Origin of the sequence: Streptomyces sp. NPDC051907 (assembly GCF_040681075.1) — a bacterium.
Taxonomy (GTDB): Bacteria; Actinomycetota; Actinomycetes; order Streptomycetales; family Streptomycetaceae; genus Streptomyces.
The window spans coordinates 1-55,365 of the sequence record NZ_JBFAYB010000032.1; the positions used below are offsets into that span (position 1 = coordinate 1).

Consider the following 55,365-nt stretch of genomic DNA (forward strand, 5'->3'; position numbering starts at 1 on the left):
CCCGCGCCGGCGGCCCCCCCCCCCCGCCGCCCCACGACGTGGGGAGTCGGGCTCAGTCGCCGACCGCCACCCGTTGCGGCTCCTCGGCCGCCTCCGGCGCGGACTTCGCCACCACGACGCTCTGCGCGGCGGGGCGGGTGCGCAGCCCGGTCAGCGTGATGAGCAGACCGGCCGCCGCGATGGCCGTCACGACCACCAGGCCGGGCCGGTAGCTGTCCAGCACCTCCTGCGGCGAGCCGCCCTCGGCGCCGCCCGCGGTGATCACGGCGGTCACCACGGCCAGGAAGATCGCGCCGCCCACCTGGAACGAGGTGTTGAGCAGCCCGGAGACCATGCCCTGCTCCTCGTCGGCCACGCCGTTGGTGGCCTGGATGTTGAGGGCGGAGAAGGCCAGCGCGCAGGCCGCGCCCAGCAGCAGCATCGACGGCAGGATCACGGCCGCGTAGGACGGCGTCAGGCTGACGCGTATGAACAGCGCGTAGGCGACGACCAGGAACGCGAAGCCGGACGCGATCACACGCGGTGTCCCGAACCGGTCGATGACCGAGCCGACCCGTGTCGAGGAGAGCGCGACCAGCGCGCCGGCGGGCAGGAAGGCGAGCGCGGTCTGCAGCGCCGACCAGCCGAGCAGCGACTGCATGTACTGCGTGACCAGGAACTGGAATCCGACGTAGCTGCCGAAGAACGCGGCGGCGCCGAGGTGCGCCCTGATCTGGGTGCCCGAGCGCAGCACGCCCAGCCGGATCAGGGGGTTGGCGGTGCGCTGCTCGATGACGACGAAGGCGGCCAGCAGCAGGGCGGTCGCGAGGAAGGAGAGCACCGTGCGGGCGGAGGTCCAGCCGACCTCGGGCGCCTGTACGACGGTGAAGACGAGCAGCAGCATCGCGGCTGTTCCGGTGACGGCGCCCGGCAGGTCGTAGCCGCGGTGGGAGGTGTCGCGGGCGCTCTGCGGGATCAGCTTCGCGCCGACGACCAGCGCGATCAGCGCGACGGGCGCGGGCAGCAGCATCGTCCAGCGCCAGCTGAGCTCGGTGAGCAGCCCGGAGAGCACCAGGCCCATCGAGAAGCCGGTGGCCGCGCAGGTGGTGTAGATGGACAGCGCTCGATTGCGCTGGGGTCCTTCCTTGAAGGTCGTGGTGATGATCGAGAGCCCGGCCGGCGCGGTGAACGCGGCGCTCAGGCCCTTGATGAAGCGGCTGGCGATCAGGAGCGGCCCGGAGTCGACCAGTCCGCCGAGCAGGGACGCGAGGGCGAAGACGGCGAGCGCGATCAGGAAGACCCGTCGGCGGCCGAGGAGGTCGGCCGCGCGGCCGCCGAGGAGCAGCAGTCCGCCGTAGCCGAGGATGTAGCCGCTGACGATCCACTGCAGGGTCGAGGTGGACAGGTCGAGGTCTTCGGCGATCGAGGGCAGGGCGACGCCGACCATCGAGACGTCGAGGGCGTCGAGGAACATGGCGGCGCACAGCACGAGCAGGGTGCCCCAGAGCCGGGGACTCCAGCGCTCCTGGGTCTGGTCGGGAGCGGAGAGGGACGGAGAAGTCATGTGGATCACCGTACATGCACATGCATTGACTGCAAGTGCATTTAATTCCGGTGCAACAAAACGCGTCGGCTCTGCTAACGTGCGGTCATGGCAGCGATGAAGCCCGAGCGTGCGCTCGTACAGGAGTGGCGGGACGTCCTCGCGCTGCACGCCCGCACGATCTGCGAGCTCGACCGCGCGCTCCACCAGCACGGACTGGGCGCCAGCGACTTCGAAGTCCTCGACGTGCTCGCCGAGATGCCGGCGGACGGCGGCGACTGTTCGTACCGTGTGCAGGAACTGGCCTCCCAGGTCCATCTCAGCCAGAGCGCCCTCTCCCGTCTGATCGCACGGCTGGAGAAGGACGGGCTGGTGACGCGGGGGATGTGCAGCGAGGACCGCCGCGGGGTGCGGGTGGCGCTCACCGACGCCGGACGGGCCCGCCACGCCGAGGTCCAGCCGCTTCAGCGCGCGGTTCTCGCCAAGATGCTGCCGGGCGCCTCCGTCTGAGCCGGAATCCGCCGGCGTTTGGGCTGCGCGCCTGCGCCCGGCGTCCCAGCCTGAGCGGGGGCTCGCCCATGTCGGGGCCGGGTGCCTCTGCCGAGCCGGAGGCCGCCCATGTCCGGGCCGCGCGCCGACGTCGGCGCCCGGCCCTTCAGTCCATCAGGACCGTCTACGACCAGGTGATGGCCGACTTCTCGCGCCACAGCCGTGCGAGGTCCGCGTCGCCTGCGACGGACACCGCGGTGAGCGGAAGCCGGTTCCACAGCGTCAGATAGAGCTGCTCCGCCGTTCCGCTCACCTCGCAGTCCGCCGGGCCCTCGTCGGTCCGCTCGGTCTGCACCGGCTCGGTCGAGAGCCGCAGGGTCCACACATCGTCGGTGTCGAGGGCCCGTACCCGAAGGACGCGCGGAGTCTGGGTGCGCATACGGCTCTTGGGGCGGGCGTGGAAGAGACACAGCAGCTCGTCGAGGCCGTCCACGGCGAACCCGGCCGCGAGCGGGCCCGGCTTCCCGTCGAGCGCCGACTCCGCGTCCGCCCGGTGGACGGCCGTCTCGTGCGCCTGGCGGCGCGCCCAGAACGCGAGCGGAGACGGCGCCGGCATGAAGGTCCAGCACTCCACGTCCGCGGGCGCCTCGCTCAGCGCGGCCACCAGTAGGCCGTGCCCCTCCCGGAACCACTCCAGGAGCTCTTCCCCGTCGAGGTCGGGCTCGCCGCCGTCAGGGTGGTAGGCCGTGTGCCCCTCGGCCACGAAGGCGGTCGCCCAGCGGTGGACCATGCCCGTGTGCCGCAGCAGGTTCCGCACCGTCCAGCCGGGGCAGGTGGGAACGGCTGCGTCCGGGCCGGCCTCGGCGGCCGCCCCGGCCAGCGACTGGCCCTCGCGGACGAGGCATTTGATCAGCTCAGCGGTCTGCATGCGGCCGATTCTGCCAGCGCGTTCCGCTCCGCGGCAGACCAGCCTCACGCCAGTCGTTCGCCGCGCTCACGCCAGTCGCCGCGCGCGTCTGGCCGGCCGAGGGGAGTCACCTGCCCGAGCCGGGGCAGCAGGTCTGGCCGGTGGTCGTGTGCTCGGCGCCCGGCTGCCTCGGGGCAGCCGGCTCGGCACAGCGCGCCGGATGGTCGGGCTTGGCGGCGGCCGACGCGTTGCGCGCTCCGTAGCCGATCAGCGCCGCGCCGGCCGCGAGCGCCGCCACCGTCGTCATCGCGAGGGGCAGCGAGAACCAGTCGGCGAGGAACCCGATGACCGGCGGTCCCAGCAGCATCCCGCCGTAGCCCAGCGTGGACGCCGCCGCGACCCCGCCGGGGCCGGCGAGCGCGCCTGCCCTGGCCACCGCCACGGGGAAGATGTTCGCGAGCCCGAGCCCCGTCACGGCGAAGCCCAGCAGGGCGAGCCACACCGTGGGGGCGAGGGCGCCGAGCAGCATTCCGGCCGCGGCCGTCGCGCCGCCCGCCACGAGGGTGCGGGTCTGGCCGAGCCGCTCCAGCAGGGTCGTGCCGGTGAGCCGACCCGCCGTCATGGTCAGGGCGAACAGGGAGTATCCGGCCGCGGCGACGCCCGGGTGCGCGTGCAGGTCCTGCTCCAGATGGAGCGCGCCCCAGTCGGCCATCGCCCCTTCTCCGTACGCCGTGCAGAGCGCGATCACGCCGAAGAGGACGACGAGCCGGCGCGTACGGCCCCGGAGCCGCCCGTCCTCGGAGCGGGTCTCGCCGGCCGGGGATCGCCCGGCGCCGGGTGCGGGGTGGCGCATGAGGGTGGGGCCGGCGAACGCGGTGATCAGCAGGCCGACGCCGGTGAGCGCGAGCAGGTGCGCGGCCGGGCTCAGCCCGCCGGCGACGAGCCCGCCGAGGCCGGCGCCGACCATTCCGCCGAGACTGAAGGCCGCGTGGAAGCTGGGCATCACGGGCCGGCGCAGGGCGGCGACCAGATCGACGGCCGCGCTGTTCATGGCGACGTTGATCCCGCCGTACGCGGCGCCGAAGACCAGCAGCACCAGGCCGAGGGCGAGCGTCGAGTGGGTCAGCGCCGGGAGCGCGATGCTCAGCGACATCAGAACGCCGCTGGCGACCGTCACGGGGTGGCTGCCGAAGCGGCGGCAGAGGCGGCCGGTGAGCGTCATCGTCACGACCGCGCCCGCCGAGACGCCGAGCAGGGCCAGGCCCAGATCGCTGGCGGAGGCGCCGGTCTGCTGTTTGATCGCGGGGATGCGGACGACCCAGCCGGCGAAGAGGAAGCCGTCGAGGGCGAAGAACACGGTCAGGGCGGTGCGGAGGCGGGACAGGGAGAGTGCGGCGGTGTCTGCGCCCGGTCCCCCCGGTACGGCCGTCCGTAGTTTGTTTAGGTTCGGCACAAAGTCAGCATAGGGGCCTCGGCCCGTTCCGTACAAGGCGGCGGCGCCACGTCCGATCATGGGAGACTCGCCTCCATGAACGGCAAGGCGACGACGACCCGGGCGAAGCTGGAGAGAGGCCGCAGCGCGCTCGGCCCCGCCCTGGAACTGGTGCACACCGGCAGGGCCCCCACCCGGGCCGTGCTCACCGCCGAGCTAGGCGTCACCCGCGCCACCGCCGGAGCGGTGGCAGCCGAGCTCGAAGCCCTCGGGCTGATCACGGTCGACTCCCGGCCGGGCGCCGCCGCCGGCTCCCAGGGCCGCCCCTCGCACCGGCTCTCCGTCGACGACGCCGGCCCCGTCGTGCTCGCCGCCCAGGTGCACGCCGACGGATTCAGGGCCTCCCTCGTCGGACTCGGCGGCAGCACCGTCGCCACCGCGCCCGGCTGCGTCACCGTCTCGGCCGACCCGGCCCAAGTCCTCGGCGAGGTCGTCGAGGCGGGCGCGGCCCTGCTGCGCGCCAGCGGCCGCCGCTGCGTGGGCGCGGGCCTCGCCGTGCCGTCCGCCGTCGCCGAGCCCGAGGGCACCGCGCTCAACCCGCTCCACCTGGCCTGGCCGGCCGGCGCCCCGGTACGCGACATCTTCGCCGAGCGGGTACGGGCCGCGGGCATCCAGGGACCCGCCTTCACGGGCAACGACGTCAACCTCGCCGCCCTCGCCGAGCACCGCCACGGCGCCGGCCGCGGAGCGCAGCATCTGCTCTGCGTCGCCACCGGACACCGCGGCGTCGGCGGCGCGCTCGTCCTCGACGGCCGGCTGCACAGCGGCAGCGCGGGCCTCGCGCTCGAGGTCGGGCACCTCACCGTCAACCCCGAGGGCCGCCCCTGCCACTGCGGCAGCCGCGGCTGCCTCGACGTCGAGGCCGACCCGCTCGCCTTCCTCACCGCCGCCCGCCGCGACCCGGGCCCCGAGGTCTCGCTGCTCCAGCAGTCCAGGGACCTGCTGCGCACGGAGTACGCCGACCCGTCCGTGCGCAACGCGGCCGAGGAGCTCATCGACCGCCTCGGCCTCGGGCTCGCCGGGCTGGTCAACATCCTCAACCCCGACCGCATCATCCTCGGCGGGCTCCACCGGGAGCTGCTGGAGGCCGACCCCGAGCGGCTGCGCGCCGTCGTCGCCGACCGCAGCCTGTGGGGCCGCAGCGGCGGAGTGCCGATCCTGGCCTGCGGCCTGGACCACAACAGCCTGGTCGGCGCGGCGGAGCTGGCCTGGCAGCCGGTGCTGGACGACCCGCTGAGCGCACTGGCCTGAGGGGCGCGCGGCCGGCCCGAGCCGACACCCGTCCGGGGGCACGATGGAAGCCTCACCCCGCACATGCGGGTAGTCGACGGTCTATGACCCGTGAGCCATCCGGCGCCGACCGCCCCGCGCCCGACGCGCACTGGCTCCAGCACCACTGGGCCAGGCTCCTCGCGTCGCCCGTCGGGCTCTGCTGGATGCGCGGCCGCGAGATGGAGCTGATGCACCGTGCCATGGGCTTCGCCGCACTGGGCTTCCTCACCCTCGTCCCCCTGCTGATCGTCGTCGCCGCGGCCGACCCGGCCAGCGGGCAGGGCTTCGCCCGCTGGCTGAGCCAGGCGCTCGGGGTCGCGGAGTCCTCGCAGGAGGAGGTCGAGCGGCTCTTCGGCCTGCCGGGCCAGGCGCTTCAGCGCACCACCGCCTTCGGCCTGGCCGCGCTCACCGTCTTCGGCCTCACCTTCGGATCGGCCGTCCAGACCGGCTACGAGAAGGTCTGGAACCTGCCCACGGCGCGCTGGCACACCATGTGGCGGCATGTCGTGTGGCTCGCGATGCTGGTCGTGTCGCTGGTGGCCTTCGTCAACACACCCCTGTCGATCGAGCCCGTCTGGCTGTCGCTCCTCCTCGGCCTCGCCGACCTGATCGGCACGTTCCTGTTCTTCTGGGGCTCCCAGCATCTGCTGCTCGGCGGCCGGATCCGCTGGCGGGCCCTGCTGCCGGGAGCGGTGGCCACCAGCATGGGCATGCTCGGGCTGCGGGTCTTCTCGCAGCTCGTCTTCTCGCCGCTGATCGCCAGCAACACGGTGACGTACGGCCCGTTCGGCACGGTCCTGGTCATCCAGTCCTGGCTGGTCGGCGTCGGCTTCGTCGTCTACGGCGGCGCGCTGGTGGGACGGCTCTTCCATGAGGAGCGCACCCGCCGCAGAATCGAACGGGAGATGGCGCTGCCCGACGGCGAGGGGAGCGAGGGGAGCTAGGCACAGCGAGGGGAGCGAGGCCGCTCTGCTGCCAGAGGGCCGACAGCGGCCGGGCGGTGGCAGCTACCGCGACGCGGCCGGGCGCGGCGCCAGGAGCGCGAGCAGCCCGCGAACTCCCGTGTCGAAGGCGGCACTCGAGCCGGACGCGCGGGCCAGCACATAGCCGCCCTGGACGGTCGCCACGATCGTCGCGGCGATCTCCTCGCCGTCGAACGCGGGAGGGAACTCGCCGTTCTCCTGGCCCTCCTCGACGAGACAGGCCAGCCGCTCGCGCAGCCAGTCCAGCGTCTCGTCCACCGGGGCGCGCAGCTCGTCGCTGGCGACGACGTCGGGGTCCATGGTCAGCCGGCCGACCGGGCAGCCGCGCAGCACGTCGCGCTCGCGCAGCAGATAGGCGCTGATCCGCTCGTACGCCGTCCCCTCGCCGTCCAGCACCGCACCGGCGGTCGCGCGCATCTCCTCGGCCGTGCGCCGGATGGCGGCCAGCGCCAGATCCGGCTTGCCCGCGAAGTGGTGGTACATGCTGCCCTGGCCCGCGCCCGCCTGCTGCTGGATGGCCTTGGGGCTGGTGCCCACATAGCCGCGCTCCCACAGAAGTTCGCGGGTGGCCTCGATCAGCCGTTCAGGAGTGGTCATGGGAACACTTTACAGACTAGTAGGTACAGAGCCGAGGGCGATCGGGAGCAGCCCAGCAGGCCCCGCGTACTCCCCGGGCAGTACGCGCACTGCCGCTGGCCGTACGACGACTTCGCCGCCGCCCGGCGGGAGCCTCGAAAGCGTCAACGAAACGCAACGAGAAACGCTCCCGAGGAGCTGAACGAGATGAACACCCTGGCGTACGCAGACGGGCCCGGCCCGTGGATTGCCTTCCTCCCGCTGATCTGGGCGGCCGTCGTCGTCGGCGTCGTCACCGTGCTGCGCCGCACTGGCGTCTGGCGCGGCCGGCGCGCCCCCTGGCAGGGGAGCCGGCCGCGGCACGGCGAGAGCTCGCCGATCGCGCTGCTCGGCCGCCGCTTCGCCGCGGGCGAGATCGACGAGGAGGAGTACTGGCGGCGGCTGTCCGTCCTGGACGAGCAGTTCGGCCGCGCCGGGAAAGACGGCGCGGCATGACCGCCTCGGGCGCCGCCTTCGCGTTCGCGGCGCCTCCCGGGCGGCTCCTGGTGGTCGCGCTCGTCGGCCTGAGCGCCGGCGCCCTCGCGGGCCGGCTGCCCGCGCGCCGCGCGGCGCGGCTGGACGTGCTGCGCGCCATAGCGGCCGAGTAGGCCCGAGGAGGCCCGGGGAGCCGAGGCGTTCGAGGGGCGCGGCTCGACTGGGGCGCCCCGCCCCCGCCCCCGCCGCCTGCGCCCGCGCAGACCCGGTCAGTTGGAAGCCCAGCGTGAACTCAGCCCGGCCGGTGCGAGACCCAGTGCGCAGCTCAGCCCGGTCAGCCCGCCACGGCCGACCGGGCCGAGGCGCGCCTGCGCGTCTGGTCGTCCTGCCCGCTCGGGAACGGTCCGTCGGTCGTCGCCCCGTACACCACCGGATACGGCGGCAGACCCGTCGCAGGCGGGGGCGTGGGCAGCGTGAACCAGACGACCTTGCCCTCGTCGCCCTGGGGCCGCACGCCCCAGCTCTCGCTCACCGCCGCTATCAGCGCCAGCCCGCGCCCCGAGGTGGCGCACAGGTCGGTCTCCGCGACGGCGGGAAGGCGCGGGTCGTGGTCGTGGACGGAGACCGTGAGCCGGTCGAGCAGCAGCTCGATCTCCACGGTGCACATCTTGTCCGGCTGGGCGTGCTGATGGACGTTGGTCAGCAACTCGGTGACGCCGAGCGCGGCATGGTCGATCAGAGGATCGAGATGCCAGTAGCGCAGTTGCGCCGAGATGATTCTGCGGACCTGACCGATCCGCGACGGCAGGGCTTGGAGCTCCACCGTGCAGTGCCTGCTTGGCTGGCTGATCACGGCTGCGACTCCCCGAATGAGGTCCGGAAGAAGACGGAGAACGGATCCAGCAGTTGGCTGGCTGCTGATGGTCACCGGCGCACTGGGTCTCAGCGTTACCACCGGTGAACCCTGAGTGATGTGAGACCAGCGTGAGCTACCTCGTACGGCTCCGCAACTCGCAGCACTCGGGTGGGCGCTCTCAGCTCCTGCCGCCGCCGGCTCCGCGCACCGCCTCCAGGAAGCGTCCCGCCAGCGCCCGGTCCTTCGGCGCGTGGCTGCGCTGGCCCATCGTCAGCCGGTACCGCCTGCCGTTGACCGTCGCGACGGTGCTGTCGTCGCCCGCGAACCAGGGCTTGCCCGCCCTGACGGCGCGCACCGGCGCGCTCTCGATCACCCGGCCGTAGCTCGTCAGCAGCGCCAGCCTGCCGTCCTTGATCAACACTTGTCCGGCCCGCGTGAGCGAGCGCGGCCACCGCTCGATCCGTACGCCAGTGGCGCTGAACTCGGCTTCTGAGATCCCCATCGTGCGTCTGCCCCCTTCGCACCGATTCCTGCTGGCAGTCTGCACAAATACGGCGCTGTGCACCAGTGCGTACGGCGGCCACAGCCCCCACAAGCAACGCCTATGGATGCCCAAAGTGAACGTTTGCGCAGGTGGGGTGCTTACTGTTGCAAGGGAGGACGACACGTCGCAGGACATCGTCACGGACGAGGAACGGCGCAGATGAACAGCACAGAGCAGTCAGCAGCGGGCGCGGCGGTCGCCACCGTCGACGTCGACAGAAGCGACGAGGCCTACCGGGCGTGGCTGAAAGAAGCCGTGCGAAAGGTCCAGGCGGACGCCAACCGCTCGGCCGACACCCATCTGCTGCGCTTCCCGCTGCCGGAGGCGTGGGGGATAGACCTCTACCTCAAGGACGAGTCCACCCATCCGACCGGCAGCCTCAAGCACCGCCTCGCGCGGTCGCTGTTCCTGTACGGCCTGTGCAATGGATGGATCCGCCCCGGCGCGCCGGTCATCGAAGCGTCCAGCGGCTCGACCGCCGTCTCGGAGGCGTACTTCGCCAAACTGATCGGCGTCCCGTTCATCGCGGTGATGCCGCGCACCACGAGCGCCGAGAAGTGTCGGCTCATCGAATTCCACGGCGGGCAGTGCCACTTCGTGGACGACTCGCGCAAGATGTACGAGGAGTCGGCCGCGCTCGCCGCGCGGACCGGCGGGCACTACATGGACCAGTTCACCTATGCCGAGCGGGCCACCGACTGGCGCGGCAACAACAACATCGCCGAGTCGATCTACCAGCAGCTCAGGCGCGAGCGCTACCCCGAGCCCGCCTGGATCGTCGCGACCGCGGGCACCGGCGGCACCTCGGCGACCATCGCCCGGTACGTCCACTACATGCAGCACGACACGCGGATCTGCGTCCCCGACCCGGAGAACTCCTGCTTCTTCGACGGCTGGACCCGCAACGACCCCCTGGCCAGCAGCGACTGCGGCTCCCGCATCGAGGGCATCGGACGGCCGCGCATGGAGCCGAGCTTCGTGCCCGGGGCCATCGACCGGATGATGAAGGTGCCGGACGCGGCGAGCATCGCCGCCGTGCGAGCCCTGGACGTCGCGATCGGCCGCAAGGCGGGCGGATCCACCGGCACCGGGCTGTGGAGCGCGCTGAAGATCGTCGGCGAGATGGTGCGGCAGGAGCGCAAGGGCAGCGTGGTCACGCTGATCTGCGACCCGGGCGACCGCTACCTCGACAAGTACTACTCCGACGCATGGCTGGCGGAGCAGGGGCTGGTGATCGCTCCCTACACGGCGGCGATCGAGAGCTTCCTGGCCACCGGGGTCTGGTCCGACTGATCCCGTGGGTCAGCCCGGGGTCTGGCTGGGCTGATCCCGCAGCCGGCCGCGTGGCCCGCCTGCTGGTCGGTCCGCGGCCCGGGCGCCGATCAGGCCGCGGGCTGCCGGTCTACTGCGCGGCGGAGCGGGCGAGCCTGCGGTCGAGGTTACGCACCGCGCCCCGGAAGGACGCGCCCAGGCCCGCCCGGCCTATCTGGAGCAGAGCGCGCACGGCAGCGGGCGCGTCCGCGGCGAACGTCCACTGCACGTGCGTGCCGCTCCCGGCGGGGGTGATCCGCCACTCCTCCAACAGGGCGCTCAGACCGGGCGCGTTGGTCTCGTCCACGCGGTACGCGTAGCGCTCGCCGGGCTCCGTGGCGAGGATCGTCTCGGCGAAGAGGACCCCGCCCCTGAGCCTGACCTCGCGGCCTGCGCCCCCGTGCGTGGGGGTCGCCGAGCGCACCGCCGTGAACCAGGCGGGCCAGCCCGGCAGATCCTCGGCGAGCGCCCGGTACACGGCCTGCGGGGAGGCCGTCGCCTCGGCCGAGAAGACCAGTCGCAGCGGGGCGGAGCCGACGAAGTCGAGCTCAACGGGACGGAGTCGGCGAGCCATGGGACCGTACCTCCAGCGGAAGGGGGCGGGACGCGAGCCCGCACACCATAGCTGGCAGGCCGTCAGATGTCCGCCCCCGCACGGACCCGGCGTGAGCGAGGCCCCTGCCCGGGATCCGTCACTGCCTGATGTCCGCCCCCGCATGGACCCGGCTCTTCCCGAGCAGCCCGTCCAGCACCCGGCCGAACACCAGCCGTCCCACCCGCGCGACCAGCGGGTCCAGCAGCCGCGGCAGCAGCCGGATCGTCAGCTCCTCCGCCCAGACCACCACCGCGCCCGCGCCCTGCGGATGCACCTCGATCTTTGCCCAGCCGGTGATCGCCCGCCCCTGCTTGACCAGACGGCAGCAGCCGGGCCGAGCGCCCTCCCCGCGGCCGGCCTCGGGCGGCGTCCATAGGACGACCTTCATCGGATCGTCGAAACCGGCGCGCCCCATCCCCGTACGCGCGACGAACACCGTGCCCACCCGCGTCGGCCCCGGCGTCAGCACCGAGACCGCCGTCAGCGGCACCCGCGCGCCGTGCGCCGGCCAGTCGGTGACCCGCCGCCACACCTCGTCAGCCGGCAGCGTGACCGCGCGCGTGATCCGGAAGACGGTCACCCGGCGTCAGCCGTCCTGTCCCGCCCCGCCGTCGGCCTCCGGGCCGCCGGCCACCACCAGACCCGGCAGATGCTCCGCCATCTCCTCGCGCGTCCGGGCCGACAGGCCCGCGTCCGTCACGAGGGTGTCGACCTCGGACAGCGAGGCGAAGGAACTCAGCCCCACCGTGCCCCATTTGGTGTGGTCGGCGACCACCACCACCCGGCGCGCGGCCTGGACGAACCGGCGGTTCGTCTCCGCCTCCGCCAGATTGGGCGTGGACAGGCCCGCCTCCACCGAGATCCCGTGCACGCCGAGGAACAGCACGTCGAAGTGGAGCGAGCGGATGGCCTGGTCGGCGACCGGGCCGACGAGGGAGTCCGAGGGCGTGCGCACCCCTCCGGTCAGCACCACCGTGGCCGCGCCGGGATGGTGGCTCCCGGGCGTGCCCGCCCGCTGGGCTGCGTGGAACACGTCCGCGACCCGCACCGAGTTGGTGACCACCGTCAGATCCGGCACATCCAGCAGATGGTGCGCCAACGCATAGGTCGTAGTGCCGCCGGACAGCGCGATCGCGCTGCCGGGCGCGGCCATCCGCGCCGCCGCCCGCGCGATGTCCTCCTTGGCGCTCAGCTCCAGCGCCGACTTCGCCTCGAAGCCCGGCTCGTGCGTGCTCGCCTCGACCACCGGGACCGCGCCGCCGTGGACCTTCTCGACGACCCCCTGCCGGGCCAGGGCGTCCAGATCGCGGCGCACGGTCATGTCGGAGACGTTGAGCTTGCGGGTGAGCTCGTTGACCCGCACACCGCCGCGCCTGCGCACCTCGTCGAGGATCAGGGCGCGCCGCTGCTCCGCGAGCAGATTCTGGTTGTCGCTCACCGCCTGGGCCGGTCCTTCCATCGCGTCGTACACCTCGTCGTCGTACCCCGGCTATGGCCAAGGTTTCTCATCCTCGCACGTGCCTTGCGGCCCGGGCGCGGGGAGATTCCGTGAGAGCCGTGCGGTAGAGCGCCATGGTCCGGGATTCTGGTCTCGAACCGCCGCACGGCCGCACCGCCGCCCACCTCCCGATCCTCCCATCTCTCCATCGCAACCGAGCGCCCCGATCTCCTCCGGTCTTCTGGCCCATCGAGAGAGCGAGCCACCGAAGTGACCCCTGCCTCCCCGGTACCGCAGCGCGGAGGTCCCGCGCTGGAGCTGCTGGTCCACGGCGTCGGCGGCGCGACCCCGCAGGACATGCTGGGCGATCCGCGCACGGTCCGGATAACCGGCGACGAGAAGGCCGCCGTGTACCGGCGCACCGACGACGCGGAGGCCGAGCGTCACCCCGAGCGGTACGAAGACGGGCCGATCCCGGAGGCGTACTGCTGGTCCAACCTCACCTCGGGGAACGGCGCGCGGGCGTTATGGCTGCTGCTGCTCCCCTTCATGGTGGCCAACCTCGCGCACTGGATGCGCCCGAGGGCCAAGGGCCGCCGGCGGACCACCCGGCTGTACGGCGTGCTGGTGCGGCTCGTCGCGCTCAGCCTCACCGTGCTGCTGACCGCCGCCGCGTGCGAGGTCGCGTTGGACCTGGTGGCATGGCAGTGCGCGGGCTCGCCGGCATGCACCGAGAACCGGTCCTGGCTGGGCTTCATGTCGAGTGCGCAAGGCGGCTGGTGGTCGCAGCCGGGCCGCCGGCTGGCGCTCGCGGCGGCGGTCCCGGCCGCGCTGGTGGGCCTGCTCTGGTATCTGTCCAACCGCACCTGGAGCGCGTACGAGTCGCAGCGCCCGCCCACCGGACACGACGTGCCGGAGGGCGGGCTGGGGCCGTCCGGCGGCGGCTCGGGAGGCACCGCGTCCGACGCGGAGGCCGCGGGCGGCTGCTTGGACCAGGCGTCAGGCGCCGCCTCAGGCGACGCCTCAGAGTCGGAGGAGGACGACGCCTCGGGCGAGGAGCCGGAGGAGCCGGAGGAGGCGGGGGAGCCGGAGGAGGCGGGGGAGCGGGAGGAGTCGGAGGGGCCCGCAGGACCGGCGGCGCCGACCGTCCGGCCGGCTCTCGGCAGACCCGGATTCTGGTACGGCCGCCGAATCGTCGCCCGCCTGCGCGCCGCCCACACCGCCGCCGGCTTCCTCACCGTCGCCGCCGCCGTCACGGGCGCAGCGGCCCGCTACGACCGCGGCGCCGACAGCGCGCTGCGAAGCGCCCTCGGCGTCCTGCTGGAGGCCGCTCTCGCCCTGGGCGCCCTGGCCGTGCTCTGGGTGGTCTTCCGCCGAGGCCGCAGCGAGAAGCGGGTCGACGCCCGGATGGACCGCGCGGCCGTGCGCTTCCTGCCTGCCGTCGCCCTGGCGCTGCTCGCCCTGTCGCTCCTGTACGCGGGCTGGTCCCGCCCCGACTGGGACTCCGCCGCCACCCTCCCCGGCGACGTCGCCTTCCGCGTCATCGCTCTCGCGCAGGGCGCTCTGGTCGTCGCCCTCGCCGTCGCCGCGCTGGCCCTGCACCGCCGGGCCCGCCATGCGCGCAGCGCCATGCGCGGTCTGGGCGGACCCGCCGTCGCGATGCTCGCCTGCGCGCTCGGCGGGGTGATGACGGGCGGCGTCGCGCAGCGCGTCGCCGACTGGCTGGACGGCCCCGGCACGCCCGGCATGGGAGGCGAGGCCGCCATACCGGGCCCGCCGGTGCTGCTGAGCTGGCAGGCCTCGGTGATCCCGGTGCTGCTGGTCGTGCTGTTCGTGCCGGCCGTCGTCCTCGCCGTACGCACCCTGCGCGCCGCGCGCCGGCTCGCCCGCCCGATCGAGGAGGCCTACGACGAGGAGTGCGGGGGGCGCCCCGACGCCGTCCGCACCCAGCGGATCGCGAGCGCCCAGGCCCGGGCCGCCCTCACCGACGCCGCCCCCTGGATCGTCGGCATCGTCGCCGGGGCCACGCTGCTGCTCGGCGTGGGCGCGGTGATCGGAGCGTGGGCGAGCGGGGAGGTGCCCGGCAGGGCCTTCGGGGACAGCCACCCCTTCGTCGAGTCCGCCGCCGAGAGCGCGCAGTCCCTGGGCTCCTGGCTGATCGGCTTCGGCTTCATACTGTTCGTCACCATGGGCCGGCGCGCCTACCGCGACGCCTCCGCCCGCCGCACCATCGGCATCCTCTGGGACGTCGGCACCTTCTGGCCGCGCGCCGCCCACCCCTTCGCCCCGCCCTGCTACGCCGAGCGCGCCGTCCCCGACCTCACCTGGCGGATGTGCACCTGGACCGACCGGACCGGCGGACGGCTCGTCATCTCCGGTCACTCGCAGGGCAGCGTGCTGGCCGCGGCGGCCGTCTGGCAGCTGCCCGCCGCCACCCGCCGCCGTGTGGCGCTGCTGACGTACGGATCGCCCCTGGAGCGGCTGTACGGCCGCTGGTTCCCCGCGTACTTCGGCCCTATAGCGCTCAGCGAACTCCGGAGCGAGGTGCACTGCTGGCGCAATCTCTGGCGGCGCACCGACCCGATAGGCGGGCCGGTGCTGGTGCCCGCTGAGGGCGACCATCCGGAGGTGGACCGGGAGGCGCTCAAGGATCCGGTGGTGTACGGCCGCTCGGAGCGCTATCCGCTGCCCGAGCCGATTCTCGGCCACTCCGATTACCAGGCCGATCCGGGGTTCGCCGCGGAGCGCGGCAAGCTGCTGGACCGGCTCTCGCCGACGGTGCCCCGCCAGACGCAGCCGGAGCACCGCGACGCTTCGGAGAACAGGGACGCCTCTTAGCAGCACTGCGACGCTTCTGAGCACGGCGACGCTTCGGAGGACCGCGGGACTTCGGAGAACCGGGGCCGTCCCTAGGGGCGTTCGTCCCTAGGGAAGGTCGGGCAGGTCGTCCGGGTAGAGCAGGGTCAGGTCGTCGGTGTCCGCCTCGGCGAGCTCGGCGACCCGGCCCGCATGCCGCTCCACCATCGACTCGAAGGTCTGGCGCGCGGTGCGGCCGTTGCCGAACGCAGGCCCCTTGGGCAGCGCGGTGAAGTACTTCAGCAGCGCCTCGCCCGTGCCCGTGCCCAGCCGGTACTCATGGTCCTCGGCCTGCTGCTCCACGATCCGCAGCAGCTCCTCGGGCACATAGTCGCTGAAGGTGATCGTCCGTGAGAAACGGGACGCCACACCGGGGTTGACCGACAGGAACCGCTCCATCTCGGCGGTGTACCCGGCGACGATCACCACGACCGCCTCCCTATGGTCCTCCATCAGCTTCACCAGCGTGTCGATGGCCTCCTTGCCGAAGTCCCGGCCGGAGTCCTCGGGGGAGAGGGCGTACGCCTCGTCGATGAAGAGCACCCCGCCGCGCGCCCGGTCGAACGCCTCCTGGGTGCGGATCGCCGTGGAGCCGATGTGCTCGCCCACGAGGTCGACCCGGGAGACCTCGACGAGATGGCCGCGCTCCAGCACCCCGAGCGAGGCCAGGATCTCGCCGTACAGCCGGGCCACCGTCGTCTTGCCGGTGCCGGGCGAGCCCGTGAAGACCAGATGGCGGCGGACGGACGCGGCCTTCAGCCCGGCCTCCTGGCGGCGGCGGCCCACCTCGATCATGTTGGTGAGGACGCGGACCTCGCGCTTGACGCTGTCCAGGCCGACCAGCGCGTCCAGTTCGCCGAGGACGGCGCCGGAACTGCGCGCGGGCTCGGCCGCCGGGGTCTCGACGGGCCGCTGCTCGGGAACCGCGCTCAGCAGCCCGGGCGACTGCACCGCGGTGAGCTGGGCCGTGGCCGGCGGATCGGCCCCCGGCCGTACGCCGCTCTCGTCGCTGGTGCAGTCCTCGACGACCGGCCCGTCGTCCTCGCCGAACTCATAGCCCCCGCGAGCGCACCGCTCGGTGCGGCACTTGCTCAGGGTCGTACGGCAGCCGTCCATCACATGGAAGCCATAGCCGCCGCTGCCCGTGACCCGGCAGCCGCGGAAGGTGCCGCGGCCCTCCGCCGAGACATAGAAGCCGGCTTCGGCGGGAGAGGTGACCGTGCAGCGCTCGATCAGCGGGTCCGCGCCCTTGGTGACGATCACGCCCGTCTGCGCGGCGTCGATGGTGCAGCCGTTCAGCGTGCCGCCGCTGCCGTGGTCGCGGAACCACGCGCCGGTGGACGCCTCCCGGATCCGGCAGTCGTCGAGCTGCGCGGTCGCGCCGTCGCTGACCGACACCGCCGTGTTGCGGACCTGCGAGAGGTCGCTGTCGACGACGTCCGCGCGCGAGCCGCGGTCGAGGACGAAGAGCGCGTCGGGCACGTCGTGGACCCGGCACGAGTCCAGGACGACGGTCGCGCCGTCGCTGACCCAGACGGCGGGGTAGTCGCCCGTGCTGTCGTGGATCTCGCACTGGTTGGCGTCCACCCGGGTGCCCGGGTCCCAGACCGACAGCCCGTTCCGTCCGAAGCGGCGGACCGTGGAGCGGGTGAGCGTCAGCACCGACCGGGAGCGCAAGTCGACCGCGTTCTCCGGAATATCGTGGATGTCGCAGTCGGAGAGGGTGAGCACGGCGTCGGTGTCCAGGGTGATGCCGTCGGCGGAGGTACGGTGCACGGTCGAGTCGGTGAGATGAGCCGTGGCGCGCGAGGCGATCTGGACGCCCGAGCCCTTGATCTCGTACACCTCGCAGCCGACCGCCTCCAGCGCGGTGCCCTCGCCGGTGACCGTCAGACCGGCGCCGGAGGCGTGGTGCACCCGGCAGCGCTCCAGCCGAGGGTGCGCGCCGCCGCGCACCGAGACGCCCGACTGGCCGGCCGCGACGACCTCGCAGTCCTCGAACACCCCGCCCGCGCCGTCCAGTACGCCGATGCCGACGCCGGCCGGATTGTCGACCGTGCAGCGGCGGACGGTGGGCCGGGCGGCGCCGCGCACCTCCAGACCGGACGCGGAGCGGGTGACGATCCGCACGTCGACGAGCTCCGGCGTGCCGTCCTCGATGAGCAGCGCCGGCGCCGCGGAGTCCTGCCCCTCCACATAGAGGTCCTGCACGGTCGCGGAGGCGCGCACGGTGAGGGGCACGCCGTCCAGGGGCGCGATGCGCACCGAGCCGACCGCGCCCTCGGCGCCGCGCAGGGTGACGGCGCGCTGGACCACGAGGTTCTCGCGGTAGGTGCCCGGGGCGACGGTCAGGATGTCGCCGTCGCCCGCGGCCTCCAGGGCCGCGGCGAGGGAGGCGTACTCGCCCGTGCGGCGCCGCCACCGCGATGTGCCGGTGTGCGTCACCTGGACCGTGCCCTGTGCCATGGCGCTGTTCTGCCCCCGCCTTGTGATCGTGCTCAGCCGCGTCTTGGAGGACGACGCTCCCTTGCCCCCCTCAGGAGGTCGCACCACCGTAGCGCGCGCGGAGAGCAGGAGTTGACGGGTCGGCTTCTTGGGTCCGGAGCAGTCCGCGTGGCCCTCCGGAACAGACCGGATTCCCGCGGGTCAGCTGCCCGCGCCGGTCAGGCCCCAGTCGGGGCCGGAGGCGGCCCAGGCCCGGTCCAGCCGCTCGTACCGGCGCCGCCTCAGCCGCCAGACGATCAGCCGTCGGACGGACTCGACGAAGGCGCCGCAGCCCAGCGCCGTGCCGACGCCCGCCAGCACCGCGTGCAGCTGGGCGGTTCCCGCGTCCAGCGGACGCTCGACGACCCGGCCCGACGGGTCGGTCCACACCGTGAGGGTGTCGCCGGGCCGCAGCGACTGCAGCACAGTCGTCAGCGTCCCGGTGTGCTGACTGCCGTCGGCCGCGGTCCACTGGGCCACTACCCGCAGCCGCTTCTCGTGCACGGACGAGGACTCGGAGTCGTACGCCGCGGTCTTCGGCGCGGGAGCCGGGCGCAGCACGGTGGCGGTGGTCGGCTGACGCTGCTGGCGCTGGACGCGCACCGACTGGCGCAGCGCCTCCTCGGACAGCGACCCGGCGATCCAGCCGGCCGCCGGAGCCGCGAATAAGAGGAGCAGCGCGGCCGCGAGCGCCACCCATGCCTCGACCAGATCGGTCGCACGGCGCAGCGGATTGCGCCGCCAGCGCCAGACTCCCGCGGCTGCTCGCACGGTCCCGCCCCCTCCGCGTCCGCCGGCAGAGTGCGCGCCGGCCCGACTCCATTGAGCCCCTCGTCCCGGGTCTGTGTCCAACATGCCTGCGGGCAGACCGCTTTCCAGGAGAGCAGAGGCCGCTCTCGGACTCTCGAAAGCGGGTCGAGAGCGGCTGGGCGGACCGGTCGAGCGGGGGCTCTGCCCGGTCGAGCGCGGCGGCCGGAGCGTGCAGGGAGGGTGTGCGGGAGCGCGCGCCTATCCGACCGTGACGGCGTCGCCGACCCGGATGACGCCGGTCCGCTCCGGCACGAGGTACTGCCCGAACACCAGCCGGTCCCCGAACCGCCGGTGCCTGGCCAGCGTGCGCAGCGGCTCCTTGCCGCGCTCGGCCGTGCGCTGGTCGGTGGTCGTGATGACACAGCGGCCGCAGGGCTTGGTGACGCGGAAGGCGACCTCGCCGATCACGACCCGCGTCCAGTCGTCCTCGGCCCAGGGGGCCGTGCCGTCCACGACGACGTTCGGCCGGAACCGGTTCATGGGCAGCGGGCCGTCGTCGGGATGGTCGCCCTGCGCGATGAGGGAGTTGAGCGCGTCGAGCGAGGCGAGGGCGGCGACGAGCAGCGGCATGGCGTCGCCGAAGTGGACCGTCTCCCCAGGGCGTGCGAACTTCGGGTCCATCGGACGCCGGACGGCCGGGTCGTCGAGATGGACGAGGCGCACCTGCGCGCCGAGGTAGTCGCTGAACCAGGCGTCGACGGCTTCGCCCGCGGGCACGGCCTCGACCTTGTCCCCGAAGACGTCCGTCACCACGGTGTCCACCGGATCGGGCACGGCGACCGTCAGCGGCGCCTGGCCCGGCGCGGTCAGCCGGATGCCGCCGCCCGTCAGCGGCTCGGCGCGGGTCAACGCCAGCCGTGGCTGCTGGCGTTGTGTGACGACCTTGGCCGAGGAGTCGACGAGCGTCCATCGACGGTCCTCGGCCAGTCCCCATGGCTCCACGAGCGCCTCGCCCGGCGCGCTCCCCGCGACCGACTTCACCGGGTAGACATGGACGGAATCGAGCACTGGCTTCGGCATGATCCCATCCTGCCAGCCGGCACTGACAACGGTCGGTTCAGTACCCCCGGCCTTGGTAGGGCCGGTTGTACGGGTCCTCGTACCCGACCTGCGCGGGCGCGGGCCGCGCCGCGGCGGGCCGCATCGCCTCGTAGCCGGTGGCCGCCGGGCGCTGCTGCATCTGCGTCTGCTGCATCTGCATCTGCTGCTGCGGGCCCGGGTAGCCGCGCGGCGCGGCCTGCTGCTGCGGGATGTACGGCGCCGGCGCCTGCTGCAGCGGTACGGGCTGCGCCATCGGCTGCGGATAGCCGTAGGCAGGAGCGGACTGGGAGGGGCCCGCCGGGAGGGCGGGCAGGGCCGCGGGCAGCGCCGGCAGATAGCTGTTGGCGGCATAGCCGCTGCCGGTGTCGTACGCGGAAGGCACTCGGATCGGTGCGATCTGAGGCGTGCCCCGCTCGGCGACAAGGGAGTCGTAGATGGGGGTGTCGGGGAACGACGGCGCGGAGTAGTAACCGCCGCCATAGGTGGAGCGGGGGGAGGTCATGGCACATAAGTTAAGCCCACGATGTGCTGGTTGGGGAGCCCGATAAGAGGGTTGTTTCGGGAGCTGTGAGTGACGATGGTTCCCCAATGTGAGCGAACCTGGGGAAATCGGTCGTCGAAAAGCGTGCCGATCCTGTAAAGGGCAAGCTGAGAGAGGGTTACCGGCGGGTGCAGCGAGGCGCCGGGGACGTATGGGGGAATAGGTTGTCGGGGCACGAGCTTTCGGGCACTCCGACTCGCGATGGGGGCGAGCATGTCCATGCTTAAAGGAGCCAACGGTCCGGTACCGGCGCAGCATGTTCGCGTCGAATTGGGATGGCGTTCGGGCCCCGGCGTTCCCGACGTCGACGCCTCGGCGCTGCTGCTCGCGTCGGGCAAGGTCAGGTCCGACGCGGACTTCGTCTTCTACAACCAGCCCGACCACGCCTCCGGGGCCGTACGCCACGAGGGGAAGCAGACCGCCGCGGACACGGTGACGGACCTGCTGTCGGTCGACCTAGCGCGCGTGGAGCCGGCGATCGAGAAGATCGTGCTGGCGGCGTCGGCCGAGGGCGGCAGCTTCGGGCAGGTGCCCGGGCTCCACATCCGGGTGCTCGACACGGCGAACGGCGCCGAGATCGCGCGGTACGACAGCGAGGACGCCACCGTCGAGACGGCCTTCGTGCTCGGGGAGCTCTACCGGCGGCAGGGCGCCTGGAAGTTCCGTGCGGTGGGCCAGGGGTACAGCACCGGCCTGGAGGGCCTCGCCACCGACTTCGGCATCACGGTCGACGAGCCGCAGGCGCCGGCTGCCCCGCCCGCCGCTGCCGCCCCGCCCCGGGCGCCCGCGGCGGCCCCCGTCTCGGCGCCCGTCGCTCCGCCTGCGCCGGCCGCCGCGCCCAGCGCTCCCGTGCGCCTGACCAAGGTGACGCTCACCAAGGAGACCCCGTCCGTCTCGCTGACCAAGCAGGGCGGCACCTCCGGCGCGATGCGGGTCAACCTCAGCTGGCAGGTGCGCAAGCAGTTCCAGGGCTGGGGCGCGAAACTCGGCCGCGCGGTCGCCATGCACGGCGACCTCGACCTCGACCTCTGCGCGCTCTTCGAGCTCGCCGACGGCCGCAAGGGCGTCGTCCAGGCGCTCGGCAACTCCTTCGGCGCGCTGCACCAGCCCCCGTACATCCATCTCGACGGCGACGACCGCACCGGCGGCACCTCCGGCGAGAACCTCACCATCAATCTGGACCACAAGGACGAACTGCGTCGCGTCGTCATCTTCGTGACCGTCTATGAGGGCGCGCGCAGCTTCGCCGACCTCGACGCCACGGTCACGCTCCAGCCGCAGCACGGCGCCGCGATCGACTTCTCGCTGGGCGAGTGCACCGTGCCCTCGACCGTCTGCGCGCTCGCGCTCATCACCAACACCGGATCCGACCTGGTCGTCCAGCGCGAGGCCCGCTTCCTGGTCCCCGAGCGCGGGGTGAGCCCGCAGCGCACCGTCGACTACGCCTACGGCTGGGGCATGAACTGGACCCCCGGCAGGAAGTGAGCGCCGCCGGAGGGCGGATGGTCACCGGTCGGGCGCGGCCTCGGGGCGGGCGTACGTACGCCCCTTCCACGCCGCGCCCCGACCGCGGTAGTGCTGCACCGCGGAGTCGACCGTCATCACGAGATAGAGCGACGCCGTGAACGGCAGCAGGGGAGCGAGCAGCAGCGGCTGCCGGTAGTAGCGCAGCATCGGCAGATACGTCCCCGTCATCACCGCCCACGCCAGCCCGCCCGCCCAGGCGGCGGCGGTGTCATGGACGGCGGCGCCGACGAGCAGCGCCACGGGCGCAGCGAGATAGAGGACGCCCAGCCCGGCCACCGTCCCGGCGAGCAGCAGCGGGTTGTGGCGCAGCTGCGCGTACGCGCTGCGCGAGACCATCGTCCACAGATCGGCGAGCCGGGGGTACGGGCGCACGCTGTCCACCCGCTCGGCCAGCCCCAGCCAGATCCGGCCGCCGCTGCTCCGCACCGCGCGCGCCAGCGACACATCGTCGATGACCGCCTGCCGGATCGACTCCGGCACGCCCGCCCGCACGGCGGCCTCCGTGCGCAGCAGCACACAGCCGCCCGCCGCGGCGGCCGTCCGCGCGCCCGCCTTGTTGACCCAACGGAAGGGGTAGAGCTGCGCGAAGAAGTAGACGAAGGCCGGCACCACCAGCCGCTCCCAGCCGCTCGCGACCCGCAGCCGCGCCATCTGCGACACCAGATCCAGTCCGTTCGCACGGGCGGCCGCGGTCAACTCGCGCAGACTGTCCGGCTTGTGGGCGATATCGGCATCCGTCAGCAGCAGATACTCGGGCGCGCGCTCCCGCGCCAGCGCGATGCCATGGCGCAGCGCCCATAGCTTCCCCGTCCAGCCGGGCTCCGGCTCGCCGGGGGAGACCACCCGCAGCGGCAGCCCGCCGAGCCGCTCGGACAGCGCACGCGCGAGATCCGCGGTGCCGTCCGTGCTGCCGTCGTCGACGAGGACGATCTCCGCGCGCCCCGGGTACTCCTGCGCCAGCAGCGACGGCAGGCTGACCGACAGCACCGCGGCCTCGTCCCTGGCGGGCACGACCACCGCGACATCCGGCCAGTGCTCCAGGGGCTCGCGCCGAGGCAGCCGCTGATCCGTGCGCCAGAAGAAGCCCTGGCCGACCAGCAGCCATCCCCAGGCGGCGAGAGAGATCACGGCGATCCACGCAAGGGCGCTCATTCGCCGCAGTCTGCCCCACCCGGGCGGCCCCGCAAGGGCGGTCGACTATGGTGACCGGGTGAAGATCGCGCTTATGGACTCCGGAATCGGGCTGCTCCCGGCGGCCGTCGCGGTACGCCGACTGCGGCCTGACGCGGATCTCGTGCTCTCCTGCGACCCCGACGGCATGCCCTGGGGCCCGCGCACGCCCGAGGACCTCGCCCAGCGGGCGCTCCTGGTGGCTCGCGCGGCCGCCGCGCACCGGCCCGACGCGCTGATCGTCGCCTGCAACACAGCCTCGGTGCACGCCCTGCCCGCCCTGCGGGCCGAGCTGGAGCCCGGTCTCCCGGTCATCGGCACGGTCCCCGCGATCAAGCCCGCCGCGTCCGGCGGCGGCCCGGTCGCCATCTGGGCCACCCCCGCCACCACCGGCAGCCCCTACCAGCGCGGTCTCATCCGGGACTTCGCCGACTCCGTCGCCGTCACCGAGGTGCCCTGCCCCGGCCTCGCGGACGCCGTCGACCGGGCCGACGAGGCCGCCATCGACCGTGCGGTCGCCGCCGCCGCCGCGCTGACGCCCCCCGATGTAAGGGACGTCGTCCTGGGCTGCACCCATTACGAGCTGGTCGCCGAGCGTATCCGCGCCGCCGTCCAGCCGCCCGGTCGGCCGCCGGTCGTGCTCCATGGCTCAGCCGGGGCGGTCGCCGCTCAGGCCCTGCGCCGGGCCGGCCAGTCCCCCGAACCCGGCGCGACGCTGAGCAGCCGCCTGACCGTGCTGCTCAGCGGACGCGAGTCCGCCCTGCCGGAGGAGGCGCTCGGCTACGCCGAGGGCAGGCTGCTCCAGGCGGTCAGCCCCGCCCACTGACGGTGAACAGGGTCCAGGGCTCCCTGGGGCCGCCCTGCGGACGCCGTGCCCAGGGACCGGATCGTTAGTACGCTGCTGGACATGAGGGACCGCTTCCGTGACGAGGGGCGCGTAGAGCCCCTGCCTGTGATCTGGACCGGACGGGCGACCAACCACCTGCAGTGGCTGCTCGCCACCGTCGGCGGCGCCTGCCTGGCGCTCGGCATCGAGCTGGCCGTCGACTCCACGTGGACCTCGGGCATCGCGGCGCTGCTGATGGCCGTCGTCGGGTGTGTGGCCGCGGGTCTGCTGATCCTCTTCGGGACGCTCGCCTTCGTCCATGTGCGCGTCAAGGTCGACAGCGACGCCCTGGAAGTGCGCTGCGGCCATATGGGTGTGCCGCGCCGACGGATTCCGCTGGCCCATGTGGTGGGCGCGGAGTTCGCGCCCACGGTCACCCCGCGGCAGTGGGGCGGCTGGGGCTACCGCTGGCGTCCGGAGCAGGGCACCGCCGTGATCGTGCGGCGCGGCGAGGGCGTCGTCGTCACCCTCGGCGACGGCCTGACCTTCACGGTGACCGTCGACGACGCGGAGGCGGCCGTGCGGGTCATCCGCGACCGGCTGAGGCTCGCCGGAGCGGGCAAGCCTGCCGGGATCTGAGCAGCTGGGCCTCTGCGGCTGCCCTGTCTGTGGCTGCCCTGTCCGCGGCTGCCTGTGGCTGTCCGCGGCTGTCTGCGGCGCTATGGCGTGCGGATACGGGCCGTCGCTCCCGCTTCGCCGGTGCTGTGATCCTCCGCAGGCCGCCCCTCCCCGTGGAAGCTCCCGCCGGGCAGGCGCGCCGTCGCCAGCCCCGCGAGCAGCCCCACGCCCGCCGTCACCGGAGCGAAGCTCAACGCGTTGCCCACGTTCGCCAAGACCGCGAGCCCGGTGAGCGCCGCGCCCGCGCTCAGCACGACCGGCGTCGAGCGCGGCGAGCGCCACAGCCCGTACAGCAGCCAGCCGAACGCTGCCCCCAGCAGCGTCACGCCCACCCCGCCCTGTTCCGCCGCCTGCTGGAGGGTGGCCGAGTGCGGCTGGCCGTCGGAGCCCAGCGACTGCTGGGCGGTCGGGCTGAGCTTGGCGAAGCGCTCCGGGCCCGCGCCTCGTATCGGATCGTCCTTGGCGAGAGCGAGCGCGTCACGCCATAGAGCCACGCGGTTCTGCGTCAGCTGCCCCTCCACGGCGACCGTGAGCCCGGGCGGCAGCGCGTCCTCGGCGACGCCCCAGGAGCCGGCGACCGCCAGTGCGGTGGCGAGGGCGAGCCCGGCGAGCCCTATAGTCCGCCGGCGCATCCGGACGGCGGCGAGCGAGCAGAGCAGAACGCCCAGAGCCGCCGCGAACCCGGCGGGGGTCCCGAGCGGGAGCGCCACGCAGACGACGGCGAGCGCGAACAGCCGCAGCCCGAGGCGGAGCAGGGGCGCCCGGGCTGCTGCGGCGGCGCAGCAGGCCGCTCCCACGGCGAGGATCAGCAGCGCCGCGGCGGCGCCGGTGTGGCCGGGAGGCGTGTCGCCGCCAGGGGTCGCGCCGGGCACCCCTTGGCGGGAGGCGACGGCCAGTGCGAGCGCGGCGAGGGCGGCGGCCGATGCGGCGGCGACCGGCAGCAGGGTGCCGCAGATGCGGCCGCAGGCATACCCGGCGGCGACCGCGAACACCGCGAGCAGCACGCCTTCGGGCCGTGCGTCGCGTCCCGCCGCGCTGATCAGCGACCACACGGCACAGGCGCTCAGGACGACGACGCCCGTGACGTCGGCGGCGCGGCCGCGCTCGTGCGCCGCTGACCGGCCGTCCGGTGCAGCCATCCCGTCGACCCCCCGACGTGTGACAGGCCCCGCCGCAGCAGTCGACTCGGTCGGGTGGCAGGGCTGGCGGACACGGTAACGGCAGAGACGGGGGTTTGTGGATGGGTTGCGCAGGAACGTTGCTGCATAAGTCGACTTCCGAGGAGAAGCCGATGCCCGTGGAACGTGCCGAGGGAGCCCGCGTCCTCGACCGCGACGGCCCGCGCGACCGGTCCGGAGGGCGTCGACGAGCCACGCACGTCCGGCGCTATGGGCGTCGGCTCGCGGGCGCGTCGGCTATGGAGGGGCGATCACGCCTGACGGGGGACGGCTGTAGGGAGCGAGCCGGGCTCGGTGCCGCTGGCCGATCATGGATCTGCGCCTGGTGACGCGGGCCCGCGGCGGGCGACCGGGGCCGGTGAGGCGGGCCGACGGGGGTCTAGGCGGTTGATCAGCACCCGGTGACGCGGTCGATCGGCACCGGACGGCGCGGGCTGGCGCGGTTCCAGGCGGTCGATCAGCGCCTGGTGACGCCGTCGAGCAGCACACGACGGCGCGGCCCGGCGCACCCCCAGGCGGTCGATCAGCACCCGACGGCGCGGGCCGGCGCGGGTCGCTCACGATCGGGCAGCCGGCTCCGCAGCGGACCGGCTGCCGGGCGCACAGCCCACCGCCGTAGACTCCGGCAGGTGAGCACCACCATCGCCCCAGCCGACACCGCACAGCCCGCCCCAGCCGCCCGCCAGCCCCTGCTGCTGCGGCTGGCACGGCCCGGCGCTGCCGTGCTGGCCGGTGTGCTCCTCTATGTGAGCTTCCCGCCGCGATCGCTGTGGTGGCTGGCCCTGCCCGCCTTCGCCCTGCTCGGCTGGAGCCTGCACGGCTGCCGCAGGCTGCGTACCGCCTTCGGTCTCGGCTACCTCGCCGGCCTCGGATTCCTGCTGCCGCTGCTCGTCTGGACCGGCGAGGAGGTCGGCGCGGGCCCCTGGCTGGCGCTGACCGCCGTGGAGGCCGTGTTCGTCGGGCTCGCCTGTATGGGCATCGCCGCGGTGACCCGGCTGCCCGCGTGGCCGCTATGGGGCGCGGCCGTGTGGGTCGTGGGCGAGGCCGCCCGCGCGAGCGTGCCGTTCGGCGGCTTCCCCTGGGGCAAGATCGCGTTCGGGCAGGCGGACGGATTCTTCCTGCCGCTCGTCGCCGTGGGCGGGACTCCGCTGCTCAGCTTCGCGGTCGTCCTGTGCGGCTTCGGGCTGTACGAGACCGTCCGCCGCGCCGTCGAGTACCGCCGCACCGGCAGGCTGCCCCGCAACGCCGCCGTGGCCGCGCTGCTCTCCGTCCTGGTCCCCGTCGCGGGCGCGCTCGCCGCGCTGCCCCTGGTCGACGACTCCGCCGAGGACGGCACCGCGACCGTCGCCGCGATCCAGGGCAACGTGCCGCGCCTCGGACTCGACTTCAACGACCAGCGCCGCGCGGTCCTCGACAACCATGCCCAGCGGACCGAGCAGCTGGCCAGGGAAGTCCGTGCTGGCAAGGCGCCCAAGCCGGACTTCGTGCTGTGGCCGGAGAACTCCTCGGACCTCGATCCGTACCGCAACGGCGACGCGAAACTCGTCATCGACAAGGCCGTACGGGAGATCGGCGTGCCCACGGTGGTCGGCGCGGTCGTCACGCCCGACACCGGCAAGCTCCGCAACACGCTGATCGAATGGGACCCCGAGCGCGGCCCCGTGGACACCTACGACAAGCGCCATGTGCAGCCGTTCGGCGAGTACATCCCGATGCGGTCCGTGGTGCGGATCTTCAACTCGAACGTCGACCGGGTGCAGCGGGACTTCGGCCCCGGCGACAAGGTGGGCGTCTTCGACCTGGCGGGCACCGAGGTCGGCCTGGTCACCTGCTTCGAGGCGGCCTTCGACGACGCGGCCAGGGACACCGTCACCCATGGCGCGCAGCTGATCTCCGTACCCAGCAACAACGCCACCTTCGGGCGCAGCGAGATGACCTACCAGCAGCTCGCGATGTCGCGGGTGCGGGCCGTCGAGCACAGCCGGGCCGTCGTCGTCCCCGTCACCAGCGGCGTCAGCGCGGTCATCATGCCCGACGGGAAGATCGTCCAGCGGACGGAGATGTTCACCCCGGACGCGCTGGTCGCCGAGGTGCCGCTGCGCTCCTCGCTCACTCCGGCCACGCGGATGGGCGTCTGGCCCGAGGCGATCTTGCTGGCGCTCGGCGCGTGCGGCCTCGGCTGGGTCGTCGGACAGACCGTGCGCGCCCGCCGCCGGCAGACCGAAGAGCGGGATCGGGCAGTCGACGCCGGATAGGGTCGAAGGCATGGCAACCCCTGACTTCATCCGCGAGATCCGGGCCACCGCCGGCAACCAGCTGCTCCTCCTGCCGGGCGTCAGCGCGGTCGTCTTCGACGACCAGGGGCGGGTGCTGCTCGGCAAGCGCGCCGACAACGGCAGGTGGTCGCTCATCGGCGGGATCTGCGACCCGGGGGAGCAGCCGGCCACGACGGCCGTGCGCGAGGTGTACGAGGAGACCGCCGTCCGCTGCGTCGCGGAGCGGGTCGTGCTCGTCCAGGCCATGCGCAAGCCGATCACCTATCCCAACGGCGACCAGTGCCAGTACATGGACATCTGCTTCCGCTGCCGGGCGGTGGGCGGCGAGGCGCGCGTCAACGACGACGAGTCGCTGGAGGTGGGCTGGTTCCCGCTCGACGCCCTTCCGGAGCTCAAGGAGTCCGCCGTCTTCCGGATCAAGCAGGCGATGACCGAGGGGCCTGCATGGTTCGAACCCACTGATGAGCAGTGAAGTATGGGCGGTGACCACATCGGTCGGACGGTGATCACTGCCTAGGGTGCCCAGCATGACCGCCCCCACCGCCTCCGCAGTCCCCACCGCGTCCGTCCCCACCGCGTCCGACCCCGCAGCCCTCCGCCGCCCGGCCCGCCCCGCGCACAGCGTCGACCTCGATCTCGGCGGCCGCACAGCCCTCGTCACCGGCGCGGCGGGCGGCATCGGCCGTGCCTGCGCGCTGCGGCTGGCGGCCGCGGGGGCGAAGGTCAGGGCCGTCGACCGGGACGCCGAGGGCCTGGAAGCCCTGTCCTGTCACTCGCTGGATCTGGCCGGAGCCGTCGAACCCCAGGTCCTGGACCTCACCGACCTCGACGCGGCGGAGGAAGCCGCGGCCGGAGCGGACATCCTGGTCAACAACGCCGGGCTGCAACTGGTCAAGCCCATCGAGCAGTTCCCGCCGGATGTCTTCCACACCGTGCTCACCGTGATGCTGGAGGCGCCGTTCCGGCTGATCAGGGGGGCGCTGCCGCATATGTACGCACAGGAGTGGGGCCGTATCGTGAACGTCTCCTCCGTGCACGGGCTGCGCGCCTCCGCCTTCAAGTCCGCCTATGTGGCCGCCAAACACGGTCTCGAAGGGCTCTCCAAGACCGCCGCGCTGGAGGGCGCGCCGCACGGAGTGACGTCGGTGTGCGTCAACCCCGGCTATGTGCGGACCCCGTTGGTCGAGCAGCAGATCGCCGACCAGGCCGCGGCCCACGCGGTGCCCGAGGACCGCGTGCTGGCCGACGTCCTGCTCAAGGACTCCGCGATCAAGCGGCTGATCGAGCCCGAGGAGGTCGCCGAGGCGGTGCTGTACCTCTGCTCCCCGCAGGCGTCCTTCATCACCGGCACCTCGCTCGCCCTCGACGGCGGCTGGACGGCTCACTAGGTCCGGCGGCCCGCTCGCCCGGGTGACGAGGTTGTCCACATCGGCTTCGTTCTCCACAGGGCTGGTGCGTCCCAGCACGGCAGGCAATCCTGTGTCCATGTCCCACGATCAAGCCTCCTACCTGGAGCTCCTCGCACGCGGCGCGGCCGCTGAGGCGTACGACCGGCCGGTGCTGCTGGCCCGCGCGAGCGGCGCCGGACCCGAGACGCTCGCCGCGCTCGAGGACGCCAAGCAGCTCGCGCTGCGGGTGCGCGCCGAGCTGGAAGGGCGGCGGCGCCGCGAGGCGGAGCTCTCCGCGCTCTTCGAGACGGCCCACGACCTGGCAGGGCTGCGCGATCTCGACGCGGTGCTCCGGGCGATCGTGCAACGCGCCCGCTCCCTGCTCGGCACCGAGGTCGCCTACCTCAGCCTCAACGACCCGGCGGCCGGCGACACGTATATGCGCGTCACCGAAGGGTCGGTGTCGGCCCGCTTCCAGCAGCTGCGGCTGGGCATGGGGGAGGGGCTCGGCGGGCTGGTCGCCCAGACCGCCCGGCCCTATGTCACCGACAGCTACTTCGACGACGAGCGCTTCGAGCACACGAGAACCATCGACACGGCCGTCAGAGACGAAGGCCTGGTCGCGATCCTCGGCGTGCCCCTGATGCTCGGCAGCCAGGTCATCGGCGTCCTGTTCGCCGCCGACCGCCGGGCCAGGGTCTTCGAGCGCGAACAGGTCGCGCTCCTCGGCTCCTTCGCCGCGCACGCCGCCGTCGCCATCGACACCGCCAACCTGCTCGCCGAGACCCGCTCCGCACTCGCCGAGCTGGAACGGGCCAACGAGATCATCCGCGACCACAGCGGCGTCATAGAACGCGCCTCGGACGTGCACGACAGGCTCACCGAAGTGGTCCTGCGAGGCGGAGGAGTCCACGACGTGGCCGCCGCGCTCTCCGAAGTCCTCGACGGCGCCGTCGAGTTCACGGACGCCGACGTCGAGGCGGCCGGGGCCGACGGCCGGGCGATACGACGAGGAGAGGAGTGGGTGGCGGCGGTCTCCGCCGGCGGCGAGTTGCTCGGAGCGCTGGTGCTGCACGGCCATCCGGACCTCGACCCGGTCGACCGGCGCACCCTGGAGCGCGCGGCCATGGTCACCTCGCTGCTGCTGCTCGCCCGGCGCTCCGCCCACGACGCCGAACAGCGGGTGCGCGGCGAGCTGTTGGACGACCTGCTCGACGCCCCCGACCGGGACCCCCGGCTGCTGCGCGAACGGGCCGCCAGACTCCGGGCCGACCTCGACGCCCCGCATGTGGTGCTGGCCGCCCGGATCGACGGCGCCCACACCGACACCGTCGAACGGGAGAGCGCCGACCGCCAGCGCCTGTGGTCCGCCGCCAGCCATGTGGCCGCGACCTGCTCGGGTCTGGCCGCTGCCCGCGACGGCGGCACCGTGCTGCTGCTGCCGCTCGGCCCCGGCGACACCGCCGCCGACCTGGCCCGCCAGACCGCCCGGCACCTGGGCGACAGCATGCGGGAGCCGGTCACGGTGGGCGCGTCGTCCCCGGTGGCCGCGCCCGCCCGTGACCCGGCCCCGATAGCCGAGGCGTATGCGCAGGCCCGGCGCTGCCTGGACGCCCTGCGACTGCTCGGCCGCTCCGGACAGGGCGCGGCGGCGCAGGATCTGGGCTTCCTCGGCCTGCTCCTCGCCGACCCGGGCGACGTCGACGGCTTCGTGCGCCGCACGATAGGCGAGGTCGTGGAGTACGACCGACGGCGCGGCACCGACCTGGTGCGCACGCTCGAGGCGTACTTCGCGAGCGGCATGAGCCCGGCCCGTACGAAGGACGATCTGCATGTGCATGTGAACACGGTGGCTCAGCGTCTGGAGCGGATCGGGCGGCTGCTCGGCTCGCAATGGCAGACGCCGGCCAGATCGCTGGAGATACAGCTGGCGCTGCGCCTGCACGCGATGTCCGCCGCGGTCGCCCGCTGACGCCGCGAACGCCACGCGGGCGCGGCCGTTCATGTGCCTACGGCGTTTCCTTCGGCGCCTCTGGGGCTTGAACGGCAGGCGCCTGACGCCCCTCCCGGGCCCCGGACGCGCGGCTGCGCGGACCCACCCGGGGCGGGTCCGCGCGAGCGGACTTCGGGTTCGCCTCCCCGCCTCCCTCGGCTCAGGCGGTCCGAGCGTCGGCGGCGTGGGCGACAGGCGCATCGTCGTGGACCGGCTCCGCCTCGACGGCGTTCAGATCGCGGTTGCGGGTCTCGCGTGCGCAGCCGATGGCCACCACGGTGAGCAGCACGGCGGCGATGACGTACAGCGAGATCGGGGTCGAGGAGTCGTAGTCGGCGAGCAGCGCGGTCGCGATCAGCGGCGCGGGCGCCCCGGCCGCCACCGAGGAGAACTGAGCGCCGATGGACGCCCCCGAGTACCGCATGCGGGTGGCGAACATCTCGGAGAAGAAGGCGGCCTGCGGCGCGTACATCGCACCGTGGAACACGAGCCCGACGGTCACCGCGAGCAGCAGGCTGCCGAAGCTCTTGGTGTCGATGAGAGCGAAGAACGGGAACATCCAGACGCCGACGCCGATCGCCCCGACGAGATAGACCGGCTTGCGCCCGATCCGGTCCGACAAGGCGCCCCAGGCCGGGATCACCGCGAAGTGCACGGCCGAGGCGATCAGTACGGCGTTGAGCGCGGTCTGCTTGCTCAGCTCCACGGCCGTCGTCGCGTAGACGAGGATGAAGGCGGTGATCACGTAGTAGCTGATGTTCTCCGCCATCCGGGCGCCCATGGCGATCAGGACATCGCGCCAGTGGTGCCGCAGCACGGCGACGAGCGGCATCTTCTCGACCTGCCCGGCAGCCGCCTTGCGCTCCTCGGCCTGCGCCAGCGCCGCCTTGAAGACGGGGGACTCGTCCACGGACAGACGGATCCACAGACCGACGATCACCAGCACACCGGACAGGAGGAAGGGGATGCGCCAGCCCCATGAGGTGAACGCGGCGTCCGACAGCAGAGCGGTGAGGGCGGAGAGCACGCCGGTGGCGAGCAACTGCCCGGCGGGCGCGCCGGTCTGCGGCCACGAGGCCCAGAAGCCGCGCCGCTTGGCGTCGCCGTGCTCGGACACCAGCAGCACCGCCCCGCCCCACTCGCCGCCGAGCGCGAACCCCTGCACCAGCCGCAACACGGTCAGCAGCACCGGAGCGGCGCTCCCGATGGTCGCGTGGGTCGGCAGCAGACCGATCGCGAAGGTGGCCCCGCCCATCAGCAGCAGGCTGAGAACCAGCAGCTTCTTGCGCCCCAGCCGGTCGCCGTAGTGCCCGAAGACGAGAGCCCCGAGCGGACGGGCGGCGAAGCCGACGGCGTAGGTCAGAAAGGAGAGCAGGGTTCCGACGAGCGGATCGGACCCCGGAAAGAAGAGCTTGTTGAAGACCAGGGCGGCGGCGGATCCATAGAGAAAGAAGTCGTACCACTCGATGGTCGTGCCGATGAGGCTGGCGGCGACGATGCGCTTGAGCGACGACGGCGCTGGTGGGGCGGATGCGGGGGCGGCCATGGACACCACTTCCGGACGGTTGGCGGGGACGATTCCGTGTCGCCACACCGTAGGAAGTCGCAGGTCAGAGGCGTATGTGGTGGCGCACCATAGTTCAGGGCATGGGAGTGCGCGTACCCACCATGCCGGCTCACGACAGGGCGGTTCAGGGCTCGAAGGTGGTCGAAACGAGTGCTGTCCGTGACGCGCAGTTCGCAGTGATTTGACGTGCGGTGCTGACTCCCGTGCTGACTAGGCGTCTGGGAGCCGTCGACGTGAGGGGGACAGTGGCGGCAGATCGGGACTGGGTAGTCTGGGCGAGACGCCACCCTCAGCCAAATCGACAGAGCCGAGCGAATGCCCATCCGGTTGAATAAAAGACACTTCTTCATCGGCGGTGCTGTAGGCGCGCTGCTGCTGACTTCGGTTTTCTTCCTCGCTTTTATGACGGGTAGCTACTCCGTAGCGGCTGCACCGGACGGGGGGAGCCGGGAGTGCGATTCCGTGGTGGCCGAACTGCCCCGAAACGTTATGAGTAAAGGGAAGCAGGAAACCACAGGTGTCGGCACGGCCGCGTGGGGTGACGGCGGGATTGTCCTGCGATGTGGCGTGACGCCTTTGAAGCCGACGATCAACTTGTGCATGACCGTCGACGGGGTTGACTGGGTTCTCGATGAGGAGAAGGCCAAGGACGGCGGTCCCCGCACCCTCACAACATACGGACGCCATCCCGCCATTGAGGTTACCGTCAACGATTCTGCCCTATCGCCAGGGGACGTCCTAGTGGAGCTTAACCGCGTCGTCAAACAGATCCCTCAGGGGGAGCGCAAGTGCTTTTCTCTCGATGACGTCGATTAAGCCGGACGCGAGTTGAGAAGCAACTCGGGCATGGCTGCAGAAAGCCGCCGGAGTCGTCCTGCCCACTGTGATCGACGCGGCGGGCCGTGACTTCCAGCTCTACGTTCTGTCCGACGGCATCGCCGACCAGGACACCGAAGTCCACAATTTCCTGCTCCCTCTTGTCGTTCCCTCACGGGCCCACATCATCGACACCACCGAGCTGTCACTCTTGGACGCCTTGGGGGTCCGCCTACCGTCCTCGCTGCCGACTCAGGTTGACGTGGCTGGCCGTCGGTGAGAAGGGGGTGCCGCCTGTGGCAGGGCAAGAAGTCGGTCGGCGCGTACGAGCAGCCTGGCCCAGTGCTGTGGGACGCCGACTGTCTCGCCACTCGTATGGCGCTGAGGTTCCGAACGAACGTCGCGGAGGTTCAAGTACGTGCCGTGTCGCTATTCCTAAGATTCGATGGCAGAAGGGAAACCCGGGCTGTTCCTGGACGGATGCACACCAAGGACAACAAACTCGTGAAACAAGAGAAGTCCAGCCGCATGGCCGCCATCGCAGGTACCGGCGCCGACATGGACATCCCCAACAGGGTGATCGGCAATGGCCGGACCGGGCGCGCCCAGGCCCGTCGGATCAAGGTGATCGTTGGCCACCGGGCCACCTCGGTGTCCGTCAGCACCAGCAGCGCGCGCAAGCTGCCTCCGGACAGCCCTGCTCCACTGGAGCCCGCTCGCTGCTGATCAGCCGGTTCCACGCCTTCTGCGCGCCGAGCTCGGAGGCGGCCGAGCGAGGTACAGGGCCGACCTGAAGAGAACCGTCCCAACTTTTCGGCCCCTTTAGTACATGCAAGCAATCAGCTCTTTGATCGTCGAGGAGCCTTTTCCTGAAACCCGGTGGTCGGACAGTGCTGCCGTGGGAAGCGGAGACATGATGGGCCAGAGTCCTTATGACTATGTCGTTGTGGGAGCGGGGACAGCGGGGTGCGTGATTGCCTCCCGGCTTTCGGAACGCCCCGGCGTGCGGGTTCTGCTGCTGGAGGCGGGAGCCCGGGACGCGACCGAGGCGATGGCATCTCCCTGGGGGTTCCTGGGGTTCGACCCGTCATCCCTCTGGCTGGGCGCCTCGACCGTGCAGGCCGGTACAGGCAGGGCCGCTGATGTGCTGCGCGGCAAGGCGCTCGGCGGATCGTCGAGCATCAACGGCCTCTACCACCTGCGGGGGCACCGCTCCGGTTACGACGAATGGCCCGGACTCGGCGCTCCGGGCTGGGGTTTCGACGATCTGCTGCCCTACTTCCGCCGCAGCGAGAGCACTCGCAGTCGTGATGCCTCCGTGCGGGGCACGGACGGGCCGGTCGTGGTCGCCCCGGTTCCGGAACCCCATCCCCTGGCCACGGCGGGCGTCGACGCCGCGGTGCAGGCTGGGTTCACACGCGCCGATGACATCGGCGGCGGGCTGGAGACCGGGTTCGGGTGGAGTGACATGAATCTGCCCGGCGGCGCCCGCCAGAGCGCGGCCGACGCCTACATCCGTCCGTTCCTCGACCGGCCGAACCTGGACGTCGTCACGGACGCGACCGTGCAGCGGCTGCGCATCACCGCGGGCCGCTGCACCGGCGTCGAGTACATCGTGGGTGGCGCGCACCTGTCCGTCGAGAGCGCCGAGGTCATATTGACCGCGGGGGCCATCGGTTCCGCGCACCTCCTGATGCTGTCAGGGATCGGCCCGGCACGACACCTTGGCGAGCACGGCATTGGCGTCGTCGCCGACCTGCCGGGAGTGGGATCCCATCTGCAGGACCATCCGCTGGCGGGAGTGGTGTACGAGGCCAGCCGGCCCGTACCGTTCGTCCCTGCCAACCCGCCGGCCGAAATGATGGGCCTGCTGTACAGCGACCCCGCCGCGGTCCGGCCGGACCTTCAGGTCTACATCGTCGCCGCACCGCTCCCGTCGGCATGGGGCCGGTCGCCGGCCAACGGCTACTCCATCGCCTTCTCCGCGATGGCTCCGCACAGCAGCGGCACCGTGCGCCTGGCGGACGCCAATCCCGCCAGCGCTCCCGTCGTCGACCCCGGCTACCTGAGCGACGAACGTGACCTGGAGGTCATGCGCAAGGGCCTGGCAGCGGCACGCCGCATCGGGGCGGCCGACGCCTTCGCCGACTGGCGCAAGCAGGAAGCGGTGCCGGGCTCCGGGACAAGCGGCGAATCCGTGGAAGAGTTCATCCGCAAAGCCACCGGCCCCTACTTCCACTTCACCGGCACCTGCCGGATGGGAACCGACGCCGATGCCGTCGTCGACCCTGCGAACCTTCGCGTGCACGGGATCGCCGGACTGCGGGTCGCCGATGCCTCGGTGATGCCGTCCATCCCCTCGGCCAACACCAACGCGACCGTCTACGCCATCGCCGAACGGGCTGCCGAACTGCTCGACTGAGCCTTCTTCCGCGCCCACGGCGCTTCCACAACGCGCTTAATCCCCCCGTCGTGCGCCGCATGCGGCCCAGACTCCGGCTCATCGTGGGGCGCTGACGTGCAGGCGCGCGGCCGGCCCCGGCCACGCTGCCCTCCTCCAGCAGCGCGTCGAGCGTGACGGGCAGGTTCACATCCAAACGAGAAGCAACGCACGGTTCGGCTCCGACCGGCCCATCACCCCCTCCTCAGACAGGAGCACCACCATGTCCGAAACGCTTCAGACCACTGGCATTGCCACCTCCGACGCCGACCTGCTCGACCGCACCGCGACCGCCGTGCGCGAGGCCGGTGCGGCGCTGCGCGAGCGCTTCGGCGACGTCGTCCGCTACGAGACCCGCGAGGAGCTGATGCGCGCGCTCGCCGTCAACGACGACACGGCCCTCGACATCTTGCGCCCCCGTCTCACGGCCCTGCGTCCGGAGACCGGTTGGGTGGAGGACGAGCTGGACGGCGGGGCGCTGCCGCCCGGCGAGTGGTGGGTCGTGGATCCGGCCGAAGGCAACGTCAACCACCTGCACGCCCTCCCGGAGTGGGCGGTGACCGCCACCCTCGTACGGGAGAACCGGCCGGTGCTCACGGTGGTCCACCTGCCGTTGACCGGCGAGACCTACACCGCGCGCACCGGCGCGGGCGCCCACCTCGACGGCCGGCCGCTGCACGTCTCCGGCACCGCGGACCTCGGCCTGGGCATCGTGGCCACCAGCCAGGCCCGGCCGGACGAGGACGAGAAGGTCGTACGGCGCGTCGGGTCCTCGATCACCGAGATGCTCTTCGACGCGCTCGTCGTGCGCACCGCCGTGCCCGCGACCCTGCACCTGACGAACGTGGCCGCAGGCCGGATCGACGTCTTCTGGCAGTTCGCCGGCGCCCGGGCGGACCTGCTGCCCGGCGCGCTGCTCGTCACCGAGGCCGGCGGACGGATCTCCGACGCCCAGGGCCGCCCCTGGACCCCGCAGAGCGACAGCTTCCTGGCCGCCGCGCCCGGCGTCCACGCCGAGGCCGTCGCCACGCTCTCCCGCTGACCCCGCACACCACAGCCCGCACCCACGCAAGGACCACATCACCATGACCACGATCGCAGTTCTCGGAAACGGCCGCGTCGGCGGCAACCTGGCCACAGCCCTCACCCGGGCCGGGCACGAGGTGACCGTCGCGGACCGCGCGAAGGGGGCCGTCGCCGACGCTGCCCGGACGGCCCGGATCGTCATCAACGCCACCCCGGGCGCCGGCTCCCTGGAACGTCTCGCCGCCCTGCGCGAAGAGCTGCACGACAAGATCCTCATCGACGTCTCCAACGCCACCGCCGACGGACCGGACGGACTGCCCGCCGACCTCGTCTACCCCGGCTCGAGCCTCGCCGAACAGCTCCAGGAAGCGCTCCCTGAGACGCACGTCGTCAAGACACTCAACACCATGCTCTTCCCGGTGATGACCGCGCCGGCCAAGCTCACCCAGACGCCAACCGCCTTCCTGTCCGGCGAGGACCCGCAGGCCAAGCAGACCGTCCGCGAACTGCTCGTCGACCTCGGCTGGCACAAGGAATGGATCACCGATCTCGGCGGGATCCAGACCGCCCGCGCCACGGAGGCCGCGATCCTGTTCGTCCCGCACATCATCCGGTCCACCGGATTCACCCCCTTCGCGATCTCGATCGCCCGCTGACCGTCGAGCCGCGCAAGCGGCAAGTGTCCGGAGCCGGCCCGGCACGGATGGGTTCCCGGTGGGACAGACCGCGGCAGGCATGGTCCGACCTGGCCGCGGAGTTGACGTCGACAAGAGGTCGTCATGCATGAACTTCCCGAACATCAGAGTTCCGGCGTCCAGGTCGACGTCCGGGTGCGACAGGCTGATCTCGGCCGAGACGGCTCGGCGAGCACGATCGGCACGGCCCGCTGGCTCGAAGACGCCCGGATTCGGCTGCGGCTGCGCCGCTTCGAACGCCTCATCGGTGAAGGGGGGTTCGGCCCGTTCCGGATACTGCTCGTCGGCCAACGGGTCAGCCGACTCGCTCCAGCCGGACCGGTCGGGACCCGCGTGCAGGTGCACACTGGCGTTCGCCGGGTCGGGCGCTCCTCCATCACCTTCGGACAGGAGGTCATGGTCGGCGACAAGCGTGTGGGCAGTGGCGACGCGACGGTCGTGCTGGCCGACGACTCGGGGCCGCTCCGGCTTCCGGACGAGCTGATCGCCGATCTCGACGAGATGCGGCTACCGGAGACAGGGGTGGCAGGAAGGCCGCCGGCTACCCGTCCGCGCCCAGAGCGCCTGCACCGTGCCCACTACTCGTACTGGGCCCCGCTGCGTTCCCGGATCGGTGACGTCGACTCCAACCAGCATGTCAACTTCATCGCGCTGGCCACCTGGTACGACGAGGCCGTCGCCGCATTCACCTTGGACTCGATCGGGACGACGGTCGGGGGCTCGGTGCCGGATCTGCCGCCCTGGTCGTACCAGATCCAGTATCTCGGTGAGGTGACCTACCCGGGCAACTACGAGATCGCGCTCACGGTCCGTTCCGTCGACACCGGGTCTGTGCACTACGAACTCGGTGTCTTCCGAGGCAGCACCTGCCTGGGCGTGGCCGACGCCATCGGCCCACGCGGCGAACTGCGCGTCACTCACTGACCGTTGCCTCCGGCGGAAGAGAAACGAAGCCCGCAGCCGGCAGCTCGGACTCCGGAGGGCCCTCGCTGACGAAGCACTGCCGGTTCGGCAGCGTCGTGGTCGGCATGTAGTGGCCAGGAGCCTGTCGACGAACGACAGCCGGTGCTTCGCACCGGCGCCGAGGCCGGCTTCCGTGACCGCGAGGTGAGCCCGGCCTGATGCCGTACCTGCCGCAACGGCCCCCTCGGCGCCTCGATGGCTCACCGCCAACCGATGCACGAGCTCATAACGGAGGATGGAGCGCGAGCGCGACCCCTGACGGTCAGGCTGCGAGAAGCCTGATCGTCAGGGGTCGCGTCTCTCGTTGCCGAACCGGGCGAACCGACCACCGCGGCGCGTACTCAGGCGATCAGCTCACCTCGCCGCATCAGAAGCATCAGCTCTGCCTCCCGACCGCTGCAATGCGATTCGTCTATAGGAAGATTGGCACGGTATCCACATGAGTCATGGCGTCGTCCTGCGGAACACGATCACCACAGGACGGCGTTGAAGCAATGAAGCACGAGAGGATCGGAAAGGGATGCACGGTACTGGAGCGGAGGTCGACGGCGCGCGCGGGGCGTTCGCAGTGGACTCGACCGCCCCGGGCGCCGCACCGCGGGGACTCGACGTCTTCCGGCGCGGGTGGGAGACGCAGGTCGGCGACGATGTCTTCCAACTGCCGGCTTTCAGCCCGGACACGGTCGGTGACTTCCGGGTCAAGGGCAACGTGGCCAAGGTGCACGGCGCGGCGATCGCCGATCTTCACGCAGCGTCGCCAACCCGGACCGCGGACGTCCCGGGCGGCGATCAGGACCTGGTTGCCATGTACGTCGTGCGGCGCGGCGCATGGACTCTGGGCGGCCCGCCCGGACACGGCGACCAGACCGTGTCGGCCGGACAGTTCCTCGTCCGGCACCTCGGGGGCCTGACCGCCTTCGAGACGACGGCGCACCTCACGGCGAAGTTCCTCGTCCTGCCCCCCGGCGAGCTCAAACCCCTGCTCGGGACCCGGGTTGTCACCGGGCCGGCGGACTCGGCCGAGATGCGCTTGCTGACGGCCCTTACCGACATGATTCACACAACCGTGGCCGACCTCGGCCCGGCCGGTGTGGCAGCTGCCCAAGGCACGCTGATCGAGCTGACCAAGGCGGTGGCGAAGGGCCGGTTCGACGACGTGGAACCCCGGTTGGCTCCCGCGCTCGCCCAGGCAGCCAAGGACCTCGCGGACCGTCGGCTCGCTGATCCCGAACTCTCTCCGGCGATGCTCGCCCGTGAACTCAACGTCTCCGTCCGTACGCTGCACCGGGCATTCGCCGCGGTGGGCGAGCAGGTGACCACCTACATCCGCCACCGGCGACTGCATGAGGCCCGGCTGGCCCTTGCCTCGCCGTCAGGGCGCCTGAGCATTTCGGAACTCGCCGCACACTGGCAGTTCGCGGACGGCAGTCACTTCACCCGAGCCTTCAAGAAGCACTACGGTCAGACTCCCACCGAGTACGCCCGCTCGACCGGAGCAGCCTCGCTCTCGCCGAACCGGCACCCGTCGGGCCGCGGGCCGGCGGAAAGCAAGTGACCAGAGGTATGGCCGCAGTTCAGCGAATGCCGCCGACTCGTGTCCCAGGCAAGGCAGGGCGGCGCTGTGGGCGGCCTGGGCGCCAACTGGCACCGCGGGCAGCCATGGGTGCGGTGGCCGTGGGCGCGGGCACGGCGGAAGAGTTAGCGGGCAGGTCGGCCATGTTCGCAGCCGCCACACGAGCACGTCGCTGATTGAGCCGGCGGTGTCCAGCTCCCGCTCTTCGGCGGCCTCGGCCACTTCGCTCACCGCTGCGCCGAACCGCTCCACGGCTTCGCCGAACGGGATGTCGATCTGGTTCGCTAAGTTTCAGCTCCACGGAGGCGACGATACGTCGCCGTATGGGATGCTCCGCGCGTAGATCATCGTGATGACTACGTGCTGAATGTGTCGAGAGACTGTCGTCGGCAGGGACGACGGTGATGACGGAGGGGGCATTTCCGTGAGCGATCTGGTCAAGGGGGCCAACACATTCGTTCCGACAGTGCCGTTGCGCATCGCGGTGCGCGGCGAACTGCGGGCTACGGCGCTGCTGCTGGCGGCGGACGGCCGGGTCCGGGGGGACCAGGACGTCGTGACCGACGGCGCGCCGGCACATCCGTCGGGCGCGGTGCGCCTGGCGGGGGGCGCGGAGGGCACCACATGGCTGGAGGCGGGGCTCGGCGAGGTCGAGGCGGACCTCGAGCGGGTGCTCGTCGTCGGGTCCACGCGCGGTGGGACGGTGCGGGAGACGGGGGTTCCGTCGGTGGAGGCGTACGCGCAGGACGGGACGTCGGTCGCCCGGTACGAGATTACGGAGGTGGGGGACGAGACGGCGCTGGTGCTCGCGGAGTTGTACCGGCGGGCGGGTGGCTGGAAGTTCCGAGCGGTCGGCCAGGGGTATGCGGGCGGGCTCGAGGAGCTGGCGGCGGATCACGGTGTGGGGGTGATGCCGGTGGCGGGGGCGGCGCCGGTGCGCGTGCCGTTCGCGCCGCCGGCGGGGGCGCCTGCGGCCGCACCGATACCGACGCCCATTCCGGCACAGGCCCAGGTACCGGCGCCGACCGTGGCGGCGCCGAGCCCGGCGGCTGTGCCCCCGCAGCCTCAACCGGCGCCGCAGGACTGGGTGTTTGGCCCCGCCTTCGAGCCGCGCACGCTCACCGGCCGCGACAACGACGTCATCCAGGTGGACGGCCTCCCGCCGGGCCCGGTCGTCGTCGAGCTGTTCGTCCGCGGCGAGGGGTGGACGTGTCTGACGCCCCTCAACCGGCGCAACAAGGAGGGCGAGGTCCTCGTCAACAGCACCGAGGACGACTTCCAGGGCAGGCTGCTCACCACGGTCCCGCAGGGCGGCCCGCTGCGCCTGCGGCTCCAGGCCGAGGGGCACTGGCAGGTGACGGTGCTGCCGCTCGCCGCGGCCCACCGGCTGACCGGAGAGTGGCTGGAGTGGCGCGGCCCGGACGTCCTGCTGCACACCGCGGGCCCGGCCGACTTCGCCATCCGCTACAAGGGGGACGACAACCTCATCGCCCACCGGTACGAGCTCGAGGGCCACACCGACCACGCGACGCTCCCGCGCCGCGAGAATTTCATCAACGAGATCGGCGCCCGCCGGGAGACCCACCCACTGCCCGAGGGCCCGGTGATCGTCGAGCTGGAGATGGCGGACGGCCCGTGGAGGGCCAGGCTCAGGGGCGTCGGGCAGCCGGAGGACACCTCGCCCGAGGACGGTGCCGCGGCCCAGACGTTCGCTCCGTTCACGGCGCCGGGCCCGGGGAAGACGAACACCGTCGGCAAGTCCTCGCGCTGGGGCTGGCGCGGCAGGGGCTGACCGGCGTACGGGCGGGCGTTGTCAGCGGCGTCTGGGTGCAATCGGTCCATGACCGCCCCAGACGCCGCCCGCCGACTGCCCGACATCCCGACCCTGCGCGCCCTGTGCCGTGCCCTCGCGGCGGCGGAGGCGATGGTCAACCCCAGTGGTGCGTACGCGTATCACGTGTACGCAGCGAACTGGGGCGAGTCCGAGGAGGCGCTGTCCGTGGACACCGGGTCGGGGGACGACTGCACGGTCGTCTTCGCCCCGGGCCGGTGTCTACATACGGGCCTTCAGCCACGAGTCGCCGATGAGCCCGTACGGGAACGACGAGGAGCATGCCTGGCCCGGCGTCCTCGACCCGCTGCCGGAGGTCTTCCGCGTGTACATCGACGAGCCCGCGTTCACCGACGAGCCCGCGTTCACCGACGACGGCCTGCCGCGCGTCACGGCCTGCATCTGGCGCGAGACTGGCGACACCCACTGGCCGGGTCCGCAGTCGGCTGATCTGGCGGGTAGGGGCGCTGGGGAGTGGGCCGTTCAGGTACTGGCCGACCTGCCCGAAGCCCCGCAGGTCACGGGGTGGGCCTCCAGGCGAGAAGGGGGTTGGGTGCGGGCCGGTTCCGGTAGGGGTGCCGGCGACGGCCCTGCGTTTGCTGGCAGGCGGCTATGGCCTCGCTGAACGGAACAGGCCATCTCATGTGTGACTGCTAGTGCATTGACGCTCCCGAGTGACGCATGCTGCACTGACCCGACGCAGTGATGTTTACGTTGCCATGACGTGTGGGTCGAAGCGAAAGGGACGCTGCTCGGCTCGCGCTGTGCACCCATCAAGACGGCACCGGTGTCTTCCTCCGCTCTCCTACTGTGAAGGAGTCATGTCATGGCTTCCCCCGACGCCCCCCTCAACCGCAGAGGCTTCATCACAGCGGCCGCGCTGACCGCGGGCGCGGTGATGCTTCCCGGCGCCCTGTCCACGAGAGCCATAGCCGCCGTCCCGTCCCATGTCACGCTCCCGCAGCGGGGCATGTACGACTCCTCGCCGGCCTCGGAGTGGACCGACGGCTTCGTCACCGGCAACGGCGAGTACGGCGCGGTGCTCCACGGGGCGCCGACGCTGGAGAAGGTCGTTCTCAACCACCACCGCTTCGTGCTGCCGAACGGCACCCGCGGCGTGGCTCCGCCCCTGACCGCCGGCCGTCTGGGTGCGGCCCAGGACAAGGCGCTGGCGGGCGACTACGGGGGCGCCGCCGCGACCTTCGCGGACGGCTGGTCCCTGCGCTGGACCCAGAGCTTCCACCCCGGCTACGAACTCCAGCTGAGCACGCCCGGCGCGACCACGGCCAACGGCTACGCCCGGATCACCGACTTCCGCACCGGCGAGGTCACCCACACCTGGACCGACAGCGCCGGCTTATGGAAGCGGCGCGTCTTCGTCTCCCGGGCGGACAAAGTCGTCGTCCACGAGCTGCTGCCCGCCGCGGGCAAGACCGTCGACACCACGATCAAGGTCAACACCACGCTCGAGGGCGTCCCCGGCAACGTCGCCTTCAGCACGATCGCGACGGCCTCGAGCGGCGGCGGGTACCTCAACCTGCGCGGTACGTATCCATCGGGTCAGGGCGCGTACGGCTACGAGGGCGTCACCCGGGTCGTGGTCACCGGCGCCAATGCCTCGGTCCAGGCCGGCAGGGGCACACTGGTGGTCTCCCGCGCGGCCAAGGTCGTACTGCTGACCAAGCTGGGACGCTACGAGAACGCCGGCGACTGGAACGCCAAGCCACTGCACGCCGCCCTGGCCGCGCTGCCCGCCGACTACGCCGCCCTGCTCGACCGGCACGCGCCGCTGCACCAGGCCATGTTCGACGGCTCCAGCCTGGACCTCGGCGTCTCCACCGCCGACCGGCAACTGTCCACGTCCGAGCTGACCTCACGGCAGAACAACAACCGATGGACCGTCGACCTCGCCCTTCTCGAGCGGATGTACGACTCCGGGCGGTACCTCTTCGTCAGCTCCAGCGGCGTGCTTCCACCGCGCCTGACCGGCATCTGGGCCGGCAGCTGGAACGGCGCCTGGGCCGACGACTTCACCACCGACGCCAATGTGAACCTCCAGATCGCCGGCGGCAACATCCTCAGCCACGGCAACGCCATGCAGGGTTACTTCGACCTTGTCCTGGGACAGCTCGCCGACTGGCGCAGGAACGCCACCAACCTGTACGGCACACGGGGCCTCCTCGTGCCGTCCCGTACCGACGGCGAGCACGGTCACATGCTCCACTTCAACGGCACGGACTTCCCAGGCCAGTGCTGGACCGGTGGCGCCGACTGGATGCTGTACCCGCTTCTCGAGTACTACCAGGTGACCGGCGACAACGCGTTCCTCCGGGACAAGCTCGGCCCGGCCCTGATGGAACTCGCCCTGTTCTACGAGGACTTCCTGACCAGGACCGACTCCCAAGGGAAGGTGATCTTCGTTCCGTCTTTCTCGATGGAGAACTCGCCCTCCAACACCGGGCAGATGCTCTCCATCAACGCCACCGGCGACATCATGGCCGGCCGCCACGCCCTGCAGGCGGCCATCGACGCGGCGAACACGCTGAACGTCGAGCAGGGCGCAGGCCAGGGCGTGTCCCGCTGGACCGCGCTCCTTGCCCATCTGCCCGACTACACGGTCAACGGCGACGGAGCCCTATCCGAGTGGTCCTGGCCCGGGCTGCACGACCGCTACAACCACCGGCACATCCAGCACCTCTACGGGGCCTGGCCCCTGCACGAGATCAACCCCGAGGAGAAGCCCGACCTGATGCGCTCCGCGCGCAAGGCGCTCAGGCTGCGCGGCGACGAGAACTACTCGGCCCACGGCAGCCTCCACCGGGCTCTCGCCTGGAGCCGGCTGAAGGACGGCGCGGCCGTCTACGACAACATCCGCAAGGTCCTCGGCAGCAACATGGTGTTCCGCTCGCTGGTGACCTCCCACAACCCCGACCTGCACATCTACAACACCGACGCCGCCAACTCGCTGCCGGCGATCATCGCCGAGTCCCTGCTCTACACCCGGCCGGGCCTGCTGGAAATCCTGCCGGCACTACCCGAGCAGCTGACCCGAGGCACGATTCGAGGCGTTCGGGGACGCAACCGCGTCCTCGTCGAGAGCCTCACCTGGGACACCGCGGCCCGCACCGCCACGATCACCCTCGTCTCCGACATCGGCCAGACCCTCTCGTTCGTCTGCCGCCGCGGTATCACCTCGCTGTCCACCACGGCGCTCGTGGCCTCCTCCCCGCTCGGCGACCACGCCAGGAAGCTGACCCTCACCGCGGGAGTCCGCACGCGGGTCACCGTCGGCATGCTCACCGGAGCCTTCCGCGTGGTGAACCGCGCCAGCGGCAAGGTCCTCGACGTCGCGAACCAGTCGACCGGCGACGGCGCCCCGGTCATCCAGTGGCCGTGGTCGGGCGGGACCAACCAGCAGTGGCGGCTGCTGCCCGACTACGACGGCACCTTCCGCCTGTCCAACGTCAACAGCGGCAAGGTCCTCGACAACCCCGGCGCGTCCACGACCTCCGGCCAAGCGCTGGACCAGTGGACGGACACCGACAGCCCCAACCAGTGGTGGAGACTGGTGCCTTCCGGGACCAGCGGCCATTACCACCTCGTCAACGTCGCCAGCGGTCTACGGGTGGACGTGGAGAACGCCTCGCTGAGCGACGGCGCCAGGATCGTCCAGATGCCCGCCGGCAGTTCCGCCAGTCAGGAATGGGCGATCGTCGGCCTCTGATCTCCAGGACGCATCCGAACCGGCCGGCGGGCTCGGGCGTCGGTGCGAACGCCGAGGTGGGCGGGGGCTGGGACATGAGTTCCTTCCGCGCGACGGCTGGCGGGGTGGGAGGGGTGATCGGTGAAGATCAGGCGTCGTGTGGCGGCCCCGGAGGGCGGCCCGATGTGGGACCAGCACCGGCGGAGGCGAGGGCGGTCCCGCAGGTGCGTGATCGGCTTCGGGGATCGAGGGAAGGTCTCTTGAAGCCTGGCAGCTCAGCGAACAGATAAATCGATTGCCTGTTGGCGATGGTGGTGGATGCAATGTCCGGCATGATCACGCAGGTGCGCCCGCCACGGCGACATGAGATGGACGCGTACCACCGGGTCTTGCCACCGGCGGTCCGGGCAGCCTGCGGCCGAATCGTCACACGGGAGATGCCAACGCATGAATACGCCACCATCGCCACCTGAAGCGGGGCGGACTGACGGATCATCCGTCCAGATCGGCGCTTTCGTTCCGCTGACTCGGCCTGGCTGGGTCGAGGCAGGCCGGCACTTGCTCGCTGGACTCGAGCTGGCCGTCCGCGAAGTCAATGACGTCGGCGGGATCGCCGGAAGTCCACTCGAGCTGGTGGTCCGAGACACCGCAGCCGATCCACAGAGGGCCGCGGCGGCCGTAGACGACTTGGCTCGCCTGGGCGTGGCTGCCTTGGCGGGGGAGTATCACAGCGTCGTCGCTCGCGCCGCTGCCGCCAGGGCCGACGCCCTCGGCCTGCCGTTCCTCTGCTCGTCAGCGGTTTACGACGTGCTGACCGAACAGCCAACGGACTGGGTCGCGCGCCTCGCCCCGCCGCAGTCCCGCGGCTGGCAGATCTACGCAGATTTCCTTCTCAGCGCGGGCCACAGCCGAATCGCCGTAGCATCCCAGCCGAGTGTCTACTGGGCATCGGGGACCCGCATTCTGCGGGACTACCTCGCTCCACGCGGTGGCACCGTCATCGAACTCGATATGAGCGCGCTCGCCCCCGCGGACGTGTGCGACGAACTGGTCGACAATCGCGCGACGGCCCTCCTTCTTCTGGTCGGCCACCCGGAGCCGGCGGTGTCGATCGTCAAGTCTGTCCGTGGCGACCAGCGCCTCGCCGAGATCATGATTGGTGCTCCGGCCGGGCAACCGGAGTTCGCCGAATGGGCGACGTTGCTGGGCGACGACAGCGCCGCGATCCCGTTCTTGCGCTACCTGCCCGAGCGCCTCAGCCCACTAGGTGCACGAGTCGAGACGGCCCTCCGCGAGCGGCTGGCCGAAGCGCCCTCCTTCGTCGCCTTCGAGGGCTACGACACGGTCGCCGTCCTCGCCGATGTACTGCGTTCTCACGGCGCGGACCGGGCGCGCATTGCCCAATCCTGGCCGCGCGTCGCAGTTGAAGGCACCCGCGGGCAGATCCGGTTCTCCCGCACGCCAGGCATCAGCGTTTGGCAATGGGCTGGGACGCCAATCCAAGTCGTTGATCGAGATCCGACGGAGCCCGATCGCTTTCGGATCCTTCACGCCGGCTGAGAGAGCACGGAGATCCGACGGCCCAGATCTGTCCGAACTTGAGGCTGTCGGCGGCAGCCCCTCAGCCTGCCGTCGCTCGCGATCAGGCGTGACGGACGGCCGATGAAGGTCACCCGCTACACCCGCCGCCAGACCTTCAACGAGGCCCGGTCGATCCTGCGCGACGCGATGGAGACCGGGGAGTCCGAGCGCATCGGCCTGCCCCGCGAGTTCATCATCGCGCTGACGAAGGCTGGCCGGGCAGACCGCACCCGCAGCCCGTCCCTAGGCGAACCCCCGGAGGGCACCCGGTACTTTCCCCGAACGTGGGCCTGCGCCGTAGTGGGCAAGAGCGGCGACCAGCGAAGATTCCCGGCATGACGACTCAGCGAAGTTAGTGGGGGTCGGGCTGGCACAGCGCTCCACTTGGCGAGACACGGCCGTCTCGGCCGGCCCCACGGCTGGGTCAGCCCGGCTTGACCGCCCGCGTCGCGAAATAGTGCGACATGTATTGAGCGGATGCGTTGGATTGGTGCGGCGCTTCCGCGAAGCCGGTGAGGACGAATCCCGCGGCGAGCTGCCCGCCGATCTGGTCGGTGAGGGTGTGGCTGTACTCAAGAGGGGCATCCGCGCCGAACTTCGTGGCGCGTTCCTCGGCGGAGTACTGCGTGACATCGCTGTAGGGCAGCTTGTGCACGACGATCAGCTCGCCGCGCTCGTCGAGCGCCTCGTGGTCGAACAAGTACGCATCAGGGTTGAGGAAGCCCACGAGCAGAGTTCCGCCCGGTCGCAGGACGCGGAAGCACTCACGCCACACCGGCGCCAAGTCCGGTACGAATGGGTTGGAGACCGGATGGAATACGACGTCGAATGTCGCGTCGCCGAAGGCGCTGAGGTCGCGCATGTCGCCTAGGACGGTGCGCAGCTCGAGTCCGTCGCGCTCCGCCACCATCTGGTCCTGGCCGAGCTGGCGGGGTGAGTTGTCGAATACGGTGACCCGCGCCCCTGCGGCGGCGAGGATCGGACCCTGCTGGCCACCGCCGGAGGCCAGGCACAACACGTCCTTGCCGGTCAGGTCCGTCGGCAGCCAGGAGCGGTCGACCGGCTCACGCCCGATGAGAACAATCGACCAGTCGCCCATGCGGGCGCGCTCGACATCCTCAGCACTCACCGGCCTCGACCACTCGTTGCCCTCTTGGACATACTTGTCCCAGGCTGCCCGATTGTGGGCAACCGGGTCGACAACAACGTCCTGCACGTTTTACTCCCTGCTACAGCCAAGCGGACACCTGCGGTACTGACAGTTCGGTGCCGCTAGCCAACACGATTGCAGGGTGCGGGCTCAACGAAATTAGCGGGCATCGAGGTGTCCACAGGCTCGACGGGTGGTCGCGTAGCGCGTGCGTCTCCAGGTGCTTGCCGTGGTTCCAGGCGAACCGGCGGGCCTGCAGCCGTTTCCACCGCCGCACACTCTCGGGATGCTCCCTTAGCATGCGCGCGATCTCGGAGTTCACGTATCCCTGCTCGAACAACTCGACCGCCCGCACACGTCGGGCCTCGGCCAACTGCGGCCGCGTGAAAGGGGGGACGGCGGGCTCGGAAACACCAGGAGAAGGCTTGAAGGACACGACGAACAGAGTCCCACCAGCACGCCCACCACACCCACAGAGCTAACGAAAGCCTCAGTAGGGCTTGTCTTGCAAACTGCCTGCTCAGAGCCTGATGGCATGATCGAGACGTGATCAGCGAACCGGGCCAGTCTGGCGCGATGAGGTATGTCCTGTTTGATGTCGATGGCACGTTGATCGATGCCGTGGACAATCAGCGCCTGGTCTGGCGGACGTGGGCAGAGCGATACGGGCTGGACCCTGTCGAGGTCTACCGAGTGGCGCTGCGGACGAGGCCGATAGAGACCTTCGCGCAGGTTGCCCCGGACCAGGACCCCCGGGAGTGTCTTGCCGCGCTACATGCGCTGGAGGACGAAGACGTCCGCTCCGGCGCGTACACGGCTTTCGACGGTGCCTCGGAGCTGCTGAGTGCCCTGCGGCCCGGGGCCTGGGCACTGGTTACGTCGAATTACGAGCACCGGGTGCGGGGGCGCTTCGCGCGGACGCGCTTGCCGGTCCCGGACCTTGTCGTGGATGCGGCCGCTGTGGCGGAAGGCAAGCCGTCGCCGGTGCCGTATCTGCAGGCAGCCGCGCGACTTGGCGCCCAACCGGAGGACTGCCTGGTCATCGAGGACGCCCCTTCCGGGGTGCAGTCCGGCCTGCGTGCCGGGATGACGGTGTGGGGCGTCAACACCCCTGAAGCAGTGGACGGCGAGCATCGCCACTTCGGGAGCCTGCGAGAAGTGGCCCGCGACATCCTCGCCTTCGCGTCCGGGCACCACCCTGACCGGCCGGAGGGATCAGCCACGATGAAATGATCTTGCAGTGGTTGGTGTGATCACGGCGTCGGCCCGGCTGAAGACGGCGCTGCGGCTGCCGGCCCCGGCGCGACGCGGCCAGAGCCGGCCGGCCCCCCGCTGTAGGCGCCGATCGATACGAACCTGCCGAGCGCGGACATCCGCATCGGCTACGCCCGCTGCTTGACCTTCGGCCACGAACTCGACGCGCTCAGCAAGCATGGCATTCATGGCTCACCCGATGATCACGACTCGATATGACCGTAGGTGACGTGCTGAGGTGCCGGACGCCAAGGGCGGGCAGAGTTGAGTCAACGGTCAACCAGCCGTGGACGCGAGGCCTCACTCGTGGATTCCGCGTCGGTGTCGTCGGTGCCGACCGGGCCGCGGGGAAGCATCCGGTCTAGCCACTTCGGCAGCCACCAGTTGGCCCGGCCGAGGAGTGTCATGGTCGCCGGTACCAGCACCATGCGTACGACCGTGGCGTCGATGAAGATCGCGGTGGCCAGGCCGAGCCCGAACATTTTGGTGGAGGGGTCCTCGGCGACGGCGAAGGACAGGAAGACCGCCACCATGATGAGGGCGGCCGAGGTGATGATCCGGGCGGTGCGCGAGACGCCCTCAACGATCGCTGTGCCGTTGTCGCCGGTGCGCAGGTACTCCTCGCGTACGCGGGAGAGGAGGAACACCTCGTAGTCCATCGACAGGCCGAACAGGATGGCGAAGAGGAACATCGGGATGAACGACACGATCGGAACCGTCGCCTCCAGCCCGATGAGTGCGCCTCCCCAGCCCCACTGGAAGACCGCGACCATGATGCCGTAGGCCGCGCCGATGCTCAGCAGGTTCAGCAGAACCGCCTTGAGCGGTACGACGACCGAGCGGAAGACCAGCATCAGCAGCAGGAACGACATCGCCAGCACGGCGGCGACGAACACCGGCAGACGTTCGCTGGTGCGTCGGCCCACGTCGGACAGGCTCGCGGCAGCCCCGCCGACGTGCGCCCTGGCCGGGCCTTGTCCGATCGCCGCGGGCAGCACCTCGGCGCGCAGCCGGGCGAGGGTGTCGGCCGTGGCCTCGTCCTGAGGGCTGGTGGTCGGGAACACCACGAGGGTCGCGATGCCGGTGGCTCGATGGATGCGCGCCGGCGCGACGGACGCGATGCCCGGATCCGCCGCGACCGTTGCGACGAGACGGTCCACCACTCCCGGATCACCGGCGGGGTCCGCGGCGATGACGAGGGGACCGTTGGTGCCCGGGCCGAACCCGTCGGCGACGAGGTCGTAGGCACGGCGCTCGGTACGGCTGTGGGGCAGTGAGCCGTCGTCGGGCAGGCCGACGCGCAGGCCGAGCACGGGCAGCGTCGCGGTCAGCAGCAGCCCCGCGGCGCCGATCGCGTAGGGCGCCGGGTGCCAGCTGACGTGCCCGATCCAGCGACGCCACCCGGCGGCGTGGGCGGCGCCTGCCGCAGGGTCCCGCCGCCGTGCGACTCGGCCCAGCTGCCTGGTCTGCAGAGCCCGGCCGATCCGGCCGGCCCGGGCCAGGCGCGGGCCCGCCGCGCCGAGGAAGGCCGGCAGCAGCGTCACCGACGCGAGCACCATCGTCAGGACGACGATCGAGACGGCGAGCCCGCCCACCGTCATGAACGGCACGTTCGCGACCGCCAGGCCGAGGATCGACACGACGACGGTGCCGCCAGCGAAGACCACCGGCCGCCCCGCCGTTGCCACCGCTCGTCCGGCCGCCGCCTGCGGATCGAGCCCGCACGCGAGGTACTCCCGGTGCCTGGCGAGCACGAACAGCGCGTAGTCGATGCCCACTCCGAGCCCGACCATGCTGCCCAGGACCGGTGCGAAGGTGGGGACCTCTGTCACCCCCGCCAGTACCGTCATCGTGGCGACCCCGACGGTCAGCCCGAAGACCGCCATGCCGATCGGCAGCGCGGCGGCGACGAGCGAACCGAACGCCAGGAACAGGATCGCGGCCGCGGCGAGGAGGCCGATCAGCTCGCTCGCGCCGCCGTCGGGGTCGGAGAAGACGTAGAAGAGGTTCCCGCCCATCTCGATGCGCAGCGGCAGCTCGGCGCGCAGCCGGTCTCCGAGATCGACGAGGGCGTCGAGGTCTTCGGCCGACAGCCGGCTCTGGTCGGGGTATTGCACCCGGACGACCGCGATCCGCCCGTCGGCCGAGACGAGGCCGCCGCGCACGGCGGTGTCCCCGCCCGCGTCGAGCGCCCCCGCCGGGTCGCTCGTGCCGAGCACGTGCGGCAGCCGCTTCACCTCGGCCCGCAGCCGCGTGAGAGCGGTGCGCGCGCCGTCGTCGTCGAAGAACGTCGCACCGTCGTCGAGGGGGGTGACGACCACTTGGGCGGTCATCCCCTCCTGGCCGGTGCCTGCCCGCTCGATCAGTTCCGCGGCCCGTCGGGAGTCCAGTCCCGGAGCGGTCATCGAGTCCGCGGTCCGCCCGCCGAAGGCGACGGCGGCGAGGACGGCGAGCGTGGCGGCGATCAGCCATGCCGCGATCACCCGCCAGGGATGGCGGGCGGCGCCCCCGCCCAGGCGCAACAGGGCTTTCGAGAGCATCGGGTCCTCCAACCACCTCGTCGGCCGTCCTTGTACGGCCGCCGATGCCGAGGCTCGTCGCCACGGCGCTCCGCGGCATCGGCCCGCGGGCCGCGGATCCCTCGGCCCCGGGGCGGAGTGACGACCCGTCCTTTCGGCCGATGCGCGGCACGCCGCAGTCCCTAGGCTGAGAACCGTGCTCCGAGACGACCTGCGAACCCTGTGGACCGAACCCCGGCCGCCTGACGCGCCCGCCCGGGTGCGGCGGGACTGGGCGCTGCTCGCCGCGGGCCTTGCCGGTGTGGCGCTGGAGGCCACCCTGCGCGAGAACGTCGTGTGGCGGCCGGTGGCGGTGGTGTTCGCCGTATGGCTGTGCCTGCTGCCCCTGTGGCGCCGGACCCGCCCGCTGGCGATGGTCACGCTGGCGTTCGGCTCGGTGATCCTGCTCCAGGTGGCCTCGCTCGTCGCCGCACCGCGCGAGCCCGTCGGCCTGTACACCGGCGCGGTCGTGCTCGTGCTGGTGTACGCGCTGCCTCGGTGGGGATCGGGACGCGAGATCGTGCTGGGCGGCGCGGTGATCCTCGCGGCCTTCGCGCTGTGTGTCGTCACGGACGAGACCCCGGCCGCCGAGAATGTCGTGGGCTTCGTCTTCCTGCTGCTGCCCGGCGTGGTCGGCGCTGCCGTGCGGTTCCGGGTGACCGCTCGCGAGCGGCAGGTGGAGCAGGTGCGCTCCCGCGAGCGCGAGCAGCTCGCCCGGGAACTGCACGACACGGTGGCCCACCACGTGTCGGCCATGGTGATCATCGCCCAGGCGGGCCGGGTGCTCGCGGGCGCCGACCCGTCCGCCGCCGCCGAGGCGCTGGAGGGGGTCGAGGAGGAAGGGGCGCGCACGCTGGAGGAAATGCGCGCCATGGTCGCCGCGCTGCGCGACCGCGGGGTCGGCGCCGAGCTGGCGCCGCCTGCCGGAGTCGCGGATCTGGAGCGCCTGGTGCGCACCCCGAGTGGTCGCCTCAAGGTCGACCTGGGGCTCGACGGCGAACTGGACACGCTGCCCCCGGCCGTGGACGCGGCCGTCTACCGGATCGTGCAGGAGTCGGTGACCAACGCCATGCGCCATGCGGTCAACGCGACCGAGCTCGTCGTCCGGGTCACCGCGGAACGGCACACGGTACGGGTGAGCGTGCGCGACAACGGCCACCGCACCGGCCGAGGCCGTGCCGGATACGGACTTACCGGACTGCGCGAGCGCGCGACCCTGCTCGGCGGCAAACTACAAGCCGGCCCCGGCGCCGACCAGGGCTGGCATGTCGAAGCCGAACTGCCGAGAGCGAGGAGCGAGAGCGGTGCCCATCCGCGTCCTCGTCGCTGACGACCAGACCATCATCCGCACCGGGCTGCGGATCATGCTGAACGCCCAGCCCGGCATCGAGGTGGTCGGCGAGGCCGCCGACGGACAGGAAGCGGTACGTCTGGCCCGCGAACTGCGCCCCGACGTCTGCCTGTTCGACATCCGTATGCCCGTACTCGACGGGCTCGAGGCCACCCGGCTGGTCGCCGGCCCGGGCGTCGCCGACCCGCTGGCCGTGGTCGTCATCACCACGTTCGACCTCGACGAGTACGTCTACGGCGCGCTGCGTGCCGGCGCTCGCGGATTCCTCCTCAAGGACACGGGACCAGACCTTCTGGCCCAGGCCGTACGGTCGGCGTCCGGCGGTGAGGCACTCATCGCGCCCAGCGTCACCGTCCGTCTGCTCCAGGCATTCGCGGACCTGCCCGCCGGCCGGCCCCCGGCCCAGCCGGTCTCCCCCGTCACCGCCCGCGAGGAGCAGGTGCTCCTCGCCGTCGCTCGCGGGCTGACCAACACCGAGATCGCCGATGCACTGCACATCAGCCTCAGCACGGTGAAGACGCATCTGGCCAGCCTGATGGCCAAACTCGGCGCCCGCAACCGGGTCGAGATCGCGATGTGGGCCTACGAAACGCGCCGTATCCTCCCCGGAACCTGAGCCGGGTGCCGGGTGCCGGGCCGTGTCCCATGAGTCCCCGCCCGTACATCAGTGCACCGGTCGGCTCACGTCGGCTCCACGTGCCTCACCCGCCCCAGAGCGTGACGTACCAGGAGGCCGGAACTGGGACGTTGAGACACCCGATACGACAAGACTCCCGACAACTACCTCGCCAGTCTCCACCTGCACGCCTCGGTGATCTGGTTCAAAGACCTCACCAGAACACCCGATGATCACGGCTCGATACGCGCCCTAGTGGGAGGCATACCCGAAGGACGATCGAGCACGGCCGGATAGTTGCCTACCTCGCCTCCGATACCGCAGCACTGAAATGTTCACTGAGGTATTGGAATGTAGGAGGTGTTGGACGATGAGTGATCGTCTACCTTCCACAGTCCGCGCCCTCGGTTGAGGTGCGAGACGGCGTCCATCTCGACGGAAGTCAGGCCGAGCAGGGGGGCTGCGGCGTGGAGCTGGTCGGTCTTCTGGCGGTGGAGGATCCGGGTGCTGCAGTCGGCGAGGAGTCCCTCGGCCAGGGCCCGGCCCTGTGATCCGGCGTCACCTGCGGTGAGCAAGTCGCCCTGGCCGTAGGCCGCATCGAGGGCGTGGGCGATGAGCTGCGTCCCGATGCCCTGACGCTGGAACTCCGGGACCACGCCCAGCGGTGACAGCGACAGGACGTCCACGATCCGGCGCGGAGCGTCCAACCGCGTCGCGCTCAGCAGGACATGTCCGACGACCCGGCCGTCAACGACAGCGACAATGGACATCGGCGCCAATGCAGCCTTCGCCACGCGAAGCGCCTCCACGAGCCCGGGAGCCCGATCGCTGTCACCGAAGGCGCGCGTATGAACCTCGCGCACATCTCGGTGATCGTCAGCGGTCTCTTGCCGGATCACCAGCCCGCCACCGCCGGGAGCGATCCGGGAGCCATCAGGCGCATCGTGTGACGTCATGGCCGCGACGATTGGTCGCGGGGCAGCTCATGCGCGAGGCAATTGAGCACCGGGTCGT

The 55,365-nt window shown here is 71.7% G+C and carries 49 protein-coding genes and 3 pseudogenes; 29 read left to right on the forward strand and 23 right to left on the reverse strand.

Translation table 11 applies throughout. The features are described 5' to 3' along the window. Window positions 1-52 precede the first annotated feature (52 nt). A complete protein-coding gene (locus AB0M39_RS18595; RefSeq protein WP_365365543.1) occupies window positions 53-1,543 on the reverse strand; it encodes an MFS transporter in 1,491 nt (496 codons plus the stop codon). Between the two features lie 87 nt (window positions 1,544-1,630). On the opposite strand from AB0M39_RS18595, the gene AB0M39_RS18600 reads away from it, so the two are divergent. Beyond that, complete coding sequence (locus AB0M39_RS18600; RefSeq protein WP_365365545.1) at window positions 1,631-2,032, forward strand: MarR family transcriptional regulator; 402 nt, start codon at window positions 1,631-1,633, stop codon at window positions 2,030-2,032. A gap of 163 nt (window positions 2,033-2,195) precedes the next feature. Here AB0M39_RS18600 and AB0M39_RS18605 read toward each other — a convergent pair whose 3' ends face one another. Then, a complete protein-coding gene (locus AB0M39_RS18605) occupies window positions 2,196-2,939 on the reverse strand; it encodes a maleylpyruvate isomerase family mycothiol-dependent enzyme (protein WP_365365547.1) in 744 nt (247 codons plus the stop codon). Between the two features lie 106 nt (window positions 2,940-3,045). Beyond that, window positions 3,046-4,371, reverse strand: coding sequence for an MFS transporter (locus AB0M39_RS18610; protein ID WP_365365549.1), 1,326 nt, complete (start codon window positions 4,369-4,371; stop codon window positions 3,046-3,048). A gap of 75 nt (window positions 4,372-4,446) precedes the next feature. On the opposite strand from AB0M39_RS18610, the gene AB0M39_RS18615 reads away from it, so the two are divergent. Further along, complete coding sequence (locus AB0M39_RS18615) at window positions 4,447-5,661, forward strand: ROK family protein (protein WP_365365551.1); 1,215 nt, start codon at window positions 4,447-4,449, stop codon at window positions 5,659-5,661. A gap of 185 nt (window positions 5,662-5,846) precedes the next feature. Beyond that, complete coding sequence (locus AB0M39_RS18620) at window positions 5,847-6,626, forward strand: YhjD/YihY/BrkB family envelope integrity protein (RefSeq protein ID WP_365365699.1); 780 nt, start codon at window positions 5,847-5,849, stop codon at window positions 6,624-6,626. A gap of 63 nt (window positions 6,627-6,689) precedes the next feature. Here AB0M39_RS18620 and AB0M39_RS18625 read toward each other — a convergent pair whose 3' ends face one another. Then, the gene (locus tag AB0M39_RS18625; protein ID WP_365365553.1) at window positions 6,690-7,262 is read right to left on the reverse strand and encodes a TetR/AcrR family transcriptional regulator; all 573 of its coding nucleotides are present in this window, start codon (window positions 7,260-7,262) and stop codon (window positions 6,690-6,692) included. Between the two features lie 186 nt (window positions 7,263-7,448). Here AB0M39_RS18625 and AB0M39_RS18630 point away from each other — a divergent pair, with 186 nt between their 5' ends. Both AB0M39_RS18630 and AB0M39_RS18635 read left to right on the forward strand, forming a co-directional pair. Beyond that, window positions 7,449-7,736, forward strand: coding sequence for an SHOCT domain-containing protein (locus AB0M39_RS18630; protein ID WP_365365556.1), 288 nt, complete (start codon window positions 7,449-7,451; stop codon window positions 7,734-7,736). Further along, on the forward strand, window positions 7,733-7,888 hold the full coding sequence (locus tag AB0M39_RS18635; protein ID WP_365365558.1) for a hypothetical protein: 156 nt from the start codon (window positions 7,733-7,735) through the stop codon (window positions 7,886-7,888). The genes AB0M39_RS18630 and AB0M39_RS18635 overlap by 4 nt, the downstream gene beginning before the upstream one ends. A gap of 161 nt (window positions 7,889-8,049) precedes the next feature. On the opposite strand, the gene AB0M39_RS18640 is transcribed toward AB0M39_RS18635, so the two are convergent. Together AB0M39_RS18640 and AB0M39_RS18645 are read right to left on the reverse strand one after the other, a co-directional pair. Continuing rightward, complete coding sequence (locus AB0M39_RS18640) at window positions 8,050-8,568, reverse strand: ATP-binding protein (protein ID WP_365365560.1); 519 nt, start codon at window positions 8,566-8,568, stop codon at window positions 8,050-8,052. 181 nt (window positions 8,569-8,749) lie between these two features. After that, entirely contained in the window at window positions 8,750-9,073 is a 324-nt protein-coding gene (locus tag AB0M39_RS18645) for a hypothetical protein (RefSeq protein ID WP_365365562.1), read from the reverse strand. Window positions 9,074-9,274: 201 nt separating this feature from the next. Between AB0M39_RS18645 and AB0M39_RS18650 the strand changes: the two genes are divergently transcribed. Then, window positions 9,275-10,408: a PLP-dependent cysteine synthase family protein gene (locus AB0M39_RS18650; RefSeq protein ID WP_365365564.1), complete on the forward strand. Its 1,134-nt coding sequence runs from the start codon at window positions 9,275-9,277 to the stop codon at window positions 10,406-10,408. A 109-nt stretch (window positions 10,409-10,517) separates the two neighbouring features. On the opposite strand, the gene AB0M39_RS18655 is transcribed toward AB0M39_RS18650, so the two are convergent. The 3 genes from AB0M39_RS18655 to AB0M39_RS18665 all read right to left on the reverse strand — a co-directional run bounded on the left by AB0M39_RS18655 (window position 10,518) and on the right by AB0M39_RS18665 (window position 12,459). Continuing rightward, window positions 10,518-11,000 (reverse strand): SRPBCC family protein, encoded by a 483-nt coding sequence (locus AB0M39_RS18655; RefSeq protein WP_365365566.1) that lies wholly within the window; start codon window positions 10,998-11,000, stop codon window positions 10,518-10,520. A 118-nt stretch (window positions 11,001-11,118) separates the two neighbouring features. Next, window positions 11,119-11,601, reverse strand: coding sequence for an SRPBCC family protein (locus AB0M39_RS18660; protein ID WP_365365568.1), 483 nt, complete (start codon window positions 11,599-11,601; stop codon window positions 11,119-11,121). Window positions 11,602-11,607: 6 nt separating this feature from the next. Then, entirely contained in the window at window positions 11,608-12,459 is an 852-nt protein-coding gene (locus AB0M39_RS18665; protein ID WP_365365570.1) for a DeoR/GlpR family DNA-binding transcription regulator, read from the reverse strand. A 270-nt stretch (window positions 12,460-12,729) separates the two neighbouring features. On the opposite strand from AB0M39_RS18665, the gene AB0M39_RS18670 reads away from it, so the two are divergent. Further along, entirely contained in the window at window positions 12,730-15,297 is a 2,568-nt protein-coding gene (locus tag AB0M39_RS18670; protein ID WP_365365572.1) for a hypothetical protein, read from the forward strand. 87 nt (window positions 15,298-15,384) lie between these two features. On the opposite strand, the gene AB0M39_RS18675 is transcribed toward AB0M39_RS18670, so the two are convergent. The 4 genes from AB0M39_RS18675 to AB0M39_RS18690 form a co-directional block, all read right to left on the reverse strand. Continuing rightward, complete coding sequence (locus AB0M39_RS18675) at window positions 15,385-17,781, reverse strand: right-handed parallel beta-helix repeat-containing protein (RefSeq protein WP_365365574.1); 2,397 nt, start codon at window positions 17,779-17,781, stop codon at window positions 15,385-15,387. Between the two features lie 180 nt (window positions 17,782-17,961). Then, on the reverse strand, window positions 17,962-18,570 hold the full coding sequence (locus AB0M39_RS18680) for a hypothetical protein (RefSeq protein ID WP_365365576.1): 609 nt from the start codon (window positions 18,568-18,570) through the stop codon (window positions 17,962-17,964). Between the two features lie 237 nt (window positions 18,571-18,807). Next, window positions 18,808-19,629: an MOSC N-terminal beta barrel domain-containing protein gene (locus AB0M39_RS18685; protein ID WP_365365578.1), complete on the reverse strand. Its 822-nt coding sequence runs from the start codon at window positions 19,627-19,629 to the stop codon at window positions 18,808-18,810. A gap of 37 nt (window positions 19,630-19,666) precedes the next feature. Beyond that, complete coding sequence (locus tag AB0M39_RS18690) at window positions 19,667-20,152, reverse strand: DUF6643 family protein (protein ID WP_365365580.1); 486 nt, start codon at window positions 20,150-20,152, stop codon at window positions 19,667-19,669. A gap of 252 nt (window positions 20,153-20,404) precedes the next feature. Between AB0M39_RS18690 and AB0M39_RS18695 the strand changes: the two genes are divergently transcribed. After that, window positions 20,405-21,676 (forward strand): TerD family protein, encoded by a 1,272-nt coding sequence (locus AB0M39_RS18695; RefSeq protein ID WP_365365582.1) that lies wholly within the window; start codon window positions 20,405-20,407, stop codon window positions 21,674-21,676. A gap of 21 nt (window positions 21,677-21,697) precedes the next feature. On the opposite strand, the gene AB0M39_RS18700 is transcribed toward AB0M39_RS18695, so the two are convergent. Continuing rightward, the gene (locus AB0M39_RS18700) at window positions 21,698-22,870 is read right to left on the reverse strand and encodes a glycosyltransferase (RefSeq protein ID WP_365365584.1); all 1,173 of its coding nucleotides are present in this window, start codon (window positions 22,868-22,870) and stop codon (window positions 21,698-21,700) included. A gap of 58 nt (window positions 22,871-22,928) precedes the next feature. Between AB0M39_RS18700 and AB0M39_RS18705 the strand changes: the two genes are divergently transcribed. Together AB0M39_RS18705 and AB0M39_RS18710 are read left to right on the forward strand one after the other, a co-directional pair. Next, window positions 22,929-23,714: an aspartate/glutamate racemase family protein gene (locus tag AB0M39_RS18705; protein ID WP_365365586.1), complete on the forward strand. Its 786-nt coding sequence runs from the start codon at window positions 22,929-22,931 to the stop codon at window positions 23,712-23,714. Window positions 23,715-23,795: 81 nt separating this feature from the next. Then, complete coding sequence (locus AB0M39_RS18710) at window positions 23,796-24,353, forward strand: hypothetical protein (RefSeq protein ID WP_365365588.1); 558 nt, start codon at window positions 23,796-23,798, stop codon at window positions 24,351-24,353. An 80-nt stretch (window positions 24,354-24,433) separates the two neighbouring features. Here the strand turns inward: AB0M39_RS18710 and AB0M39_RS18715 are convergent, their stop codons facing one another. Then, window positions 24,434-25,531, reverse strand: a complete 1,098-nt coding sequence (locus AB0M39_RS18715; protein WP_365365590.1) for an O-antigen ligase family protein — start codon at window positions 25,529-25,531, stop codon at window positions 24,434-24,436. A 668-nt stretch (window positions 25,532-26,199) separates the two neighbouring features. On the opposite strand from AB0M39_RS18715, the gene lnt reads away from it, so the two are divergent. The 4 genes from lnt to AB0M39_RS18735 all read left to right on the forward strand — a co-directional run bounded on the left by lnt (window position 26,200) and on the right by AB0M39_RS18735 (window position 31,206). Then, complete coding sequence (gene lnt, locus AB0M39_RS18720; RefSeq protein WP_365365592.1) at window positions 26,200-27,825, forward strand: apolipoprotein N-acyltransferase; 1,626 nt, start codon at window positions 26,200-26,202, stop codon at window positions 27,823-27,825. Window positions 27,826-27,835: 10 nt separating this feature from the next. Next, complete coding sequence (locus AB0M39_RS18725; protein ID WP_365365595.1) at window positions 27,836-28,318, forward strand: NUDIX domain-containing protein; 483 nt, start codon at window positions 27,836-27,838, stop codon at window positions 28,316-28,318. Window positions 28,319-28,373: 55 nt separating this feature from the next. Continuing rightward, entirely contained in the window at window positions 28,374-29,234 is an 861-nt protein-coding gene (locus AB0M39_RS18730; protein ID WP_365365597.1) for a 3-hydroxybutyrate dehydrogenase, read from the forward strand. A gap of 97 nt (window positions 29,235-29,331) precedes the next feature. Then, a complete protein-coding gene (locus AB0M39_RS18735; RefSeq protein WP_365365599.1) occupies window positions 29,332-31,206 on the forward strand; it encodes a GAF domain-containing protein in 1,875 nt (624 codons plus the stop codon). A gap of 181 nt (window positions 31,207-31,387) precedes the next feature. Here AB0M39_RS18735 and AB0M39_RS18740 read toward each other — a convergent pair whose 3' ends face one another. Continuing rightward, window positions 31,388-32,773 carry an MFS transporter gene (locus AB0M39_RS18740; protein WP_365365601.1) on the reverse strand — a complete coding sequence of 462 codons (1,386 nt, stop codon included), beginning with the start codon at window positions 32,771-32,773 and terminating at the stop codon, window positions 31,388-31,390. 336 nt (window positions 32,774-33,109) lie between these two features. Between AB0M39_RS18740 and AB0M39_RS18745 the strand changes: the two genes are divergently transcribed. From AB0M39_RS18745 to AB0M39_RS18760, 4 genes are all read left to right on the forward strand, one after another. Then, window positions 33,110-33,610, forward strand: coding sequence for a DUF3515 domain-containing protein (locus tag AB0M39_RS18745; RefSeq protein WP_365365603.1), 501 nt, complete (start codon window positions 33,110-33,112; stop codon window positions 33,608-33,610). A 67-nt stretch (window positions 33,611-33,677) separates the two neighbouring features. After that, complete coding sequence (locus AB0M39_RS18750) at window positions 33,678-33,890, forward strand: hypothetical protein (RefSeq protein ID WP_365365605.1); 213 nt, start codon at window positions 33,678-33,680, stop codon at window positions 33,888-33,890. A 200-nt stretch (window positions 33,891-34,090) separates the two neighbouring features. Then, complete coding sequence (locus AB0M39_RS18755; protein ID WP_365365607.1) at window positions 34,091-34,336, forward strand: hypothetical protein; 246 nt, start codon at window positions 34,091-34,093, stop codon at window positions 34,334-34,336. 103 nt (window positions 34,337-34,439) lie between these two features. Further along, entirely contained in the window at window positions 34,440-36,032 is a 1,593-nt protein-coding gene (locus AB0M39_RS18760; RefSeq protein ID WP_365365609.1) for a GMC oxidoreductase, read from the forward strand. 43 nt (window positions 36,033-36,075) lie between these two features. Here AB0M39_RS18760 and AB0M39_RS18765 read toward each other — a convergent pair. Then, a pseudogene (locus AB0M39_RS18765) lies at window positions 36,076-36,207 on the reverse strand (LysR family transcriptional regulator); the annotation flags it as partial. Window positions 36,208-36,273: 66 nt separating this feature from the next. Between AB0M39_RS18765 and AB0M39_RS18770 the strand changes: the two are divergent. From AB0M39_RS18770 to AB0M39_RS18790, 5 genes are all read left to right on the forward strand, one after another. After that, window positions 36,274-37,092: a 3'(2'),5'-bisphosphate nucleotidase CysQ gene (locus tag AB0M39_RS18770; RefSeq protein WP_365365611.1), complete on the forward strand. Its 819-nt coding sequence runs from the start codon at window positions 36,274-36,276 to the stop codon at window positions 37,090-37,092. A 43-nt stretch (window positions 37,093-37,135) separates the two neighbouring features. Then, a complete protein-coding gene (locus AB0M39_RS18775) occupies window positions 37,136-37,732 on the forward strand; it encodes an NAD(P)-binding domain-containing protein (RefSeq protein WP_365365613.1) in 597 nt (198 codons plus the stop codon). Between the two features lie 123 nt (window positions 37,733-37,855). Further along, window positions 37,856-38,695, forward strand: coding sequence for a hypothetical protein (locus AB0M39_RS18780; RefSeq protein ID WP_365365615.1), 840 nt, complete (start codon window positions 37,856-37,858; stop codon window positions 38,693-38,695). Window positions 38,696-39,302: 607 nt separating this feature from the next. Beyond that, on the forward strand, window positions 39,303-40,289 hold the full coding sequence (locus tag AB0M39_RS18785; RefSeq protein WP_365365617.1) for a helix-turn-helix domain-containing protein: 987 nt from the start codon (window positions 39,303-39,305) through the stop codon (window positions 40,287-40,289). A gap of 442 nt (window positions 40,290-40,731) precedes the next feature. Beyond that, window positions 40,732-42,099: a TerD family protein gene (locus AB0M39_RS18790; RefSeq protein ID WP_365365619.1), complete on the forward strand. Its 1,368-nt coding sequence runs from the start codon at window positions 40,732-40,734 to the stop codon at window positions 42,097-42,099. A 261-nt stretch (window positions 42,100-42,360) separates the two neighbouring features. Here the strand turns inward: AB0M39_RS18790 and AB0M39_RS18795 are convergent, their stop codons facing one another. After that, on the reverse strand, window positions 42,361-42,540 hold the full coding sequence (locus tag AB0M39_RS18795; RefSeq protein ID WP_365365621.1) for a hypothetical protein: 180 nt from the start codon (window positions 42,538-42,540) through the stop codon (window positions 42,361-42,363). A gap of 424 nt (window positions 42,541-42,964) precedes the next feature. On the opposite strand from AB0M39_RS18795, the gene AB0M39_RS18800 reads away from it, so the two are divergent. The 3 genes from AB0M39_RS18800 (at window position 42,965) to AB0M39_RS18810 (ending at window position 47,761) form a co-directional block, all read left to right on the forward strand. Continuing rightward, entirely contained in the window at window positions 42,965-45,862 is a 2,898-nt protein-coding gene (locus AB0M39_RS18800; RefSeq protein WP_365365623.1) for an RICIN domain-containing protein, read from the forward strand. A 426-nt stretch (window positions 45,863-46,288) separates the two neighbouring features. Next, window positions 46,289-47,401 carry an ABC transporter substrate-binding protein gene (locus tag AB0M39_RS18805; RefSeq protein ID WP_365365625.1) on the forward strand — a complete coding sequence of 371 codons (1,113 nt, stop codon included), beginning with the start codon at window positions 46,289-46,291 and terminating at the stop codon, window positions 47,399-47,401. A 102-nt stretch (window positions 47,402-47,503) separates the two neighbouring features. Next, complete coding sequence (locus AB0M39_RS18810) at window positions 47,504-47,761, forward strand: hypothetical protein (protein WP_365365627.1); 258 nt, start codon at window positions 47,504-47,506, stop codon at window positions 47,759-47,761. An 85-nt stretch (window positions 47,762-47,846) separates the two neighbouring features. On the opposite strand, the gene AB0M39_RS18815 is transcribed toward AB0M39_RS18810, so the two are convergent. Further along, window positions 47,847-48,638 (reverse strand): class I SAM-dependent methyltransferase, encoded by a 792-nt coding sequence (locus tag AB0M39_RS18815; protein ID WP_365365629.1) that lies wholly within the window; start codon window positions 48,636-48,638, stop codon window positions 47,847-47,849. Between the two features lie 13 nt (window positions 48,639-48,651). Continuing rightward, window positions 48,652-49,008, reverse strand: a complete 357-nt coding sequence (locus tag AB0M39_RS18820) for a hypothetical protein (protein WP_365365631.1) — start codon at window positions 49,006-49,008, stop codon at window positions 48,652-48,654. 110 nt (window positions 49,009-49,118) lie between these two features. Between AB0M39_RS18820 and AB0M39_RS18825 the strand changes: the two genes are divergently transcribed. Then, window positions 49,119-49,805 (forward strand): HAD-IA family hydrolase, encoded by a 687-nt coding sequence (locus tag AB0M39_RS18825; RefSeq protein ID WP_365365633.1) that lies wholly within the window; start codon window positions 49,119-49,121, stop codon window positions 49,803-49,805. Between the two features lie 290 nt (window positions 49,806-50,095). Here AB0M39_RS18825 and AB0M39_RS18830 read toward each other — a convergent pair whose 3' ends face one another. Then, window positions 50,096-52,366: an MMPL family transporter gene (locus AB0M39_RS18830; protein ID WP_365365635.1), complete on the reverse strand. Its 2,271-nt coding sequence runs from the start codon at window positions 52,364-52,366 to the stop codon at window positions 50,096-50,098. A 175-nt stretch (window positions 52,367-52,541) separates the two neighbouring features. Here AB0M39_RS18830 and AB0M39_RS18835 point away from each other — a divergent pair, with 175 nt between their 5' ends. Then, on the forward strand, window positions 52,542-53,714 hold the full coding sequence (locus tag AB0M39_RS18835; protein ID WP_365365637.1) for a sensor histidine kinase: 1,173 nt from the start codon (window positions 52,542-52,544) through the stop codon (window positions 53,712-53,714). Then, on the forward strand, window positions 53,689-54,351 hold the full coding sequence (locus AB0M39_RS18840) for a response regulator transcription factor (protein ID WP_365365639.1): 663 nt from the start codon (window positions 53,689-53,691) through the stop codon (window positions 54,349-54,351). The genes AB0M39_RS18835 and AB0M39_RS18840 overlap by 26 nt, the downstream gene beginning before the upstream one ends. 252 nt (window positions 54,352-54,603) lie before the next feature. Here AB0M39_RS18840 and AB0M39_RS18845 read toward each other — a convergent pair. Next, window positions 54,604-54,929: pseudogene (locus tag AB0M39_RS18845) on the reverse strand (hypothetical protein); the annotation flags it as partial. Window positions 54,930-54,941: 12 nt separating this feature from the next. Further along, window positions 54,942-55,307: pseudogene (locus tag AB0M39_RS18850) on the reverse strand (N-acetyltransferase); the annotation flags it as partial. Between the last annotated feature and the right edge of the window lie 58 nt (window positions 55,308-55,365).

What these genes read in the sequence shown, in the direction of transcription:
- AB0M39_RS18595 (WP_365365543.1), bottom strand. Translation starts at nt 1,543, where the DNA reads ATGACTTCTCCGTCCCTCTCCGCTCCCGACCAGACCCAGGAGCGCTGG.
- AB0M39_RS18600 (WP_365365545.1), top strand. Translation starts at nt 1,631, where the DNA reads ATGGCAGCGATGAAGCCCGAGCGTGCGCTCGTACAGGAGTGGCGGGAC.
- AB0M39_RS18605 (WP_365365547.1), bottom strand. Translation starts at nt 2,939, where the DNA reads ATGCAGACCGCTGAGCTGATCAAATGCCTCGTCCGCGAGGGCCAGTCG.
- AB0M39_RS18615 (WP_365365551.1), top strand. Translation starts at nt 4,447, where the DNA reads ATGAACGGCAAGGCGACGACGACCCGGGCGAAGCTGGAGAGAGGCCGC.
- AB0M39_RS18620 (WP_365365699.1), top strand. Translation starts at nt 5,847, where the DNA reads ATGCGCGGCCGCGAGATGGAGCTGATGCACCGTGCCATGGGCTTCGCC.
- AB0M39_RS18625 (WP_365365553.1), bottom strand. Translation starts at nt 7,262, where the DNA reads ATGACCACTCCTGAACGGCTGATCGAGGCCACCCGCGAACTTCTGTGG.
- AB0M39_RS18630 (WP_365365556.1), top strand. Translation starts at nt 7,449, where the DNA reads ATGAACACCCTGGCGTACGCAGACGGGCCCGGCCCGTGGATTGCCTTC.
- AB0M39_RS18635 (WP_365365558.1), top strand. Translation starts at nt 7,733, where the DNA reads ATGACCGCCTCGGGCGCCGCCTTCGCGTTCGCGGCGCCTCCCGGGCGG.
- AB0M39_RS18645 (WP_365365562.1), bottom strand. Translation starts at nt 9,073, where the DNA reads ATGGGGATCTCAGAAGCCGAGTTCAGCGCCACTGGCGTACGGATCGAG.
- AB0M39_RS18650 (WP_365365564.1), top strand. Translation starts at nt 9,275, where the DNA reads ATGAACAGCACAGAGCAGTCAGCAGCGGGCGCGGCGGTCGCCACCGTC.
- AB0M39_RS18655 (WP_365365566.1), bottom strand. Translation starts at nt 11,000, where the DNA reads ATGGCTCGCCGACTCCGTCCCGTTGAGCTCGACTTCGTCGGCTCCGCC.
- AB0M39_RS18675 (WP_365365574.1), bottom strand. Translation starts at nt 17,781, where the DNA reads ATGGCACAGGGCACGGTCCAGGTGACGCACACCGGCACATCGCGGTGG.
- AB0M39_RS18685 (WP_365365578.1), bottom strand. Translation starts at nt 19,629, where the DNA reads ATGCCGAAGCCAGTGCTCGATTCCGTCCATGTCTACCCGGTGAAGTCG.
- AB0M39_RS18690 (WP_365365580.1), bottom strand. Translation starts at nt 20,152, where the DNA reads ATGACCTCCCCCCGCTCCACCTATGGCGGCGGTTACTACTCCGCGCCG.
- AB0M39_RS18695 (WP_365365582.1), top strand. Translation starts at nt 20,405, where the DNA reads ATGTCCATGCTTAAAGGAGCCAACGGTCCGGTACCGGCGCAGCATGTT.
- AB0M39_RS18700 (WP_365365584.1), bottom strand. Translation starts at nt 22,870, where the DNA reads ATGAGCGCCCTTGCGTGGATCGCCGTGATCTCTCTCGCCGCCTGGGGA.
- AB0M39_RS18710 (WP_365365588.1), top strand. Translation starts at nt 23,796, where the DNA reads ATGAGGGACCGCTTCCGTGACGAGGGGCGCGTAGAGCCCCTGCCTGTG.
- AB0M39_RS18715 (WP_365365590.1), bottom strand. Translation starts at nt 25,531, where the DNA reads ATGGCTGCACCGGACGGCCGGTCAGCGGCGCACGAGCGCGGCCGCGCC.
- AB0M39_RS18725 (WP_365365595.1), top strand. Translation starts at nt 27,836, where the DNA reads ATGGCAACCCCTGACTTCATCCGCGAGATCCGGGCCACCGCCGGCAAC.
- AB0M39_RS18730 (WP_365365597.1), top strand. Translation starts at nt 28,374, where the DNA reads ATGACCGCCCCCACCGCCTCCGCAGTCCCCACCGCGTCCGTCCCCACC.
- AB0M39_RS18735 (WP_365365599.1), top strand. Translation starts at nt 29,332, where the DNA reads ATGTCCCACGATCAAGCCTCCTACCTGGAGCTCCTCGCACGCGGCGCG.
- AB0M39_RS18740 (WP_365365601.1), bottom strand. Translation starts at nt 32,773, where the DNA reads ATGGCCGCCCCCGCATCCGCCCCACCAGCGCCGTCGTCGCTCAAGCGC.
- AB0M39_RS18745 (WP_365365603.1), top strand. Translation starts at nt 33,110, where the DNA reads ATGCCCATCCGGTTGAATAAAAGACACTTCTTCATCGGCGGTGCTGTA.
- AB0M39_RS18755 (WP_365365607.1), top strand. Translation starts at nt 34,091, where the DNA reads ATGCACACCAAGGACAACAAACTCGTGAAACAAGAGAAGTCCAGCCGC.
- AB0M39_RS18760 (WP_365365609.1), top strand. Translation starts at nt 34,440, where the DNA reads ATGCAAGCAATCAGCTCTTTGATCGTCGAGGAGCCTTTTCCTGAAACC.
- AB0M39_RS18770 (WP_365365611.1), top strand. Translation starts at nt 36,274, where the DNA reads ATGTCCGAAACGCTTCAGACCACTGGCATTGCCACCTCCGACGCCGAC.
- AB0M39_RS18775 (WP_365365613.1), top strand. Translation starts at nt 37,136, where the DNA reads ATGACCACGATCGCAGTTCTCGGAAACGGCCGCGTCGGCGGCAACCTG.
- AB0M39_RS18780 (WP_365365615.1), top strand. Translation starts at nt 37,856, where the DNA reads ATGCATGAACTTCCCGAACATCAGAGTTCCGGCGTCCAGGTCGACGTC.
- AB0M39_RS18795 (WP_365365621.1), bottom strand. Translation starts at nt 42,540, where the DNA reads ATGCAGGCCGTGACGCGCGGCAGGCCGTCGTCGGTGAACGCGGGCTCG.
- AB0M39_RS18800 (WP_365365623.1), top strand. Translation starts at nt 42,965, where the DNA reads ATGGCTTCCCCCGACGCCCCCCTCAACCGCAGAGGCTTCATCACAGCG.
- AB0M39_RS18805 (WP_365365625.1), top strand. Translation starts at nt 46,289, where the DNA reads ATGAATACGCCACCATCGCCACCTGAAGCGGGGCGGACTGACGGATCA.
- AB0M39_RS18810 (WP_365365627.1), top strand. Translation starts at nt 47,504, where the DNA reads ATGAAGGTCACCCGCTACACCCGCCGCCAGACCTTCAACGAGGCCCGG.
- AB0M39_RS18830 (WP_365365635.1), bottom strand. Translation starts at nt 52,366, where the DNA reads ATGCTCTCGAAAGCCCTGTTGCGCCTGGGCGGGGGCGCCGCCCGCCAT.